This is a genomic window from Streptomyces sp. NPDC056160, from assembly GCF_042268205.1.
GTDB lineage: Bacteria > Actinomycetota > Actinomycetes > Streptomycetales > Streptomycetaceae > Streptomyces.
Window position 1 is genome coordinate 1 of record NZ_JBHJUW010000010.1, and the last position, 57,671, is coordinate 57,671.

The following is a 57,671-nucleotide window of genomic DNA, read 5'->3' on the forward strand; positions in this document are numbered from 1 at the left end:
GGGCCGGGGCCGCAGCAGCGGGGGCCGGAGCGGCCGGTGCCGGAGCGGCGGGCTTCGCGGCGGCCGGAGCGGCCGGGGCCTGCGCGGGCTGGGCCGGGGCGGCGGGCGCCTGGGAAGCCGCGGTGGTGGTCCCTGCGGCCCCCGCGGCCGCAGTACCCGCCGGAGCCGTGGAGGCTGCCGCGGCGGCTCCCGGCTTGTAGTCGGCGAAGAAGTCCCACCAGGCACGGTCTACGGAGTTCGGGTCCTGGAGGTACTGCTGATAGATCTCGTCGACGAGCCACTCGTTGGCACCGAACGCGGCTGCGGGGTTCTTCCCGGCTTGGTCGGTCTCGGTCGAGATGCTCGAGTTACTGGGGGACTGTGGCGACACGGCGGCAACCGCCCTCTTCCGCTTCACAAGGTGATGGACAGCGGGAATAAAGGCTACGCCTCCAAGAGCGCGAAGGTCAGGTCGAGCCCGTTCATCGTCGCGTAAGTCACATCGAAAGCTGTGTTTCGGGGCTTGAAATGGCGGGAAACAAGCGTGGTTCGCCAGTGAATGGGAAGGGGCCACCCGGGCCTGACCCGGGGAGGGTGCAGGCCCCAGCCTGATCACACGTGTCCGGCTGCGCGGATGCTCGTGGATCTTGAGGTTCCGGATCGAACTTTACGTCAACTTGGCACAGAGGGGAGCCCGGGAAGAGTGATGAGGATCCGGCAGCCGCGATCGGATTCGGCCACACCGATCCGGCCGCCGTGCAGATCCACCGCCCAGCGGGCGATCGCCAGCCCCAGGCCCGTACCGCCGTCGCTGCCCGGGCCGTGCGGCCGGCTCACGGCGCCCCGGTTGAAGCGCTCGAAGACGCGGTGCCACTCGGAGCGGGGGATGCCAGGACCCTCGTCGATGACCTCCAGCTCCAGCGACTCGGGCCGGGGCCCGCGCCGCGCCCGCACCGTCACCCGTCCGTGCGGCGGGCTGTGCTTGACCGCGTTGTCGATCAGGTTGGCGACCACCTGGTGGATCCGCTCGGGGTCCGCGTGCGCGGTGAGGCTCAGCGGCTCGACGTCGAGCCGCAGATGGACGTCCGTACGGGTGTGGCTGCCGGAGCCGGAGGCCATCCCCGCGCGCGCGGAGGCCACCATGTTGGCCTCCTTCAGCACGCCCGACAGGTACGGCCACACCTCGAAGCGCCGCGTCTTCAGCGGGACGACGCCGTTGTCCAGGCGGGACAGGTCCAGCAGGGTCTCTACCAGGCGGCCCAGCCGCTCGGTCTGCTTCAGGGCCGTGCGCATCGTCTCCGCGTCGGCCTCGGTGACCCCGTCGACGATGTTCTCCAGGACCGCGCGCAGGCCCGCGATCGGCGTGCGCAGCTCGTGCGAGACGTTCGCCACCAGCTCCTTGCGCTGACGGTCCTGGGCGGCCAGCTCGTCCGCCATGCGGTTGATGGTCTGGGCCAGGTCGCCCAGCTCGTCGCGGCGGTTCTCGCGCACCCGGCGCGTGTAGTTGCCGTGCGAGATGGAGCGGGCGACCGCGTTCATCTCGTCCAGCGGGGCGGTGAGCGAGTGCGCCACGAACTGGGTGATCAGCAGCGTGGCGATCATCGAGAAGACCATGATGAACCGCAGCTCGGTCTTGGTGTGCACCGCGATCATCGACAGACCGGTGGTGATCAGCACCGCGATGACGACCAGCGCGCCCAGCTTGGTCTTGACCGAGAAGGGGTGGCGGACGCGCCCGCCGCCGTCCCAGGGGTCCGGCTGGTCCCCCCGCGCGGCCGGCCCGTCGCTCATGGGGTGGGCGTCTCCAGGGCGTAGCCCACCCCGTGCACCGTACGGATCCGCTCGGCGCCGATCTTCCGGCGCAGCGCCTTGATGTGGCTGTCGACGGTCCGGGTGCCGGAGGCGTCCGCCCAGTCCCACACCTCCGCCAGCAGCTGCTCACGGGAGAGCACCGCGCGCGGGGTGTTCGCCAGGCACACCAGCAGGTCGAACTCGGTCGGCGTCAGGTGGACGTCCTCGCTGCGCACCCGGACCCGGCGCTGGGCGTGGTCGATCTCCAGCTCGCCCAGGCGCAGGATGCCGCTGCGCGGGGTGGCCGCGGCCAGCGCGGCCCGCTCCACGCGGCGCAGCAGCACGTGCACGCGTGCCGCCAGCTCCCGCATCGAGAACGGCTTGGTCATGTAGTCGTCGGCGCCGACCCCGAGCCCGACCAGCATGTCCGTCTCGTCGTCGCGCGCGGTGAGCATCAGCACGGGCACCGGCCGCTGGGCCTGCACCCGGCGGCAGACCTCCAGGCCGTCGAAGCCGGGCAGCATGATGTCGAGGATCAGCAGGTCGGGCTGCCAGGCCTCCGCGGTGTCGACCGCACTGGGTCCGTCGCCCGCGGTCTGCACCAGGAAGCCCTCGGCGCGCAGGCGGGTGGCGATGGCGTCCATGATGGTCGGGTCGTCCTCGACCACCAGGACCCGGCGCTGTGCGCCCGGTCCGGCCGTCGTGCCGTTGTGCGCGGTGTGTGTCTGCTCCATCGCCCGCCCCTGAGGTGTGCTTTCCGGAATCAGTGGGGTGATTCCTTGACTGCGCGTAGTTGCGATTGACGCTTGAATGATCGGCGTCAGGGATGCAGCGTACGGGGAGTCACGGTGCCTTTGCTATCCAGCCCTGACGGCGAGGTGCACGACGTCCGGTACGCCCCGGGCAACCGGGATCTCTTCGGTGCGCACCTGCTGGAACCCGACATTCCACAAGGTTCCTTCAAATTCCGGAGACGGCTGCGCCGACCACACGGCGAGTACTCCACCGGGTCTCAACGCCCTTGCGCAGCTTGCCAGTCCGGGTGGTGCGTACAGCTCCGCGTTGCCCTCCGTGACGGTCCAGCCGGGGCCGTTGTCGATGTCGAGGCACAGCGCGTCGAACGTGTCGGACGTCTCATTGACGTAGGTGACCAGATCGGTCTCCACGATCTCGGTGCGCGGGTCGGCCAGTGCCGTCGCCGTCAGCGCGGCCAGCGGCCCCTCCCGGTGCCAGTCGACGATCGCCGGCTCCCGTTCGACCACCGTGATCCGGCCCCAGTGCTCCCCGCTCGCGGCGTGCGCGAGTGAGAAGCCGACGCCCAGGCCGCCGATCAGCACGTGCGGTGCCGGGCGGCCGTCCAGGGCGGCGAGCGCGGCGTCGACCAGGAGCCGTTCGGAGCGCCCGTCGGAGGTGTCCATCAGGAAGCAGCCGTTGGCGATGATCTGGAGCAGCTCACCGTGCCGGCGCAGTACGACCTCCCCGTGGGGGCCCTCGCGGCGGTCCAGGACCACGGGCGTCTCGTACGAGGCGTTCATGGAGCCATCCTGCCCGAACGGGCCCTTCCTGCCACATGGATTACGGGTGACGCCCGGTGAGCCCCGTTGCGGCGGGGCGCGTTCGCGGCCGCGGCGGACAACGGGCCCGCGCGCACGGTGAGGTCGGCGTCCACCAGTAAGTTAATAGGTTGCTGTGAATCGGCCGCCGGGTGGCGTCGATCATAGACAGCGGCTTCCGGGACGCGAAGGGTGGAGGCCCGACGGAAGGAGCCCCACCGTGGAACGGACTGCGGACCCGGACGCCGCGGCCCCGCGCCTGGTGGACGGCGTGCCGCGGCAGCGGCCCCGCCCGGCCCCCCTCGCCGTCGCCGCTGCGCGCGAGCCCGCCCGGCAGGACACCCCCGGGGACCTCACCGTGAACCCGGCGTCCGCCACCGCCCCGGCCGTCCCGGCCTCCCGGGCCCGCCCGGCGTCCGCGCTCGCGGTCGCGTGGGGCGTCCGGGGCGGCGGGCAGCGGGCGTGGCGGCTGCTGCCGAGTCCGGGCGGGACGCCGTTCACCTTCTGGTACGCGGCCGTGCTCGTCGGCACCTCGCTGGTCGCGCGGTACGCGACGCCCTCCGTGATGGACGTCCTCTACCGGAGCTCCAGCACGGACGTCGCCCACCTGGTGCGGGCGCCGCTGGCGGTGCTGGTGGCGAGCGCGCTGTGGGTCGCGGGCGGGGTCCTGACGGCGTACTCCCTCTGCTTCCTGCTGGTGCTCACCGCGCTGGAGCGCCGCACCGGGGCGCTGCGCGCGGCGGGTGTCTTCCTCCTCGGGCACGTGTTCGCCACCCTCGCCACCGAGGTCCCCGTGGGCCTGGCCGTGCTGGCCGGCCGGCTGCCGGACGGTGCGCTGCACCGCCTCGACTACGGGATCAGCTTCGGCGTCGCCGCGAGCGTCGGGGCGCTGTGCGGCCTGCTGCGTCCGTGGGTGCGCTGGCCCGTGCTGGCCGCGTTCGCCGGAATGCTGCTGGAGGACCTGGTGGCGTTCACGGACCCGATGACCAGTGCGGGGCACCTCATCTCCCTCGCGGTCGGTGTCGCGTGCTGGCCGGTGCTGCGGCGCGGACGCCCCGCGCCCCGCTGAACAGCCGCGCGCCCGCGCCGGCCCGGCCTGTCCTCCGCGGCCGGCCGCGGGCCCGCGGCGACGGGCCGGGCTGTCCTGCCCGAGCGGCCGTGCGTCCACTCCGGCCGGTCGGGCAGGCCCTTGCCGACCGGGCCCGTGCCCCCGCTGATCCCGCCCCGGAATTTTCCTCCCCCCGTGATCGCTGACGGCGAACAGCCGCCGGGGAACAATCGGCTGTCGCCATGCATTGAGTCGGCATAGCTCAACTTGACTGCCGAAGGGGAGATCATGGCTACTGAGTCCACGGCCTTCACACCGCTCGCTCTGCCTGTGCTGCCGCTCGACGACGAGGTCGTGCTGCCCGGGATGGTGGTCCCGCTGGACCTGAGCGACTCCGAGGTACGGGCCGCGGTGGAGGCCGCGCAGGCCGCCGTCCGTTCCGAACCCGGCAAGCCCAGGGTGCTGCTGGTGCCACGCATCGAGGGGACGTACGCGAAGACCGGCGTGCTGGGCACCGTCGAGCAGGTCGGCCGGCTGGCCGACGGCGACCCGGGCGCGCTGATCCGCGGCCGGAGCCGGGTGAGCATCGGGGCCGGCACCACCGGGCCGGGTGCGGCGCTGTGGGTCGAGGGCACCCGGATCGACGAGAGCGTGCCGGACCCTCTTCCGGGCCAGGTCGCCGAACTGGTGAAGGAGTACAAGGCCCTGGCCACCGCCTGGCTGCGCAAGCGCGGCGCCTGGCAGGTCGTCGACCGGGTCCAGGCCATCGACGACGTCTCCGCGCTCGCCGACAACTCCGGCTACTCGCCGTTCCTGACGACCGAACAGAAGATCGAACTGCTCGAGACCGCCGAGCCCGTGGCCCGCCTCCGGCTCGCCACCCGGCAACTGCGCGACCACCTCGCCGAGCAGGACGTCGCCGAGGCCATCGCCAAGGACGTCCAGGAAGGCGTCGACAAGCAGCAGCGCGAGTTCCTGCTCCGCCGTCAGCTGGAGGCCGTCCGCAAGGAACTGCGCGAGCTGAACGGCGAGAGCGAGGGCGAGGAGAGCGACGACTACCGCGCCCGCGTCGAGGCCGCCGACCTGCCCGAGCACGTACGGGAGGCCGCACTCAAGGAGGTCGACAAGCTGGAGCGCGCCTCCGACGCCTCGCCCGAGGGCTCCTGGATCCGCACCTGGCTGGACACCGTCCTGGAACTGCCGTGGAACGAGCGGACCGAGGACGTCTACGACATCCAGGGCGCCCGGGCGGTGCTGGACGCCGAGCACGCGGGCCTGAGGGACGTGAAGGAGCGGATCACCGAGTACCTGGCGGTGCGCAAGCGCCGCAGCGACCGCGGCCTCGGCGTGATCGGCGGCCGGCGCGGCGGTGCCGTGCTCGCGCTGGTGGGCCCGCCCGGTGTCGGCAAGACCAGCCTGGGCGAGTCCGTGGCCCACGCGATGGGCCGCAAGTTCGTCCGGGTCGCCCTCGGCGGCGTCCGGGACGAGGCCGAGATCCGCGGCCACCGGCGCACCTACGTCGGCGCGCTGCCCGGCCGGATCGTGCGCGCCGTCAAGGAGGCCGGGTCGATGAACCCGGTGGTCCTGCTCGACGAGATCGACAAGGTCGGCTCCGACTATCGCGGCGACCCGGCCGCGGCCCTGCTGGAGGTCCTGGACCCGGCGCAGAACCACACCTTCCGGGACCACTACCTGGAGGTCGAGCTGGACCTGTCGGACGTCGTCTTCCTGGCCACCGCCAACGTCCTGGAGGCCATCCCGGAGGCCCTCGCCGACCGGATGGAGATCGTGCGCCTGGACGGCTACACCGAGGACGAGAAGATCGTCATCGCCCGCGACCACCTGCTCCCGCGCCAGCTGGAGCGGGCCGGGCTGGACAGGGAAGAGGTCACGATCGACGAGGGCGCGCTGCGCAGGCTCGCCGGCGAGTACACCCGCGAGGCCGGTGTGCGCACCCTGGAGCGGTCCGTCGCGCGGCTGCTGCGCAAGGTGGCGGCCCAGCACGAACTGGGCGAGCGGAAGCTGCCGTTCACCGTCACCGAGGGCGACCTGCGCGCACTGATCGGCCGGCCGCACCACGTGCCGGAGTCCGCCCAGGACCCGGCCGAGCGCCGCACGGCGGTGCCGGGTGTGGCCACCGGCCTCGCGGTCACCGGGGCGGGCGGCGACGTGCTGTACGTCGAGGCGTCCCTCGCGGACCCCGAGACGGGCGCGGCGGGCCTGACCCTGACCGGTCAGCTCGGTGACGTGATGAAGGAGTCCGCGCGGATCGCGCTCAGCTTCCTGCGCAGCCACGGCGCCGAACTGGAGCTGCCCGTGGGCGACCTGAAGGACCGGGGCGTGCACATCCACTTCCCGGCGGGCGCGGTCCCCAAGGACGGCCCGAGCGCGGGTGTCACGATGACCACGGCGCTGGCCTCGCTCCTGTCCGGCCGGCTGGTCCGCACGGACGTGGCGATGACCGGCGAGGTGTCGCTGACCGGACGCGTACTGCCCATCGGCGGGGTGAAGCAGAAGCTGCTCGCCGCGCACCGGGCGGGCGTGACGACCGTGATCATCCCCAAGCGCAACGAGCCCGACCTGGACGACGTCCCGGCGGAGGTGCTGGACAAGCTCGACGTCCACGCCGTCACCGATGTCCGCCAGGTCCTGGAACTGGCCCTCGCACCGGCCGTGAACGGCGCGGAGGCGGAGGTTCCGGCAGCGGCGTGACGGGCGCTTGCCGGATGAGGGGAGGCCCGGGTCCCGTGAGGGAGGCCCGGGCCTTCACCGAACGTGTGGACGTGCGCGGCCGCGCGGCTCCCGCCCGCTGTGGCTGCTCAGCCGTTGGCCAGGGCCTGCACCCGGTCCAGTGCGCCGTTGAACCTGTCGTGGTCGCCCACGGTCGGGCCGGAGGAGGTGTACTGCCACATCGTGTAGTAGCCCCAGCCCGCCGGCAGCGTCCCCACGGTCGAGGCGTACCGGGCGATCCACAGCGGGTTGTTGCCGGCGAAGCCGCCGTAGTCGCCGGTGCACTGGGTCCACCAGCTGGTGGCCGTGTAGATCACGGCGTCGCGGCCGGTGCGCGCCTTGTAGGTGTTGAGGAAGTCGGCGATCCAGCTGACCATCGCGCTCGCGGACTTGCCGTAGCAGGCGGCGCCGTAGGGGTTCCACTCGATGTCGAGGGCGCCCGGCAGGGTCTTGCCGTCCTTGGACCAGCCGCCGCCGTGGTCGACGAAGTAGTTGGCCTGGGTCGCGCCGCTGGTGGTGTCCGGGGTGGCGAAGTGGTACGAGCCGCGGATCATGCCGACGTTGTACGAGCCGTTGTACTGCTGGGTGAAGTAGGGGTTCGTGTAGTACGTCCCCTCGGTCGCCTTGGTGTACGCCCAGCGCACGCCGCTGCTCCACAGGGTGGACCAGGCGACGTTGCCCTGGTAGGCGCTGACGTCGACGCCCTCGGTCTGGGTCGCGTCACCGGTCGTGGGGGTGCCGCTGCGTCCGTCGTGCGCCGCGACGCCCATGCCCATGTAGGCGGAGCCGCGGGCGGGCGTGGTGCCGGCGCCGGTGTCGGCCGAGGAGGGATCGGTGAGGAAGAAGGAGAACGCCGCGAGCAGGACTCCCGCGGCGGTCAGCCGCCGCATGCGGGCCGTTCCGGATCTGTGCACGGGCATGACGTGCCTCCGAAGTTCGGTGGTGCCCGGTGGGGGGAAACGCGGGCATGGCCCACGGTCGCACGAGGGGAGCACGGGCCTGGGGAGACCCGCCGGGGGCGACGCTGGCGTGGGCATGCCATTCATTGCCTGGGTAAGAAGCTACGCACGTAGAACGGCTCTGGGAAGGGGGCCCGGAGTCCGCCGTTGGTCTACGCCTGCGAAATACTGACCAAGCTGCGGCGATGACGGCGGCCGGCGCGAACTTTCAGGACCGGCAACACTCCAGGCAGGGGCTGACGTGCACGAAGACGCAAGGGGCGAGCACCGGGAAGCCGCCTTCGGCACCGCGCGGGCAAGCGGTGCGGACCGGGAGTTCCTGTCCCTGGAACGGGAGCTGACCGTACTGCTCCGGCGCGCCCGGGCCAGCCAGGCCGAGATGGCCCGCGAGGTCCACCCGGGCCTGGAGTCCTCGGCGTACGGACTGCTGGCCCGGCTGGACGAGTACGGCAGCCAGCGTGCCACGGCACTCGCCGCCTACATCGGCGTCGGCAAGGCCACCATGTCCCGCCAGCTGCGTGCCCTGGAGGAGCTGGGCCTCGTCGCCCGCGAGCCGGACCCCGCGGACGGGCGGGCCTGGCTGATCGCGCTCACCGATGACGGCCGCCGCCGGGTCGGCCAGGTGCGCGACGCCCGCCGGGAGCGCTACGTCAGTCAGCTCGCCCACTGGGACCGCCGCGAGGTCTCCGAACTGGCCCGCCTGCTGCACGAGCTGAACGGCGTCATGGAGAAACACGAGAAGTGAGGCGCCGCGGGCGGCGCCGTCGGCCCCGCCCGGCACTCCCGCCGCCTCCGCCCGCGTGAGCCACGCCGGCGCTCACATCCGTACGAACACCGCCGTCGCGTCGTCGTGTGTCTTGCTGCGGCCCAGGTGCGCCCGTTCCTCGCGGTCGGAGCGCTCCAGGAGTCGTACGCGGTCCACCAGGGCCCCGGCGCCCTCCTTGCGCACGAGGCCGAGACACTGCGTCCAGTCGCCCTCGTGGAACTTCTCCACCCAGCGCGCCGCCCCGTCGGTGAGGGCGGCCACGGCGCGGATCCGGGTGCGCGGCACGGTGCCCGTCACCGCCCGTTCCGCCACCGAGGGATCGGCCGCCGCGGTGAAGAAGCCTCCCTCCTTGTTGCGCAGGGTGGCGTCGACGAGCGCGTCGGTGGCCAGCGAGGCACGCGGCAGGCGGGCCAGCCGGTCGTCCAGGACCGGGGTGACCAGGCCGTCGTCCGATTCCAGCAGGAGCACCGAGTCGGACAGGACCAGGTACTCGACCGAATCGGCGGACCACCGCACGAGCACCACGGTTGCCTGCGGCGTGCGTGGGTGAGAAAGGTCACAGGTCGCAGCGTGTGCCGCGGCGGTCCCGCGGATCGTGTGCGCGAGCACCTCCCGCAAGGTCAGATCCCGCCGCGAAACGGTCAGTTCGGTCAGGGCGCCGCCCAGACGGGCCGTGAACCAGGGGACCGAATGCAGACACCCCGTCTCCGGCGCCGGTGTCACCCCGTCCAGGACGACCAGGCACCCGCCCTGCCCGTCGGCGGGCAGGGCGACGGCGGCGAAGTCCTCGTTCGGGTGATCCGGCAGGCCCGGCTCCGAAACAACCTCAGTTCGCATCCAGCCAGTCTGCACCAGGCCTTCACATGGTCCGCCAAAGTTGGCCATTCGCCTTGGAATTGACGCAGGACCACAGGCCAGGCGCCTGATTTGGGGTGGAATGGAGGACTCCGGGAAGGCGTGGCGGCGAATACTGCCAAAGCCTGCCGCCGACGTCCAACCGGCCCGCCGCACGGCACCCGCGCACACGCCGGAGGAACTTGCCCGCCAACTCGCCTCCGATGTTCACTCCTTCGGGTGGCCGGTCGGATGATGCGGGACCACTGCCCACCGGCACTGGGAGGGTCGGAAACCGATGCAGGCCCCCTGCTCGCGCCACACGGACGGCGAGAGACCGGGGGAGGGTGGACGCAGCAGTCGCACCAGCTGACGAGGCGCCACCCGGGCCCATGAGTACACGAGTACAGGAATGCGAGCACCGGTGCAGAAGAAGCGGCCTCGGCGCACAGGCAGGCAGACGGCCACCTCGGAGGGACCGGAGCGTACGACCGGCACCCCCTCGGCCGCCCCCGTGGGCGAGGGCCGCCCCAGGCGCGTACGCAACCGCCTCGTCGTCTCCGTCGCCGTCGTCGCCGCCGTCGTGGCCGGAGCCGGCGCGCCCGCCGTGATCGACGCCTCCGGCCGGCTGAGCGACTCGCAGGCCCTGGTCACCCTCGCCGGGCAGACCCAGGACGCCCTCGCCCTCGCCCACTCCCTGGCCGACGAACGCGACGAGGTCACCTCCTACGTCGCCGCCGGCCGCCCCCGGTCCAAGGCACCCTCCGAACAGCGCAGCACGCGTGTGGACCGCCAGGTCGACGAGGTGCGCACCGACCCCGGCACACCGGCCTGGCTGCGCACCGACCTCGACGGCATCGCCGCGCTGCGGCGCTCCGCGCTCACCGGCCAGAGCACCGCGCTCCAGGCCCACCAGGCGTACTCCGCCACCATCGCCGAACTGCACCGGCTCGCCGAACAACTGGCCGAGAAGATGCCCCCGCGTGCCGGGTCCGGGGCGCACTCCCTCGCCGAACTGGACACCGCGGTCCAGCAGGCCGCCGCCACCCGCGGGCTCCTGCTCGCCGCCCTCGCCGTGCCGTACACCACGCGGACCGCCTACGACCCGGTCACCGGCCTGCCGACCGAGACGACCAGCTCCAGCAAGGCCGACACCAAGCAGCGCGACGCCCTCAGCGCGGCCGCCCAGCAGGCCCGGGTCCGCTCCGACGCCGCCCTCGCCGCGTTCCGCGAGACCGCGCCCGAGGCGGCCCGCCACTCCTACGACTCCACCGTCACCGGCCCCGAGGCCAACTCCGCCGCGGGCTACCTGGCCAAGCTCACCGACCAGCCCTCGCTCTCCGACGCCGACCTCACCACCAGCACCAAGAAGGCCGACGCCGCCCTCACGGCCCGGATCGACCTGATGCGCGGCGCCGAGTCCTCCCTCTACGACCACCGCACCAAGGACCTGGCGAAACTCCGCGACGACGACGTCACCGCGCTGGAGCTGCGCATCGCCCTGCTCGGCGCCCTGCTGCTCCTCGCCGTCGGCATCGCCACCGCCCTGGCCCGCACCCTCACCCGCCCGCTGGCCGTCCTGCGCCTGGGCTCCGCCCGGCTGGCCGGCGCCGAGGACCCCGCCGCCGAGGAACCGATCCGCTTCAACGGCCGCAACGACGAGTACGCCCAGGTCATCCGCTCCGTCAACACCCTGCACACCCAGGCCGCCGCCCTCGCCGAACGGGTCGCCACCCTGGAGGCCGACCGCAAGCACCTGGTCGGCCAGCGGCAGAAGATGGCCGACGCCCGCGAGGAACTGCGCGCCGAACTCGCCGAGGCGACGGCCCGGCTGGAGCGGACGCGCGCCGGCATCGGCGCCACCTTCGTCAACCTGGCGCTGCGCACCCTCGGCCTGGTCGAGCGGCAGCTCACCGTCATCGAGGGCCTGGAGGAACGCGAGCAGGACCCCGACCGCCTCGCCACCCTCTTCAAGCTCGACCACTTCGCCACGGTCATGCGTCGGCACAGCGAGAACCTCCTCGTGCTGGCCGGTACCGAGCACGTCCAGCAGCACGCCGGGCCGATCCCGCTGGTCGACGTCGTACGCGCCGCGGTCAGCGAGATCGAGCGCTACGAACGGGTCCGCATCGCCGCGCTGCCCCCGCACGCGCACGTGGCCGGCTTCGCCGCCGACGACCTCTCCCACCTGCTGGCCGAACTCCTGGAGAACGCCACCTCCTTCTCCCCGCCGGACCGGCCCGTGGAGGTCTCCGGCTGGCTCCTGGAGAACGGCGAGATCATGCTCTCCGTCCAGGACGAGGGCATCGGCGTGGACGGCGAGCGGCTGACCCGGCTCAACGCCCGCCTCGCCGACCTCGACCCGGACGCCGCCTACGACCAGGACGGCGAGGAGGGGGCCAAGGACCTGGGCCTCGGCCTCTACGTGGTGGCCCGCCTCGGCCACCGGCACGGTGTGCGCGTCCAGCTGCGCGAGCAGAAGCAGGGTGGTACGGCGGCCGTCGTCGTCCTGCCCCAGCCGCTGCTCGCCCCCGCCCCGGCCTCCGCCGTCCCGGCGGCGGGCCCCGACCGGACGGGCACCGGCACCTTCGCCCTCCCCGGCGCCGACGCCGAGGCCAACTCCAACGTCCTGCACGCCCGCGCCCAGGAAGACGGCACCGACCCGCTGGTCGCCCTGGCGGAACAGGCGGTACGCGCGTCCGAGGCGGTCCACGGCACACAGGGAACGACACCGCCGGAGTCCCCGGCCGAGACGACGATGGAGCTGCTGCTCCCGCCTCCCGTCCCGGAAGGGGCTCCCGCCCCGCCCGAGGGCAGCGCGGCCCCCGGCGCCGCCGGCGAGTCTTTGGCGGCCACGACGGAGACACAGCCCGGTCGGCCCCAGGCCCCCGCGCCCGCAAGCGGGCCCGGGACGAGCCCTCTGCCGGGGGCGGACTCCGGCACCGGGGCGGACTCCGGCACCGGGGCCACCCCCTGGTCGGGAGCGGCCCCCGCGGCCGGGACGGCTTACACGTCGGGGACGGTTTCCGTGCCCCGCGCGTCCTTCGGGTCCGGTGGGCCCCACGCGCCGGGAGAGGCGTTCGGGCGCGGGCCGGCTTCTGAGGCCGAGGCGGACTCCGGCTCGGCGACCGCGTTCGCGTCGGGTCCGACGCCCGTGGCCGGGGCGTCCTCCGGGTCCGGGGCGGTTTCCCCGGCCGAGGACGACGCGCCCTGGCCGCAAGCCGCGCCCACGCCCGGGACGGGCCCGGTGCCCCGGACGCCCTCCGCCCCGGAAGAGACCTCCGCCCCCCGGTCGACCTCGGCGTTCGACGACGTCCCCTGGCCGGGAGCGGCGCCCGCGCGCGAGCCGGCCGGTTCCGCACCCGCGGCGCCCCCTGCCTCCGACCCGGCCGCTCCCGCCCCCGCGCGCCCGGCCGGAGCCGGGGACGGCGACGGGAGCGAGAACGCGTACGAGCCCGGCGACGACCACGGCGCCGAGCACGCGCGCGTGCCGGAAGAGGCCCTGACCGCCAAGGGCCTCCCCAAGCGCACCCCCAGAATCACCACACCCGCCCACGCCCCGCGCCAGCGCACCGGCTCGGTGGACGCCGAGGCCCTCCGCCGCCGCCTGGGCGGCTTCCGCCGCGGAGCCCAGGCCGGTTACCGCGACGTGGAGGCCGAGATCGCGGACCGGACGGACCAGAACCGCCGGCCGGCGCCGGTGCCCCGTACGCAAGCCGAGGAATCCACGGGGGGCACAGTCGAGGAGGCAAGCAGTTGACAGCGCCCACCACCTTCGGACTGAGCAGTGAGGCCCGCAACCTGCACTGGCTGCTGACCAATCTGGTCGAGGAGGTGCCCGGCATCGAATCCGTCGCCGTGGTCTCCTCCGACGGCCTCCTGCTCCTCTCCTCCGACCCCGGCCGCAACAGCGCGGCCCGCCGGCCCCGCTCGGCGGCCCCCGCAGGCCCGCGGGGCTCCGCCGCCGACCTCGCCACCATCGTCTCCGGCATCGGCAGCCTCACCATCGGGGCGGCCAGGCTGATGGACTCCGGCGCGGTCAAGCACACGATGGTCGCGATGGACGAGGGCAGCCTGTTCGTGATGTCGATCAGCGACGGCTCGCTGCTCGGCGTGCACGGCTCCGCGGAGTGCGACATGAGCGTGGTGGCGTACCACATGGCGCTCTTCGTGGGCCGCGCCGGGCATGTCCTGACGCCCGAACTCCGCAGCGAGCTGCGCAGGTCACTGGAGTCCGAGTCGGCGGGGAGTGCCCGATGAGCGGTGTGCCGAGGCAACAGCTCCCGGTCCGCGGCGGAGTCCGAAAACCCGCCAGGGTCCGCCCGTACTCGCTCACCGGCGGACGCACCCGCTTCGGGCACGTCCTGCTCGTGGAGACGTTCGTGGCGAGCACCGCCGAACTCGGACCCGCCGAGGAGCGCCTGGAACTGACGAGTGCGCCGCTCTCGTCCCGGGTCATGCCGGAGATGCGGGCCATCGTCGAACTGTGCCGCCGGATGCGTACGGTGGCCGAGATCGCCGCGCTGCTGAAGATGCCGCTCGGTGTGGTCCGCGTGCTCCTGAGCGACCTCGCGGACCAGGGAAAGATTCGTGTGTACGGAACCGGAACCGGTCACGGCACCGGCCGTCCGGACCGCGCTCTGCTGGAAAGGGTGCTGAGTGGACTCCGCCGTCTCTGACTCCGCCGTCTCCTCCTTGGCGACCGGAGTCGCCCCGTTCGACGAGCCCGACGAGACGCTGCTGCCCTGGCAGACGGACCGTACCCGGGCGCCGATCGCCACGAAGATCGTGGTGGCCGGCGGCTTCGGCGTGGGCAAGACGACGCTGGTCACCGCCGTCTCGGAGATCACGCCGCTGCAGACCGAGGCGCTGATGACCCAGGCGAGCGCCGAGACCGACGACCTCACCGCCACGCCCGGCAAGGTGAGTACGACCGTCGCCATGGACTTCGGCCGGGTCACGCTCGACGACGACCTGGTGCTGTACCTGTTCGGCACGCCGGGCCAGCAGCGGTTCTGGTTCATGTGGGACGACCTGGTGCGGGGCGCCATCGGCGCCGTCGTGCTGGCGGACACCCGCCGGCTGAAGGACTGCTTCCCGGCCCTGGACTACTTCGAGAGCTGCGGGCTGCCGTACGTCGTGGCGGTCAACCACTTCGACGGCAGTGAGCTGTTCGCACCGGAGGACGTCCGGGAGGCGCTCACGATCCCCGCGCACATACCTGTCATGATCATGGACGCGCGGCGCCGGATATCGGCCGTCGAGACCCTGCTGGCCCTCGTGGCCCACGCGCTCGAGGAAACCCCCGAATGATCCCTCGAGCAGTCCAGAAGCCGTAGGAGGCACCACCCGCATGCGCAAGATACTCGTCGTGGGGGCCGGTCAGTCCGGCCTCCAGCTCGCCCTCGGCCTCCAGTCGCACGGGTACGAGGTCACCCTGATGTCCAACCGGACCGCGGACGAGATCCGCTCCGGCCGGGTCATGTCGACGCAGTGCATGTTCCACACCGCGCTCCAGCACGAGCGTGACCTGCAGCTGAACTTCTGGGAGGCCCAGGCCCCGCGGATCGAGGGCCTCGGCGTCTCGGTCGCCGCCCCCGGCTCCTTCGACCCGGGTCCCTCGCAGCGCGCGATCGACTGGGTGGGCCGCCTCGACGGGTACGCGCAGTCGGTCGACCAGCGGGTGAAGATGGCCGGCTGGATGGAGACCTTCGCGCAGCGCGGCGGCCAGCTCGTCATCCACGGCGCGGCCGTCGGCGACCTCGACTACTTCTCGCGCGCCTACGACCTCGTCCTCGTCTCGGCGGGCAAGGGCGAGCTGGTGACGATGTTCGAGCGGGACGCCGAGCGCTCCCCGTACACCGAGCCGCAGCGCGCGCTCGCGGTGTCGTACGTGCACGGGCTGGGCCCGCGTCCGGAGCACCCGGACTTCGACGCGGTCCGCTGCAACTTGGTCCCCGGGGTCGGCGAGCTGTTCGTCATGCCGACGTACACCCTCTCCGGCCGCGCCGACATCCTGTTCCTGGAAGGCATACCCGGCGGTCCCCTCGACGTCTTCCAGGGCATCAAGGACCCGGCTCAGCACCTGGCCCTGACGCTGGACCTCATGCGCCGGTTCACGCCCTGGGAGTACGAGCGGGCCACGCACGTCGAACTCACCGACGCCGGCGGCACCCTCGCCGGCCGCTACCCGCCCACCGTGCGCAAGCCGGTCGGCCGGCTGCCCGGCGGCGGCCTGGTCCTCGGGGTCGCGGACGTCGTCGTCGCCAACGACCCGATCACCGGACAGGGTTCCAACTCGGCGTCCAAGTGCGCCGCCACCTACCTCGCCTCGATCCTCGAACACGGTGACAAGCCGTTCGACGAGGAGTGGATGCAGCAGACGTTCGAGCGCTACTGGAGCACCGGTCAGCACGTCACCAAGTGGACGAACGCCATGCTCGCCCCGCCGCCGGAGCACGTCCTGAACCTGCTCGGCGCCGGCGGTCAGCTCCAGCCGGTCGCCGACCGCTTCGCCAACGGCTTCAACGACCCGGCCGACTTCGAGAACTTCTTCTACGAGCCGGCGAAGACGGAGGCCTACCTGGCCGAGGTCACGGGCGCCGGCCCGGCGGCCTAGCCCCGTTGGAACCGGTCCTGTAGCACCCGGACCCGCAGGGCCCGGACCCGCAGGGCCCTGACCCAGGACCGGGTCCTACAGGTCATGGTCCTACAGCACTGTCGGCTTCGACGGGCCCGTGTCCTTCGACGGGCCCGCGGCCGGTCCACCGGGCGTGTTCCCGGGGAGCGCGGGGAGCCTCGGCGGCGTGTAGCGCGGCAGGGGCCTGCCTGCCGGGTCGGGGCGGACCGCGCCCAGCACCGGGTTGGCGGCCAGCGGCGACACCTTCACCGTCGTGCCCGGCCGCGGCGCCTGCACCACCAGGCCGGCGCCGAGGTAGAGGGCGACATGGGTGGCCTTGGGGAAGTACACCACCAGGTCGCCTGGGCGCAGCTCCTCCAGCGGTACGTGCCTGAGCCGGGCCCACTGCTCCTGGCTGGTGCGCGGGATGGGCAGGCCGGCCTGGCCCCAGGCCCGCGAGGTCAGGCCCGAGCAGTCGTACGCCGCCGGGCCGGCAGCGCCCCACTGGTAGGGCTTGCCGAGCTGGCCCACCGCGTAGCGCACGGCCGCCTCGCCCTGCGGGGTGGGCGGCCTGTCGTCGCCGAGCGCCCCGGAGGCCAGGAGCCTGGTCTGCGCGCGGGCGATCCCGTCCGCCTCCAACGCGGCGAGTGCGGTCAGCCGCGCCGGGCTGAGCGCGGCGAGCAGCTTCTCGATCTCGTGCAGTTTCCCGCGGACGTCGTCGCGGGCCCGCTGCTGCCGCCGGGTGAGGGCGAGGCGGGCGTCGAGCGCGGTGCGGGCCGCGCGCGCCAGGTCGTCCGCCTTCCTCTCGGCCGCCGTCAGCCGGGCCACCGTCTCGGCGCGCTCCCGCGCCAGTTGCCCGATGATGTGGCCCTCCTCCAGCGCGTGCTGCGGGTCGCGGGCCAGCATCAGCCGCAGGTAGGGGGAGAAGGAGCTGGTGCCCTGGTACTCCTGCCGGGCCAGCCGCCCGGCGGCCGCCCGGCCGTCGCGCAGGGCGAGCCGGGCCCGGGTGAGGGCGGCGGTCAGCCGGTCGGTCTCGGCACGCTGCCGCGCCAGTCGCTGCGCGGCGGCGGCGTAGGTCACGGTGGCCTGCTCCGCCTGCCGGTACAGCGTCTGAAACCCCGTCAGACGCGCGGCGACGGACGGCTGTCCGGGCGGCTGCACGGACGGCGGCCCCGACGGCCGCTCCGCCGGCAGGCCCGAGGACCGCTGCGGCGACAGGCCCGGCGGCGGTCCGGACGGCTGACCGGGGCCGGCCGGCCGTGGTTCGGCGGTGGCGGTCACCGGCACGAGGGCGGCCTGTGCCGCCAACGCCGCCGTACTCACCAGGCGCAGCGCCCTTCTTGACACGACATCACCTCCGGCGCGGGGCGGTCTCTCCGCTCCACACCGTGAGGATTGGACGTATGAGCCGATTTGTGGGCCCGCGTTGCGCCGGTCGGCGCAACGCGGTCACCCGCCGGTGTCACCCGGCTTGCCCTCCGGGCCGTTCCGGGGCTCCGGACGGGACCAGGGCCACTTCAGCCGGCCGCCCCGATTCGCCTCCGGATCGAACTCGTACTTCCACCCCTGCGGCAGCCCCAGCCTCCTGCTCTGTCCGCGCGGCACCCGCCGGTAGACGAGCACGGTGGGCGGGCCGCCCGCCGCGTCCGGGACCGGGATGCGGTACGTCTTCGGGGGGTGGCCGGTGGGGCCCACCAGTACGGGCAGCACCCGGCCGTCCATGGGGCCGCCCTCGAACGGGGTCTCTTCGCTCTTCACGGCACCAGTGTCAGTCATCCGCCGAGGTCAGGCCCTGGACCAGGGCGGCGGTCTGCGCGTCGCGGGCGGCGGTCACCGTCAGGACGGCCACGAACTGTTCGACGAGCCAGTCCCGCAGCTCCCCGAGCGGCGGCTGCTTGTCCTCGTCGAGCCAGATCAGGGAGGCGGCCTCCACGGCCGTGATCCACATCCGCACGGTCATCCGCAGCCGCGGCCCGGGGTCGGTGACCCGCAGGTGGCTGAGGATGTGCTCGGCGGCGGCCCGGCGCACCCCGTCCACGATGGCGGTCGTCCGGGACGTCTCCACCACGCTGCCGCCCTGGAGCAGCGCGCTGAACCCGGCGTCGTGCTGGTCGACGAAGGCCAGGTAGCGGTCGAGGGCGCGGGCGAGGCGCGGCAGCAGGGGGCCGGTGCGCGGCTCGTCGAAGCAGTGCCGCAGCTCGTCGGCGGCGGAGCGCAGCGCGGCCTCGTACAGTTGCTGCTTGCCGCCGGGGAAGTACCGGTAGACCAGCGGCCGGGACACCCCGGCCGCCTCCGCCACGTCGTCCAGCGAGACCTCCTCGGGCGCGCGGTGCGCGAAGAGGGACAGCGCCGCCTCCAGCAGCTGAGCACGCCGTTCCTCGACGCTGAGGCGGCGGTAGGCGGGGGTCGGGGCGGCAGGGCTCATGACCAGCAGCGTAATCGGTGGCCACCCCGTACGGTCGGGACGAGCGGGTCCGGCCCCGCGCCCCCGCGCGTCCACGGCCGGTTACGCCAGCAGGCCCGAGGACCGCCACAGCTGCCGTCCGACACCGCGCAGCACCCCGATGTCGTCGAGGAAGTCCGTGAGCCGCTTGGCGCCCGTCTGCATGATCTCGCGCCGGTGCCCGCTGGCCTTCACCTGGGCCATGGCCTCGCGCCTGTCCAGCCCCACGTTCGAGTACACCTCGGGGTTGACGAAGGCGATGGAGAACACCCGGGCGAACTCGCCGGAGGTGACCCGGGTGAACTCCTTCGACCACCGCGGCGCCGTCACCATCTGCCGGCGCAGCTCCTCGCGGGCGTAGCGCACGTGCCGTGCCTCCTCCACGACGTGGATGCGGGTGACCCCGCGGACCAGCGGCTGTATTCGCTCGTCGGGGAAGGTCAGGCGCTGCATCCAGTCGAGCACCTCCTCGCCGAGCAGGGTGGCGGTGAAGGAGCCGGGGGTGGTGGAGATGGTCTTGAAGAGCCGGCCGAGGTGCTGGTGGGCGGGGCTCACCGGGTACCAGGGGGTGCCGCCGCGGGTGATCAGGCGGGCGAACATCTTCGAGTGCCGGCACTCGTCCTCGATCTCGGTGAGGGCGTAGCGCACGTGCGCGCTCGTGGCCGGCTTGTCGTAGACGTGGCGGACGAGCAGCTGCATCAGGATCAGCTCGAACCAGATGCCGAGGGAGGCGAGCGCGGCGGCCTCGTGCTGGGAGAGCAGGATCCGCTGCTCCTCGCTCATCCGCTTCCACAGCGGGGTGCCGTACAGCGACACCAGCTCCGGCGGCCAGAACCACTTGCCCTCCTCGAAGGGTGCCTCCCAGTCCAGCTCCTTGTCCGGGTCGAAGGAGTGCTTGGCGGAAGAGTCGAGCAGCCGCTCGGCCACCTGCTCCCGGTCCTTGAGCAGGCCGAGCGCGTCGCGCAGTCCGGCGAGCGCGTCGGCTTCCGTCACGGTCGTCATGGCTGTCCCACCTCGTCGTACGGGGATGTGGCTGGATCGGCTGGTTACTCGGGGGTCAGTTCGCCCGTCTCTTATGAGACTGCGTGTCAGCAAGCGCGTCAATCCCCTGGGCGGGACTTGTTGACCCGGCGTCTACGCAACCGGCTTCCGCGGCGAGTGCAGCACCGCCTCCATCACGGCCTTCGCGATCGGGGCCGCCGTACCGCCCCCGCTGATGTCCCCGCGCCGGGCCGAGGCGTCCTCCACGACCACCGCGACCGCCACCCGCGGGTCCATGTCGTCCACGCCCTGCGCCCACGAGACGAACCACGCGTACGGCGTCCCCGTATTGCCCACGCCGTGCTGGGCCGTGCCCGTCTTGCCGCCCACGACGGCCCCCGGGATCGCGGCGTTGCCGCCGGTGCCGTCGGTCACCACGTCGCACATCAGCTCCCGCAGCCGCGCCGCGGTCGTCGGCCGCATCACCTGCCGCACCGGCCGGGAACCGGCTGCCGACACCGGGCTGCCGCCGCTGCGCGTGGTCCGCTCCACGAGGTACGGCACGCGCACCTCGCCGCCGTTCGCGACCGCCGCCGCGACCATCGCCATCTGCAACGGCGTCGCCCGCGTGTTGTACTGCCCGATCGACGACAGCGCCAGCTGCGCCCGGTCCGCGGGCGCCTCGAACGTGCTCGGCGCCACCGCGAAGGGCACCTTCAGGTCCGGGTCGTCGAAGCCGAAGCCCTCCGCCGCCTGCCGCATGGCCCGCGCGCCGACGTCCACGCCGAGCTTGGCGAACACGGTGTTGCACGACCACTCGAAGGCGAAGCGCAAGGACGCGTTCTCGCAGTCGTCGCCCTCGTTGACCAGCCGCGTGGTGCTGCCGGGCAGCCGGTAGGGGTCCGGCGAGTCGGTCCGCGCGTCCAGGTCCGTGACCAGTCCCGTGTCCAGCGCCGCCGCCGCGGTCACCACCTTGAACGTCGAACCCGGCGGATACGTCTGCCGCACCGCCCGGTTGAGCATCGGCTTCTCCGGGTCGTCGTTCAGCCGCGCCCAGGCCGCCGTCACCGCGGGCCCGTTCCCGGACAGTTCCGCCGGGTCGTACGACGGTGTGGACACCAGTGCCAGGATCCGCCCCGTTGCCGGTTCGACCGCCGCGACCGCCCCCTTGCGCGCGCCCAGCCCGTCGAACGCCGCACGCTGCGCCGCCGCGTTCAGGGTCGTCTCCACGTTGCCGCCGGCGGGCTGCCCCCGGGTGAAGTCGTGCCACAGCGGGAACCCGGCCAGCAGCGGATCGGTCCCCGACAGCACCCGGTCCTCGGCGTGCTCCAGGAACGTCGTCCCGTAGCGCTGTGAGGCGAACCCGGTGACCGGCGCGTACAACGGACCCTCGGCGTACGTCCGTTCGAAGCGGAGCTGTTCGCCGGTGTCCCGGGAGCCGGTCACCGGCCGCCCCCCGACCAGGATCTCCCCGCGCGGCTGCTCGTACCGGGCGATGGTGGGGCGGCGGTTGGCCGGGTTGCCGCCGTAGGAGGGGCCCTGGAGCACCTGGAGCCAGGCGGTGTTCACCAGCAGCGCCACCAGCAGCAGTACGCCAAAGGCGGCGGCCCGCCGGATGTACCGGGTCACCGCGCACCCCCCGCGCCGGGCCGCCCGCCCCTCACCGCGGCGCTGTGTGTGTCGGGCCGGCCGCCCCTCACCGCGGCACCGTGTGTTCCGGGCCGGCCGCCCCTCACGGCGCCACCGTCCCGTCGTACTGCCGCCGTGCCACATGACTGATCCGGATCAGCAGCGCCACGATCGCCCAGTTGGTGACCACCGACGAGCCGCCCTGGGCCAGGAACGGCATCGCCATGCCGGTCAGCGGGATCAGCCCGGTCACCCCGCCCGCGATCACGAAGACCTGGAGCGCCACGATGGAGGCGAGACCCACCGCGAGGAGCCGGCCGAAGGGGTCGCGCAGGGCGAGGCCCGCCCGGTAGCCGCGCTCGACGAGCAGGGCGTACAGCAGGAAGACCGCGGAGAGGCCCGCCAGGCCCAGTTCCTCCCCGGCGGTCGCCAGGATGAAGTCCGACTTGACCGCGAAGCCGACCAGGATGGAGTGGCCGAGCCCGAGGCCGGTGCCCAGCACCCCGCCCGCCGCGAACGAGAACAGCGACTGGGCGACCTGGCCGGGACCCCGCCCGGCCTCGATGGACGCGAACGGGTGCAGCCACTCCGCCACCCGGCTGTGCACGTGTGGCTCCAGCCAGCCGACGGCGAGGGCGCCCGCCGCGGCGAGCAGCAGCCCGAGGGCGATCCAGCCGGTGCGGCCGGTGGCGATGTACAGCATCACGACGAAGAGCCCGAAGAACAGCAGCGAGGTCCCGAGGTCGCGCTCCAGCACCAGCACGCCGACGCTCAGCAGCCAGACCGCGACGACCGGCCCGAGTACCCGGCCGGTGGGCAGTTGCATCCGCCAGACCCGGCGGCCGGTGTACGCCAGCGCGCTGCGGTTCGCGGCGAGGTACGCGGCGAAGAACACCGCGAGGAGCACCTTCGCGAACTCGCCCGGCTGGAACGAGAACCCGCCGAGCCGGATCCAGATGCGGGCGCCGTTGACGGCGGGGAAGAGGATGGGCAGCGTGAGCAGCGCGAGCGCGGCCACGACGCACACGTACGCGTACCGCTGGAGCCAGCGGTGGTCGCGCAGCACGAGGACCACCAGCGTGAACAGCCCCACGCCCAGAGTGGACCACACCAGTTGGACCGGCGCCGCCCGCTCGCCCGGCGTCTCCAGGTCCAGGCGGTAGATCAGCACCAGGCCGAGCCCGTTCAGCAGCACGCCGATGGGCAGCAGCAGCGGGTCGGCGTACGGCGCCCGCAGGCGCACCGCGCCGTGCGCGAGCAGCGCGAGCACGCCGAGCCCGGCGCCGTAACCGGCGGCGCCGGGTGGGACGGTGCCGTGCTTGGCCAGCCCGACGGCGCAGTAGCCGTACACGGAGAGCAGGACGGCGAGGACGATCAGGGTGAGTTCGATGCCGCGTCGCCGGGGCAGGCGTGCGGTGCCCGGCGCGGACGGGTCCGCCGCTGCCACCGGGCTTCCGGTGGTCCCGGTCATTCCGGCCTTCGTCATTCCCGGGACCTCACCAGAACATGCTTGTCAGGCGTTCCGATGGTCAGCACCAGCGGGGCGAGGGCCCGACGTTGTCGATGAAGCGGGCCGAGCCCCACGTCCAGGCACCGTCCGCGAGCAGGTACCACAGGTGGTTGCCGCTCACGTTCGAACCGTTCGTCTTGCAGTAGATCCAGACGGTCTCGCCCTGCCGGGCGACGCGCAGCACCCGGCTGCCGCGGTCCGCGCGCGAACGCAGCGCGAGGCCGCCGCGGGCGGTGACGCGCCCCCGGTAGAAGGCCCGGTCGGCGGTCGTGCCGCCGACCGGCGGCCGGGACGTGGCGGAGGAGGCGGCCGGTGCGGGTGCGGGTGCGGTGGGGCGGGGCGCGGACTGGCCGGCGGGCCGGGGGGTGGGGGTGGGGGTGGGGGTGGGGTGCGGGGCGGGCGGGTTCGCGTGGCCGCCGGCGGGTCCGGGGCCGGCCGCCGGGGCGCCGGGGGCGCCGGGGGTGTCGGGGCCGGCCAGGGCGACGGCCGGTGCGACGGCGGTGGCCAGGAGGGCGGTGGCGGCGGCCGTCACGGCCAGCCGGGCGAGCGGGGAACGCAGGGGCATGGACAACCTCCACCTGAGGCGGCTGAATCCGCGAAAGCGGACTTGTCTGACTAGTCGCCACATTAGGTGCGCACGCGGCGAGGCCGTCCCGCCACGCTGCGGCGGTGCAGCGGACGTCACCTGAAATGCCGTCACCTGAGGTGACGTCAGGTCCGCTCCGCCGGTGAGCCTGACGCCTCCGGACGGGGTCTCTTCGGATCGGGCCCTTCCGTATCGGGCTCCTCCGTATCGGGCCCCTCCGGATCGGGCCCCTCCGTCCCATCGGGCTCCGGCGCGTCCGGCGGGATGTGCGGCAGTGTCAGGGTGGCCACCGCCCCGCCGTCCGGTGCGTTGGCGAACTCCAGCCGGGCGCCCAGCACCTCCGCCTGGCCCAGCGCGATCGTCAGCCCGAGCCCGTGCCCGGTCGCACCGCCCTCCGTGCGGAACCGCTGCGGCCCGTGCTCCAGGAGGTACTCCGGATAGCCGTCCCCGTGGTCGCGCACGCTGACGACCGGCCCGTCCACCGTCAGCACCACCGGCGGCCGGCCGTGCCGGTGTGCGTTGGCCACGAGATTGCCCAGCACCCGCTCCAGCCGCCGCCGGTCCGTCTCCACGGACACGTCCCGTACGACCCTGACCCGCACGTCGCTCCCCGGCGCGGCCCCGGTGGCCCGCGCGGTGCGCAGCGCCCGTTCGGCCACCGTGCTCAGGTGCTCGGCGTCGAGGGCAGGCCGCTCGCGCCCGGTGTCCAGCCGGGAGATCTCCAGCAGGTCCTCGGTGAGCGTGCGCAGGGCCGCGACCCGGTCGCGTACCAGTTCCGTCGGGCGGCCCGGCGGCAGCAGTTCGGCCGCCGCGTGCAGCCCGGTCAGCGGTGTGCGCAGTTCGTGCGCCACGTCCGCGGTGAACCGCTGCTCGGCCATCAGCTTGCCCTGGAGCGAGGCGGCCATCGAGTCCAGGGCGGCCGCGACCGCGGCCACCTCGTCCTGCGGGCGGGTGCGGTCGCGGGTGAGCGGGTCGTTCACCCGCGCGTCCAGGTCGCCCGTGCTGATCCGCCGGGCCACCAGTGCGGTGGCGTGCAGGCGCCGGGTCACCCGGGTCACCGCGAACGCGCCCACCAGCAGCGTCGCCCCGATCGCCAGCCCAGACGACCACAGGATGGCGTTGTCGAGACCGGCGATGGTGTGGGCCTGCTGCGAGTAGTCGACCTCGACGGCCAGCGCCCGTCCTTGGTCGGCGGGGCCCGCCGCCCACATCGTGGGGCGCCCGTGGTGCCGGCCGACCACCGTGCCGCGTTGGCCGTCCGCCGCCAGCCGCCGCAGGGACGGCGGCAGTCCCGCGGGGTCGACGCCCGCGCCGGGCAGCAGCGTGTCCCCGGACTCGAACGCGCTGGTGGCGTCCTTCAGCCGGGACAGCGCCAGCTCTCGGGCCTGGCCGACGGTCTGGTCGGTCACCGAGACGTGCACGAGGATGCCGAGCAGCGCGGCGAGCGCGCAGCACATCACCGTGATGAACGCCGCGGACTTCACGGCGAGCGTCCCGGTCCACCGGGGGAGCGCCACCCTCCTCCTCATCGGCCGCTCGCGGACGACGTGGCCGCCGCGGACGACGTGGCCGCGGTGCCCGATCCGGCTGCCGCGTCCGATCCGGCCGCCGGGTCCGATCCGGCCGCCGCGTCCGATCCGGACGAGGTGGCCGGCGGGGTGAGGCCGGGGGTCGGTGACGGCCGGGGCACGGGCGCCGGCGGGGCGGTGGCCGCCGGAGTGTGCGCCCGGGTCGGCTTGTGCGGGGCCGTGCGCAGGAACTCGTCGCGCGAGAACACCATCGCCCGCTGGTCCGGGTCCCATGACCACGTCGTGCGGTACTCGTACCCGGCGATCCCGGCGGGCGAGCGGATGATCACGGCCCGTCCGGCCAGCTCCACGCCGATCACCGCGTCGTCGTTGGCGAAGACCTGCACCAGCCGGTGCCCCTCGAAGGTGTAGACGCGCACGGCCGTCTGGTTGGTGGGGTACAGCCGGAAACCCAGGGTCATGTCGTCGCGCCCGTCACCGGTGAGGTCGCGGTAGTACGGCCGCAGGACGGGACAGTCGCCCCGGCCCGGTCCCGCGCCGCAGTCCGCCAGCCGGGCGGCCGTCTGCCGGTAGGGCGCCTTGGCGTTCTTGTAGTCGTCCGGGTGCGCGGCCACCTCGGCCCGTACGACCGCCACCGGATCGACCGCGTGGATATCGTCGCCGGGGGCGGTGATCCCCTTCACCGTCTCGATCTGCACCTCGTCGTACGGCCACGCCGGGCTGGCGGCCGGCCGCAGCGACGGCCAGAGCCGCGCCGGGCTGATCGCGGTCGGTGTGCTGCCCGCCGCCCGCAGCCCGCCCGCGTCGCCGCAGCCCGCCGCCGTGGCCGTCAGCAGGGCCACGACGGCGGTGACGAAGGCGGGGCGTCTGCGGAACACTGCTCTCCGGGGGGAAGTGGGCGGGGAAGTGAGTGGGGAAGGGGGCGGAGGGGCGGGACGGACGGCGGGGCGACCGGGATCATGGCCGGAAGCAGCCTCGTACACCTTATTCGTATGGAAGTCCTTTTTGCGTACGGTTCCAGCCCTCGGGTGGACGGCGTGGCCCGGTGGCGTCCGCAGAGCGTACGCAGTGAAGGTGAGAAAACGGATCGACTACTCGGCCGGCTCCCCCAACTCCTCCAGCAGCCGGGCCGTGGCCAGCCCCGCCCGCAGGTACTCGGCGAACAGCTCGTTGTGCAGGGCCCACCGCGAACGCCGGGCGCGGATCAGCCGGATCGCCTCCTCGGCCCGGTAGCCGCGCAGCACCAGGGCATGGCCGACGACCAGTCCCGACCGGTTGTACCCGGAGTAGCAGCGCACGAGGACCCGCTCGCCGGAGTCCAGCGCGTCGCACGCGGCCTGCGCGAGGCGCATCACCCCGGCCAGCTGCGTGCCGTCCAGCGGACCGTCGGGAATCGGCCACACCTGGTGGGCGACGCCCGGGTCGGGGCCGTGCCCCGGGAGTCTCAGCAGCGTCTGCACCAGGTCGAACTCGTCGTGCACGGCGACGGACTCCAGCCGCCCCGAGCCGCCCCTGAACTCGTGGCCGCCCATCCACAGGCCGGGCACGATCTCGCTCCACGGGCTCTCCGGAGCCGGTACGTCGGGCTGACTTCCACGGGTCCGCAACGGCGCGCCTCCCCAACTCCCCACCCCACGGCACCTCAAAGGTAACCGCGTTCTTGCCCGGGGAGCACCCCGCCTGTTCCCATGGGCGTAGGGGTGATGGCGCATGAGCGGACCACGTCGACAGCCCGGACCGGCCGGTCCGGGCCTCCTGCGCGTCGTACCGGGCGGACACCGGGGACGGGACCGGCTGTACGTCAGCGCCCCCGACGGGCGCACCGTCGCCTGGTACGACCGCGAGGCCGCGCGGGTCCACCTGCTCGCCGAGGACGAGCGGGCGGACGTCCTGGAAGCGCTCGGCCCCTTCCTCGCGGGCCCGGTCGCGGTGGGTCCGCCCCCCGTCCCCACGCCCGCCGACCTCGCCCGGCTGAGCCTCCACCCCGACGACGACCTGGCGCCCAACCGCCCCGGCGAGGCGCTGCTCGTCGCCCTCGACCGCGACCCGGCCCCCGCCCACCGGCTCCGCCCGGACCCGCGCCGCCGGGCGCTCACCGCGGAGCGGGCCGCGGGGGAGGCGCTCGACCGCCTGGAGGGCGTCGGCTGGCGCGTCCTGCACTCCGTCCCGCTGCCCGGCGGCGACCGCATCCACCACCTGGTGATCGGCCCCGGCGGACTGTTCGCCGTGCACTGCCTCTACGCCCGCAAACAGCGCGTGCGGGTGGCCGACCCGGCGGTCGTCCTGGGCCGCCAGGAGCCGGAGCCCGTGCTGCGCCGCGTCCGTGCCGCCGCTGACCGCGCCTCCCACGCCCTCACCGCCGAGGTCCACCCGCTCCTGGCCCTGACCGGCCCGGCCGACCTGCGGGTCACGGCCCCGCCGCGCGGCGTCCGCATCCTCCAGGATGCCGACCTGGAGGGCCTGGCCCGCCTGGGCGGCATCCTGAAACCGGCGGACGTGGAGGCCCTGCACGCGATGGCGCGGGACCGCAGGACGTGGACGCGGGTCTGACCCGCTCCTCGGCCGAAGCCCAGGAACGCCGGCTTCCGGCTGCTTTCGGTACCGCAGCCGCCCGTGGCACCGCGGCGGCCCGTGGCGCCGCAGCCGCTCACGGCACCTCCGGTGCCCCGCCCCCCGCCGGGGCCAGGAGGGGGGCCAGCAGGTCGCCGAAGTCCTGGACGCGGGGCGCGATGTCCCCCGCCTTGAAGTCGAGCCGCCTCGGCGTGCGACAGTCGGCGACCTCCTCCCACGTCACCGGTGCCGACACCGTCGGTTCCGCACGCGCCCGCAGGGTGTAGGGCGCCGCCGTCGTCTTGCGCGCGGCGTTCTGGCTCCAGTCGACGAACACCTTGCCCGGCCGCAGACTCCGCGTCATCCGGTGCACCACGAGCCGGGGCATCGCCTTCTCCGCTTGAACGGCCAGCCCCTTCGCGTACGCCGAGGTGCGCTCCCCGGACGCCCCGCGCACCGCGGCCAGCAGGTGCAGCCCCTTGGACCCGGAGGTCTTCGCATACGCCTCGATCCCGTCCGCCGCCAGCCGTTCCCGCAGCCACAGGGCCACCCGGCAGCAGTCGACCACGGTCGCGGGCGGCCCCGGGTCGAGATCGAAGACGATCCGGTCGGCCTCGCCCGGCGCCCCGATCACCCACTGCGGCGTATGGAACTCGGTCACCAGGTTGGCGGCCCACATCAGGCTCGGCAGGTCCTGCACGAGCACCATCCGGGCCGGGCCCTCCGAGCGCGGCACCTCGGCCGTCGTCACCCACTCGGGCGTACCGGCCGGGACGTTCTTGACGAAGAAGACCTGGCCGTCCGGCCCGTCGGGATACCGCAGGAAGGACAGCGGCCGGTCGCGCAGGTGGGGGAGCAGCACGTCGGCGACGGTCGCGTAGTAGTGCAGCACCTCGCCCTTGGTGAACCCGGTCGCGGGATACAGCACCTTGTCCAGGTTGCTGAGCGCGAGCCGTCGCCCCTCCACCACTGTGATCGGCGCCATACGATAAGAAAAGCACGTACATCACGTGAAACATGGACAACAGAACGAAAAGCCCCGCCGAACCGACCCCGGAAGGTGCTGCACGTGCGATCCATCTGGAACGGCGCCATCTCGTTCGGCCTGGTCAGCATCCCGATCAAGCTGGTGAACGCCACCGAGAACCACACCATCTCCTTCCGCCAGATCCACACGGAGGACGGCGGCCGGATCCGCTACCGCAAGGTGTGCGAGCTGGAGGACCGCGAGGTCACCCAGGGGGAGATCGGCAAGGGGTACGAGGACGCGGACGGGTCCATCGTCCCCATCACCGACGAGGACCTGGCCCATCTGCCGCTGCCGACCGCGCGGACGATCGACATCGTGGCCTTCGTGCCGGCCGACCGGATCGACCCCCTCCAGATGGAGCACGCCTACTACCTGGCCGCGAGCGGCGCCCCGGCCGCCAAGCCCTACACCCTGCTGCGCGAGGCCCTCAAGCGCAGCAGGCGGGTGGCGATCGCGAAGTTCGCCCTGCGCGGGCGCGAGCGCCTGGGCATGCTCCGCGTGGTGGACGACGTCATCGCCATGCACGGCCTGCTGTGGCCGGACGAGATCCGCGCCCCGCAGGGGGTGGCCCCGGAGACCGACGTCACCGTCCGCGACCAGGAACTGGACCTCGCCGACGCCCTGATGGACACCCTCGGCGAGGTCGACCTGGCGGACCTGCACGACGAGTACCGCGAGGCGCTGGAGGAGGTCATCGCCGCGAAGGCCTCCGGCGAGGCACCGCCCGAGGCCCCCGGACCGGCCCCCGGCGGCAAGGTCCTCGACCTGATGGCGGCCCTGGAGAACAGCGTGCGGGCGGCCCGGCGGTCCCGCGGCGAGGAGGAGGGGGAGGCACAGGCCGCGGGCGGCGGCGCCCAGGAGGCCGGGACCGCGGCCGAGGCCGAGGTCAGACACCTCCCGCCCCGCAAGGCGGCCCGCTCCGCCTCGGAGAGGACGGCGTCCGGGAAGGGGGCCGCGAAGAAGACGGCCTCCTCCGCGAAGAAGACCGCCTCCGCGTCCGCCTCCGGTGCCGGGTCGGCCAGGAAATCGGCGTCCAAGTCGGCGCAGGCGAAGAAGACCGCGTCGGCCGGCAAGTCGACCGCGAAGAAGACTGCGGCGAAGAAGACGGCGGCCCGCAAGCGCACGGCTTAGCGCGGTACGGGCCGGCGCCCGCAGGGCTCAGCGCACGGCCTCCTGGTCCGCCGCGGGAAGCCGCCGCAGGGCCAGTACGGCGTTGTGGCCGCCGAAGCCGAAGGAGTTGCTGAGGACCAGATCGCCGGCGCCCGGCAGCGCGCGGGGGGCGCCGGTGACGACGTCGAGCCCGATCTCCTCGTCGACCTCGGCGCAGCCGACGGTCGGCGGTACGACCCCGTGGTGCAGGGTGAGCACGGCGGCGACGGCCTCGACGCCGCCCGCCGCCCCCTGGAGGTGCCCGAGGTGCCCCTTGAGCGCGGTGACGGGCACCTCGCCGCCGCCCGCCCCCAGCACGGCCCGCAGCGCCCCGGCCTCGGCGAGGTCGCCCTCCGTGGTCGCGGTGGCGTGGGCGTTGACGTGGACGACGTCGACGATGTGCCCGCCCGCGTCCCGCACGGCCCGGCGCAGCGCGAGCGCCACACCGCCGCCCGACGGGTCGGGCGCCGCCATGTGGTGCGCGTCGGCGGACAGCCCCCATCCGGCGGCCTCGCAGTAGATCCGGGCGCCGCGGGCACGGGCGTGCTCCTCGGACTCCAGGACGAGGATGCCGGCGCCCTCCCCGTTGACGAACCCGGCGCGGTCCTTGGCGAAGGGACGCGAGGGCGACGTGCCGGCCGCCGGGCTCAGGTCGGACAGGGCCCGCATGGCGGCGAACGACGCCATGATCGCCGGCGTGACGACGGCCTCGGCGCCCCCGGCCAGGGCGACGTCGACGCGGCCGTACCGTATGCGGTCGACGGCCTGTCCGATCGCCTCGGTGCCGGAGGCGCAGGCGCTGGTCACGGTCCGGGCCTCTCCGGTGATGTGCAGGTCGAGCGAGACCTGGGAGGCGGCCTGGGAGGGCACGGTCATGGGGGTGGTGAGCGGGGACACCCCGCGCGGCCCCTTCTCCCGCAGCTTCCGGTCCGCGCCGACGAGGACGGAGGCGTCGCCGAGGATGGCCCCGAGGCTGACGCCGACCCGCTCCGGATCGAGCCCGCTCTCCCGCGTGCCGCCCTCGGCGAACCCGGCGTCGCCCCACGCCTCGCGAGCCGCGAGCACGGCGAACCGGGCGGCGCGGTTCATCCGCCGGGCGGCGGCCCGGGGCAGCAGGGCGGCGGGGTCCACGGGCACGACACCGGCGGTGCGCACCGGCAGGTCCGCGAACTCCTCGCCCTCCAGTTCCCGTATCCCGTGCCGCCCGTCGAGCAGCCCCTGCCACAGCTCGCCCGTCCCGGAACCGAGCGGCGTGATGGCTCCGAGCCCGGTCACGACGACCCGCCGCGGCCCGGCCGCCGAGGGTTCGCGCGTGGGGCGACCGTGGTGGCGTACGACGTATCCCGCGCGGTCGGCGTCGGCGGCCCAGCCGCGCACGACGTCGTCGGAGACGGTCTGCGCCGTCCTGGTGTCCAGATCGCGGTGCCAGCGGCCCCACCGCCGCCGGTACGTCACCTCGACGCCCTCCGGGTCGACGGCCCGCAGCCGGGTGACGACGTCCCCGTCCCGGAACGCGACGGCGTCCAGCCGCGGCGACGACACGGCGGGCACGGCCGCGACGTCCAGCCGGCGCCCGGCGACGACCACCTCCTGCCCGCGCGCCAGGACCACGTCACGGTCCGGGCCGCCGAGCGGGGGGCGCAGGGTGACGCGGATCGTCTCCGGCGACTCGGGCAGGGTGTGCATCACGACACACCACTCCTGCCGCTCGGCCTGCGCGAGTGAGAGGGCGGCCAGATCGCCGGGGACGACCTCGGCGGCGGTAACTGCGTGGGGGTGGAGGGGGACTTCTGGCGTATCGGATGAATTGGACATATCCGTACTGCTTCCTGTGACCCGAGGTGTCGTGCGGCGGACTATCCAGATTTAAGGGGGCGAATTGCCAGAAAGGTATGGAAATAGATACTGCTCCCAAACAGGACGTCTGTGCGAATATCGGCAAGTGCCATGAATGCTGCGCACGTTGGCGCCACGCCGTTGCGGGGGTGTGTGCCGGCTCACGCACGCGGAGCGGGCCCGGGGCGTTGGCGTGTGACCTACGGCACGTCAGGCGCGGGGGTGGTGTGCGGGCGGGGGCCAGTGGCGGTCGGGGCCGTGAAAAAAGAAGGTGAGGCCGGTGTGCCCGGCGGCTAGGTTGGCGGTGTTCGAAGGGGGGAACCGTGACCAAGCTCAACCAGATCATCGCTGTCGAGAAGGGCGTCAAGAGCAAAGCGCTCCAGGACGGCGCGGCGGCACACCAGAAGGTGCAGAAGCCCGCACTGCTCGCCGGCATCTCGCGGACGTACCAGCCCAAGGACGAGGAGGGCGAGCAGCTGCCGCCCGAGTCCACCCGGGTGCAGGTCAAGGCCGAGGAGATCCTGCGGGAGGCGGCGGCCTCCCTGACCCGGTTGTTCGACGTGACCGCGACGAAGGACTGGGCGAACCGCACGGCCTGCGCGGACGTCACGGTGGACGGCCGGACCGTCCTCACCGAGGTCCCGGTCAGCTACCTGCTCTTCCTGGAGAAGCAGCTCACCGAGCTGCACGCCTTCGTCAGGAAGCTCCCGGTGCTGGACGCCGCCGAGTCGTGGACGCTCGACCCGTCGACTGACTGGTGGAAGACGGACCCGGTGCGCACGATCCGCACGAAGAAGGTGCCGCGCAACCACGTCAAGGCGGAGGCGACGGACAAGCACCCCGCCCAGGTCGAGGTCTACCACGAAGACGTCCCGATCGGTTACTGGACGACGGTGAAGTTCTCCGGAGCCCTCCCCGCGCGGCGGGTGAACGAGCTGCTGGACCGGGTGGAGAAGCTCCAGCAGGCGGTGAAGTTCGCGCGCGAGGAGGCCAACGGCACGGAGGTCACCGACCAGCGGGTGGGGGACGCGGTGTTCGGCTACCTGTTCGCCTGATCCGCCCGGCGGACCACGGTGGCTCCATGATCGCCCCCGCGTGCGAGCGCGGGGGTGCGCAACGGACGCGGACCGGATTGAGCACCGGTACGCGTCGTGAGCGCAAGCTGAAACTGACGTTCAGCCTGAATCACGGGGCGGCGGGCCGAGACTCGTCGCCGCGCTCAGACTCAGACTCTCGCTCAAGCTTCAGCATTCGCCACCGATCGCCGGTGCGACCGGGTACGGACGACCGCCGCCGGATGCGAGTTCGACTCTCGCCTGCACCTCTTCGCGGTGCGGTAGTTCAAAGGAAGAACACGACGGCCTGAAAAGGATCCGTACTCTTAAACGCCATCGGCGTGCGCAATGGGGTGGCAGCCCCAGGAGCCCGGGAGCTGGATACGCCTCCCGGGCTCCGCCGCGTTCTGCCCCGCCCATTCCGTGCGTTCACAGGAGGCGGGCCACCAGCCCCCCGGCACCCGTACCTCCGTCCTTCCCGTTTTTCCCGTTCTTCCCGTCCTCCCGGTTCTTCCCGTCCTCCCCGCGCTCGCGGGCGTCGCGACGGGCCAGCCCGGGGGAGGCGCCGGTCCCGACGACACGACCGTCGCGCAGGACGACCCAACTGCCCTCCGCCGGCGCTTCTGGGGCCACCGGTCCGCCGGAAGCCCCCGGACCGCCGGCGGCCGCCTGCCGGCCGGACACCGTCAGGCCGACGGCCGCGGTCAGCCGGGCGTCCGGCCCGAGAGCGCCCGGCCGCGGCGCGGGCGCCACCGCACCCGCACGCCACTCGGCCGTGGTCCGCTCACCGCCCGCCCGCCGCGACCACACCAGGTGCTGTACGACGATCAGCGGCCCCAGCGCGGTCAGCAGCGGAAAGCCCTCCGTCAGCGCCCCCACCGCGAACAACGCGCTGACCGCACTGGTGACGACGACCCCGACGGCCCCCGCCAGCAGCGCCGCGCCCCGGCCGTACGCCTTCGCCGCCACCAGCGGGAACAGCACGAGCAGCAGCAGGTCCCCGAGCCCGACGGCGACCGGATGCGCGCCGCCGGTGAGCGCGAGAAGCGGGGCGAAGGGCCGCCCGCGTACCTGCTCGAAGAAGTTCCCGGTGACGTCGGTCAGCGTGGTGGCGACCAGGTCGTAGCAGGTCAACGCGCCGGCCAGCGCGGCCACATGGGACGAGCGCATTCCGCTCTGCGCCCAGAGGTTGGCCACGCCCACCACCGCCACGGCCAGCAGCACGTCGGTGCCCACGCGCACCCAGGCCGCCGTGGACCAGACGGCGGCCCCCGCGGTCGCGCCGGTCGCGGCGAGCGCCAGGCACCAGGCCCAGCGCCCTGAGCACAGCGGCGCCAGCGTGAACTGCACGGCCAGGCAGAACACCAGGCCGAACAGCGCCGACACCCAGGCGCCGGGCAACCCGGCGTAGAACAGCGGCGCCACGACCACCCCGACGCAGAGCACGGCGATGTCAGCCGGGGCGTAGACCCCCACGGGGGGCCTGGGCATGACGACGCGGGCCAGGTAGGCACCGGCCACGGCCATGAGCGCGGCCACGCAGCAACTCAGCGCCACCAGGGCGGTCCCGTTCACGCGGCGCCCCCTTCCTCGCCGGCCGCCGCGCCGCCGTGCGCGGCCACGGCGGGCGTACCCCCGGGCCCGGGCCGGTCGGGCAGGCCGGGCCGGGCCACCGCCTCGAAGCTGTGCTCGCGCAGATCGGCGCGGAGCGGGCTGGTGGGCGGCATCGCCGACCGGTCGTCGTACAGGACCAGCCCCGCCAGGGGCAGCCCAGCGGCCGCCGCCCGCTCCTCCAGGCGGGCGCGCAGCGCGGTGGCGGGCAGTGCCGGGACGAGCAGGTGCACCAGCGCGCCGCCACCGGGCTGTTCGGTCACCGCGTACCGGGCCGGCAGCGGCACCTCGGGCTCGGCCTCGATGAGGTCGAGCAGGTCGCGGGTGGTCAGGGCGGTGCTGAGCGGGCCGGTCCAGCGGCCGAGTATCTCGGAGGTGGCGGGCAGGTGGGCCAGTTCGCAGCCGGGCGCGGTGGTGGGCCTGCGTACCAGGTCACCGGTGGCGTAGCGCAGCAGCAGGGTGCACTCCCGGTACGGGAAGTACGGCGTGTGCACGATCACCCCGGTGCCGCCGGGCGGTGTCGGCTCCCAGGTCCGCGGGTCCAGGACTTCGAGGTGGCCGAACTCGGTGGTGTGGTGCAGGTGTCCGGCGCCGCAGGGCGTACCCCCGGAGGGCAGCGTCTCGGTCATCAGGTACGAGGACGTCACCCGCGCTCCGAACACCGCTTCGGCGCGTTCGCGCAGCGGGCGTGACAGCACCTCGCCGCCCACTCCGACGCTGTGCAGCCCGAAGTCCCCGGGCCGCCAGCCGTCCCGCTCGGCCCGGTGCACCAGCGCGGAGAGGTAGGAGGCCGAGGTGCTGAGGTGGGTGATCTGGGGCGCCTTGCCCGGCAGTCCGAGCGGCGCGGCGAGCCGGTCGAGCGCCAGGGCGGGTTCGAGCGTGCCGAACTGGACGAAGGAGGCGCCCACCCGGGTCGTCGACTCCTCGGCGTTGAGCAGCGGAAGGGTGGCCCGGGAGCAGCCGGCGTAGGCGAGGGTGTGGTGCGGGCGCAGCCCCATGCCGAGGACGGCCGAGATGGTGCTGAGCGCGATGGTGACGTCGAGCTCGGCGCGCGAGTACCAGACCGCGGTGGGGGTGCCGCTGGTGCCGGTGGTGAGGGCGGCCAGCGCGGGCCGCGCCGCGGCGGACACGAAGGCCCCGGGCAGGCCGCGCAGCGCCTTCTTGGGCGTGACGGGCACACGCGCCCAGCTGTCGGGACCGGTGCTGTCGGCGTACGGGTCGAGGGCGTCGGCGTCGAGGCCGAGTTCGCCGAACAGGTGCCGGTAGTAGGCGGTGTGCCGGACCGCGGCGCGCGCTGTGGCCCGCAGACTCCGCCGGGTGACGGTCCGCCGCACCTCGGGGTCGATCTGCCCGGCCTGTCCCGGCAGCAGCGCCGAGTCGGCCCCGGGCGCGCCGAACTCCTCCAGCGTGGCGACCAGGTCACGGGCGATCCGCTCCAGGTCCCGCGGCCGGATCCTGCTGTTGCGCAGCACGGCCATGCCGTAGCGGAGCTGACTCAGGGCGGTGCCGAACAAGGGGAGCCCTCCTGACGGGCCGACGTACCGATCGGGGCGGACGGAGGAACCGGGTGCCGGCGAAGCGGTGGGGCGGACGGAGGAACCGGGTGCCGGAGAGGCGGCGGGGCGGACGGAGGAACCGGCTTGCGTGAACGGGTACGGCACGAACGGAGAACCAGGCACCGGCCGCGCATCGCGCGCCCGCAGCTCCTCGTCTCCGCCCGTACCGTGGCCCGGGAAATCAGGCCATGTGCGCGAACATCGCGGCGGACAGGGTGCTCAGGGCGTACTTGAGGTAGTGCTTGACCATGGTCGGAACCTCCTCGCGAGGCGCCGCCGATCGGGCGGCGCGAGCCTGATGACGAACGACCGGCCGGATCCGGCCGGAGAAGCAGCCGCAGTCTAGGAAGGCGCGTGAGCAGCGCACCAGACATCATGCGCGGATAAATCGCCTGAACCTTCGATTATTTACGGAATCCCTGAGTCCGTGTGAGTCCGCATGGGGCCGCCTGGTTCCGCAGAGGTCCGTGCGGGTCCGTACGGGGGGCAGGTCCCTCCCCGCGATAGGGAAACCCCTCACCCTCGTCCCACTGCCTGTCCGCCCCCGGCCCCGGTTCCCGACACTCGTGCGTCGGCTCCGCTCCGTTCGTGGGCGGAGCCGACGGCACCCGTGGGTGTGCGCTGCCTCCCTCACCGCTGTGCGACGCAGTGCCGGGCGTTCACCCGCACGAGGCGAAAGGAACTCCCCGTCCCATGGACATACCAAGAGCCGCACGTCTGCTGACGGTCACTCTGGCCTGCGTGTCCGCGTCCGCGATCGCCCTGCCCGCCGCCGTGGCGGCGCCGGCGTCGCAGCCGCGTCCCCACCCCTCCGCCCCGGCCGCCGGTCCGGCGGCCTTCGCGGCGGCACCGTACACCGCGAACCCGGCGCCCGCCGTGCGCAGCCGCGTCGTCGACGACGCGCGCAAGGCGCTGTCGGCCCACGCGGGCGCCGCCCACAAGGCCGCCGGTGACGCCTTCGTTGTCCGCAACCTGGTGGTCGACCGGGACGGCTCCGCCGCCGTCCGCTTCGACCGGAAGTACAAGGGGCTGCCGACCTACGGCGGCGACGTCATCGTGCACCTGAAGAAGGACGGCACGTACGCGTCGCTGGCCACCGGATCGCAGGCGTCCGGGGCGGTCTCCACCGAGCCCGCCCTGCCCGCCTCGCGCGCCGCGAAGGTGTCGGGGGCCGTGTTCGACGGCCGCGTCGAGTCGGTGTCCGCCTCGCACCTCGCCGTCCAGATGAGGGGGTCCCGCGCCGCCCTGGTCTGGGAGACCGTCGTCACCGGCGTACGCCCGGACCGGACGCCGAGCCGCCTGCACGTCCTGGTGGACGCCCGTACCGGCAAGGTCGTACGCACCAGCGACGAGGTGGACACCTTCGCCGCCGAGGGCGCCGCGCGCGCCGCCCGCCCGGGGGCCGCCACCGCGCAGGCCACCGCTCCCCGGTCCACCGCCGCGCAGGCCACCGGCACCGGCCAGTCGATCTACAGCGGCCGGGTCTCCCTCGACGTCACGCAGTCCGGCAGCGGCTACTCGATGCAGGACCCGGCGCACGGCAACGGCTACACGACCAACCTCAACCACGCCACCAGCGGTACCGGTTCGGTCTTCACCAGCTCCAGCGGCAACTTCGGCAACGGCTCCAACAGCGACCCCGCCTCCGCAGGCGTCGACGCGCACTACGGCGCGGCGATGACGTTCGACTACTACAAGAACGTCCAGGGCCGCAACGGCATCTTCGGCGACGGCCGGGGCGTACCGTCCCGCACGCACTACGGCAACGCGTACGTGAACGCCTTCTGGGACGGCTCCCAGATGACGTACGGCGACGGCCAGGGCAACGCCCGTCCGCTGGTCGAACTCGACGTCGCGGGCCACGAGATGAGCCACGGCGTCAGCGGCGCCCTCACCGGCTGGGACGAGACCGGTGAGACCGGCGGCATGAACGAGGGCACCAGCGACATCTTCGGCACCATGGTCGAGTTCTACGCCAACAACCCGGTGGACACGCCCGACTACACCATGGGCGAACTCATCAACATCAACGGCGACAACCGCCCCCTGCGTTACATGTACAACCCGTCCCTGGACGGCCAGTCGCCCAACTGCTGGAACAGCGGCAACGGCAGCCTCGACCCGCACTACTCGATGGGTCCGCTCAACCACTGGTTCTTCCTGCTGGCCGTCGGCAGCGGCGACCACGGCTACGGCAACAGCCCCACCTGCAACAGCTCCACGGTCAACGGCATCGGCAACGACAAGGCCGCCAAGATCTGGTACAAGGCGCTGGCCTCCTACGCCAACAGCAGCGAGGACTACCACCAGGCCCGCATCGACTCGCTGAAGGCCGCCGCCGACCTGTACGGCGCGCACTGCACCGAGTACAACACGGTCGAGGCCGCCTGGGCGGCGGTCAGTGTCACCGGCGCCGACCCGGTACCGGGTCCCGGCAACTGCGGCGGCCAGCCGGGCGCGCCGTCGGTGACCAACCCGGGCGGGCAGAACAGCACGGTCGGCACCGCTGTCTCCCTCCAGATCCAGGCGAGCGACCCCGGCGGTGAGAAGCTCACCTACAGCGCGACCGGCCTGCCCGCCGGGCTGTCGATCGACTCCTCCACCGGCCGCGTCACGGGTACGCCGACCACCGCCGGCACCTCCTCCGTGACCGTCACGGCGAAGAACACCGACAACGCCACCGGCTCGGCCACCTTCACCTGGACCGTCACCGGCGGCGGCACCCCGCCCGGCGGCTGCGGCGGCCTGCCGGCCTGGAGCGCGACCACCGGCTACACGCCGGGCGACCAGGTCTCGTACAACGGCCACAAGTGGTCCTCACAGTGGTACTCGACCGGCGCCGAGCCGGGCGCGCCCGGGTCATGGGCCGTCTGGAAGGACGCGGGCGCCTGCTGACCCAGCGCACGGCAGCTCACTGACAACTCCCTGACGCGACCGGGCCGTTGGTCTCCCCGCCAGCGGCCCGGTCCGCACGTTCGCCCACCGTCCACCTCCCGGTGCCGGTGGCCCTCATTGGTCTTGACCTTTCACCGAGGGCGGTCCTACATTCGGCGCGGCGCGTGAATGGCAGGTTCATGATCGATACCCGCGCAGGTGCTCGTACACGTACTCGTACCAGTACTCGAACTCGTACCAGTACTCGTGTCCGGCGTACCCGAGGCATGAACGAGGCTGTGTCCGGAAGGGTCCCCGATGACCGAGCCGACCACCCCGCCGGCGGACCGCCCGGCAGCACGTCCCCGGCCGCCCGTCATCGGACGCGACGCCCTCTGCGGCACCGTACGGACCCACCTGGCCGGCGGCGGCGGAGTCCTGCTCACCGGCCCGGCCGGCATCGGCCGGACCACCGTCGTGTCCCAGCTGGTCACGGACGCGGCCGCCCGGGGCCGGCTGGTCCTGCGCTGCGCGCCCTCCCCGGCCGAACGCGACAGCCCCTTCCTCGGCCTCATCGACCTGTTGGCCCCGGTCGGCGACGACGCCCTCGCCACGCTGGCCGCCCACGAACGCACCGTGCTCGAAGCGGCCCTGCTGCGGGGCGCGCCGCCCGCCGGCACCGACCCGGCCACCGGACGCGACGCGCTCGTCCTGCGCATCGCGGTCCACAGGCTCCTCGCCCACCTGTCCGGCTCCCGCCCGCTCCTGCTCGTCGTCGACGACGCCCAGTGGCTCGACCGGCCGACGGCGGACATCCTCGCCTTCCTCGCCCGCCGGGCCCCCGCCCGCCGCGCGGGACCCGGCCCGGACGGCGGCACCTCGGTGCTCGTCGCCCTGCGCACGGAACCCACCGCGGACGGTCCCGAGGCGCAGGCGGCGCAGGAGCCGTGCCACGGCCCCGAGGCACAGGAGCTGTGCCCGCCACCGGTCCGCCGGATCCCGGTCCCGCCCCTGACCGCCCACCAGACCGCCGAACTGCTCGACGCGCACGACCACCCCGCCTGGCCCCGCCCGCTCGTCGCCCGGCTGCACCAGGCGAGCGGGGGCACCCCGCGCACCGCCCTCGAACTGAGCGCCGCCCTCGACGAACGCCTCCGCATCGAGGGCGCCGACCTGCCCGACCCGACCGAACCCCTCCCCGTCCCCGACTCCCTGCGCCGCCCGATCCTCGACCGGTTGGACGCCCTGCCCCCGAGCGCCCGGCACACCCTGATCACCGCGGGCACGGCCGTCCGCCCCACCGTGGAACTGCTGCGGCGTGCGGGCTGCCCCGGCGCCGCCGACGACGTGGACACCTGCGTACGGCACGGCGTCCTGCACAGCCCACGGGCCTTCGACCACGGCGTCCTCCGGTTCCGGGACCCGCTGACACCGATGGTCCTGTGGACCGTGACCCCGTACGAACGCCTGACGCGCGCCCACCGCGCCCTGGCCGAGGCCTCCGACGACCCGGTCGAGCGCGCCCACCACATCGCCCGGCTCACCGCGGGCCCCGACCCGGCCGTCGCGGCCGGGCTCGCCGACGCCGCCCGCGCCGCCCGCCGCCGCGGCGCCCCCGGAACCGCGGCGAGACTGGGTCGCATGGCCGCCGAGTACACGCCCGCCGGCCAGACCCACGTCGACATCGACCGCCGCCTCACCGCTGCCGAGGACGGTATCGAGGCCGGGGACTTCGACTTCGCCAGGCAACTCGCCTACGAAGTCCTCGGCGAGGCCGACCGCCCCGCCGACCGGGTCCGCGCCTGGAACGTGGTCATCGACTCCTGCGGCCAGGCCATGGCCGAGATCACCGACGTCTTCCCCGAAGCGGTGCACGACGCCGGACGGGACCCCGGGCTGCTCGCCCAGCTCCACTACCGGATGAGCTGGCGCGCCTGGATGGTCGGCGGCTCGGCGGTGCGCGCCCACGACCACGCGGTACGAGCCGCCCGCCTCGCGGCGCGCTCGGGCGACCGCCGCACCGAACTCATGGCACTGACCCAGCAGGCGGCCCTCGAACTCTTCCTGGGCGACCCGCGGGCCGAGACGACCCTGGCCGCCGCGCTCGCCGCCCCCCACGACGTGCACGCCATGACCCACCACAACGGCCCCACCTACCTCAAGCACCGCTTCCACCTGGTCCGCGACGAACTCGACGAGGCCCGCGCCGAACTGCGCACCCTCGTGTACACGCTGCGGCAGCGCGGCTCGGCGGACAGCCTCAGCCAGTGCCTCAACGGCCTCGCCCAGGTCGAGATCGCGCGGGGCCGCTGCCGCCCGGCCCTGACCATCGCCCGGCAGAGCCTGCGCATCACCGAACAGGCGGGGCTCAGCCAAGGCCCCGCCTGGTACACGGTCGCCCTCGCCGAGACGGCGGGCGGCAGCCTGAGCCAGGCGCTCGCCGCGGCCCAGACCGCCCGCCGGCACAGCGAGGACGACGACGACCGCCTCTTCCTGCCCCGCGCGCTGCACGCCGAAGGACGGATCAGACTGTTCAGCGGGGAGCCCGTCCGGGCGGCCGAACTCCTCCGGCAGACAGCCGACTTGGAGACCGGCCAGGGCCAGAGGGACCCCGCGACCCGCCGCTGGCACGCCGACCTGGCCGAGGCGCTGGCCCGCACCGGCGCGACCGACGAGGCGGAGGCCGTCATCGCCCGCGCCCGCCACCAGGCGGAGCGGCTCGGCCGGCCCGGCGTCCTGGCCACCCTCGACCGCGCGGCGGCGGCCGTCGAAGCGGCCCGCGGCGAACTCCCCGCCGCGGCAACGGATTTCGCACGGGCCGCGACACGTCTACGATCCACCGGTTACCCCTTGGAGGAGGCCCGCACCCGCGTGGCACTGGGCCGGGCGCACCGCCTCCTCGGCGACGAACCGGCCTCCCGCACCGCGTTCGCCGACGCCCTGCGGATCTTCACCAAGGCGGGCGCCCGCGCCTGGGTCTCCGTCACCCGCGCCGAACGCGACCGCGCCGACGACCTCCGCGCCCCCGTACCCGACGGCACCTCCTGGTCCGAACACCTCACATCGACCGAACGCAGCGTGGTCACCCGCGCCGCCCAGGGCGCCACCAACCGCGAGATAGCGGCAGGCCTCGTCCTCAGCGTCAAGACCGTCGAGGCGGCCCTCACCCGCGCCTACCGCAAACTCGGCGCCAAGTCCCGCGTCGAGATCACCCGCATCATCATGACGCGGCCCACGGCGTAGGGGGAGACCGAGGACGGTACACCGGCCGACGGCCGTTAGGGTGAGGTCGTGGTCGGTCTCACCGAGGCGAAACTGAGAACGCTGGCCGGGACACGTTCCTTCGAACGCGGACTCGGATACGTGGACGCTGTGTCCGGCATCGAGGTCGGCACCGACTCGATCAGGGCATCGGTCCAGGGCACGCACCGGTACGAGGCGGAACTGAGCCTCGGCGGTTCCCGGGGCCTGTCGGGGGAGTGCGACTGCCCGTACGGCCAAGAGGGCAACTTCTGCAAACACCTGGTCGCGCTCGGCCTGGTCGCGCTGTCCCGCAAGGCCGACCTCCCCAGCCAGAGGAAGACGGCCCGGAACCGGGCTCAGGGCCTGGACGCCTGGTTGTCGGCTCTCTCCCGCGAGGAACTGCTCGCCCTCGTACGGAACGAGATCACCGAGGACCGCAACGTACGCCGCCGCCTGGAACTGCGAGCCGCGAGCGCCCGGGGAGACCTGGCCGCACTCCGCTCGCGGCTGCGAGAACTGCTGGACATCGGCCCGTTCGCGTCCTACGGCTACGTCGAGTACGCCGACGCCCGCGCTTATGCGGACCAGGCCGGGCAGGCGGTGTCGGCGATCAGGGCGCTGACCGCCTCGGACCGCCCCGCCGACGCGGTGGCCCTGGCGCGGGAGGCGATCGCCCTGCTGGCAGCGGCGGCGGAGAACGTCGACGACTCCGACGGACGCCTCGGGCAGATGGGCGCCGACCTCGCGGACCTCCACCACACCGCCTGCCGCGCGGCCCGCCCCGACCCGGAGGAACTCGCGCACTGGCTGGTCGGCCACGCCGTCGACGAGGCGGCGGCCGACCTGACGTACGTCGACCCGCTGGACTACGAGGACGTACTGGGCGAGCGGGGCATGGCAGCCCTGCGACGGCACACCGTCCTCGCCTGGCAGGCCCACCGCACCGGCTGGGCGGAGAAGCACCTGATGCAACGGCTGGCCAAGGCGGGCCGGGATGTCGATACGGTGATCGCCGTACACGCGGCCGACCTGGCACCGAACGGCCACACCCACCTGCTCATCGCCCGCGAACTGGAAAGCTCGGGCCGCTTCGCCGAAGCGTTGGAATGGGCTGAACGAGGCCTGCGCGACACCGGGAACCTCGCCACCGTCGACACCGCCCTGGTCGACCACCTCACCGACCGCTACACACAAGCCGGCCGCCTCACCGACGCCGTGGCCCTGCGCCGCGCACACTTCACGTCCCGCCGCACTCTCCTCACCTACCGGCAACTGCGCGCAGCGGCCCAGGCCGCCACCTGCTGGCCGACGGAGCGGGAGAACGCCCTGACCCTGCTGCGTGCGGACGCCCACGCCGCCGGGAAGAACACACAAGGCGCCTCTGCCCTGGTGGACGTCCTACTGGACGACGGGGACATCGACGCGGCCTGGCACGCAGCGACGACGTCCGGTGCCCACGACACCCAGTGGCGCACCCTCGCCGACACCTCCCGCCCCACCCGACCCGCGGAAGCCCTCGCTGTCTACCTCCGCCTGGCCAAGCCCCTCACGCACGAGACGGGAATCCGCACCTACGAGGAACTGGTGTCCCTCCTCCTGAGCATGCGCGACTGCCACCGCGCCCTCGGCACCCAGGACGACTTCACCGCATACGTCACGACCCTGCGCACCACCCAGAAGCGCAAACGCAACCTGATGCGGCTGATGGACGAACACGGCCTGTGACCCGGCCCGCCGACTCGATGCGCACGACCCTCGTCGACCGGTCGGCACTCCGCACGAGCAGTTGAAAGTGATGGCATCACAACTCGGTCACTACCTTCACTGATTCCTCACATCGACTGTGTCGACGCAGGTAGCTTCCCCTTTCACGTACTGAAACAGGGGGGTCCTGTGAGCTACCACCAGCCTCAACCGCCGTTCCAGCCGCCGCCCGGACCGCCGTCCACCCGGTCGGCACCGAAGTGGGCCCGCAAACGGTTCGTACTGCCGGCCCTGGGCGTCGCGTTCATCATCGGCGTGGGCAGCGCCGGCGCCGCCGGCCAGAACCCGGACGCGACGAAGCCGGTGGCCAACGACAAGGTGCAGCCGACGGTCACGGCCACGGCCACGGTCACCGCGACACCCACGGCGACGCAGACCGTGAAGCCGAAGCCGGCCCCGACGGTGACGGCGACGAAGACGGTCCAGGTAAAGGTGACTGTCACCGCACACGCAGCCGCGGACTCGGGAACGGACGAAAGTTCGACGTCCGGCGGATCGTCGTCCAGCGGCGGCTCCGGCTCGTCGGGCGGCTCCAGCTCGTCGGGCGGCTCCAGTTCCGACGGCGGCGGTGCGACGGCGCGGTGCAACGACGGCACGTACTCGTACGCCGCACACCACCAGGGAGCCTGCTCGCACCACGGCGGCGTGGCCGTCTTCTACCGGTAGTCGACGTGCAAGGGCGGCCCCTCCAACTGCCGCCCGATTACGGAACCACCCACTCCACTGAACAGAGGAGGCTGGTCCCGCGTCTCCGGGTCCTCCGGTCCTGAGCGCTCATGGCGCCCTGGTCCCTGTGCGGACCGGGGGCTTCGTCGTGCGCCGGTCCTCCCAGGGCGTCGGCCGCTGGTCGACTTCCGGAGACCACCAAACTCTTGGCCGAGTGGCTACCGGAATCCGTCTGCGGTTTCCCGTGTGCGCTTACTGGGAGGGGAAGGTGATCCGGAGCACGATCTCAGCGTCGTCGATCTCCCCGGTGGGCTCGAACCCGAACTTCTGGTAGAAGGGCCACGGTTCGCCATCGCCGGGATCGTAGCTGGTCAGCAACTCGGTGGCGCCGTCCTCACGAACCAGGGCGGCGATCTGCGTGAGAACCTCTCGGCCGATCCCTCGCCCCTGATGGTGCTTGTCGACCAGGAGGCGCCAGATGAAGTGCCGCCCTGTGTAAGGACCAGCCGACGGCTTCCACGACAGCATCACGAAGCCCACTGGCTCGTCACCGATGTACACCGCGCGGTACCAGGGATTGGCCTCCGGGTGCTGTGCCGCCTGCTTGAGAGACTTGGACACGGAAGCGACGAACTGCTTCTGGTCGCGTCGGACGCGGAGGGCACGAACGGCATCCCGGTTCTCGTCAGTGATCTCGCGCAGGTGCACGTCTGGAGACCTCACGCCCCACCCCTTCCTGCATGCGGCGGCTGTGCCGTCCGGATCGACGTGAAGAGCCGTTCTCGCGTGGCAGTCAGGCGCAGCGTATTCGGCGCCACGGATCTGGTGCGGGACCGGCACGCCGGGCCGCGTCCGCTCCAGAACAGCCGGTGACCTGGGCAGAAGCGCTCAGATTGTGTGAACGAACAGTCCGCAGACCCCGGCATACGGCCGCTTCGAGCCGCACATGCCTGCACAAACGCGAAGACCCCGACCTCAGCGTTTCCGCTGGTGACGGGGTCTTTGGGCACCTTATAAGGGGTGCCCCCGGCAGGATTCGAACCTGCGCACACGGCTCCGGAGGGAGCTTGACTACCAAGCATCACACCAGGTCACCGTCCTACGGACTGCTGTTAAGCGAGTACGCGTCCACACATAGTCCACTGCTCTCGGGATGAGCATCAAGGAAGCTAAAAATCCGCATCTTAGTGGGGCTGACGGTCACTCAGGCTACGCTCCGGACGTGGCGTTTCTTGTGACACTGCCGAAGCGGCAGATGACTGACATCCATGAGCGGCTGCAGTTGCAGCTACGACTGACCAAGGTCCTCTCACCACAAGCCCGGCCACTTGGGCCGGACGTTGGCCTACCAATGGCCATGGTGATCAGTGAGGATGCGGCCGGCAGCGGTCATCGATCTCGTCGGCTGGTCTGGATGGGCAGTGTGGCCCGTCACAACACCCCCGGAACTGTGGACAAGAGCATCACCATCGATCCTCTGCGGGAGTGCAGGGAGCCTGTACCCCTTGACGGGCCGGACGGTCTCCTGGCACTGCTGCGAGATGACTTGAAGGACGAGTTCGATCAAGCCTGTCTCCTGGATTGGGCCAATCGTTGCAGCCGTGCGCTTTGGGACGCGCTTGAGGCGGCTCTTCGGGAGAGGTACCCCCGCGTGGTTCCTCTCCTGGACTGGTTGCTCGCGCAGGCGGATCCCCCGGTACTTGATAGCCGAGATCCAGCAGACCGCGCATGGCAAGAACAGCAGGACGCGACTCGAAGCCTCGTGCGGATCTCAGATTTTCCGTTGTCCTCGCTGAATGCATGGCAGCGGCCAGCGACACGGGACGCACCCTATCTCGCGGGGATAATTCCACAGCCCTCCGAGGCCAGCCTAATTGAACGTGACATACGTGCCGCAGGCCCGGCATTCGACCTTGACAGTGATTGGCTCAGGGGGGACGAGGTGAGGTGTGACATCAATGTGCTATCGGACGGAAAAGGCCGACGGCTAGAAATCGTTAACGTGAATGCGCTTCCACTGGAGGCCCGCACTGGAACAGACATGATTTATTATCACGTCCCCACTGAGAGTTTTGTCCTCGTTCAGTACAAACGCCTTGACCCGCGTAAGAAGAAGATTCGGGTTGATGAGCGCTTGCGTAGTCAACTTGATCGTCTCGCGGAAGTGGCGAAGTTGAGTAGTTCTCCTGAACGACCGAGAGAGTGGCGGCTGGGCAGTGACCCCTGTTTTCTCAAGCTTGCCTACTGGCCTGAAAACAGGTTCGCGAAGTCAGTTGATGGGCTAACTCCAGGCATGTATCTCCCCGAATCCTATGTGAGGTTGCTGCTTGAAGACGAGTGCACGCGCAGCTCACGAGAAGAATCTAAGGCGCGAGTGCTGGGCTACGGGAGTGTGGAACGTCATCTTGTCGGCGCCCAATTCGTGCAATTAGTCAAGGAAGGATTGGTTGGGACGGTCCGCACAACACGAGAAGCATTGTGGGAAGTGGTGAAGCGTCGAGCCGAGCAGGGGCAAAACATTCTCCTTGGCAGGGAGTACAGCACTGAATCTGTGCATGAACGACAGCAGCGAAACCGGAGCCGATCCTCTAAGGATGGGTCGTATGTGCATAAAATTTACACTCAGGAGACGCTTTTCGGCTCCGGTTCTGCCGAGTAAAGCTTATGGCCGAATGCATGGAAGCCCGGACGCGTGCACCTGGCTGGTGGGGTGGTCATTCAGCACCCCATCTCTCAGTAGTGCGCCAGTCGTAGCCAGCGATCTCCGAGACGCATGAAGAAGGTGATCTAGAGGTGTCGCTTGTCCTGTCCAGAGGTGGTGTGAAGCTGCCTGACAGCGGACAGCTGGGACGCCGTGCGTCGATCCGTCACTTGCAGAGATCTATGCGCTCGCTGGACCGTCCCCCTCTTGAGTGGTGTCGCTCTGCTTGGTCTGTTGCGCAACCATCACGGCAGCGGGTAGCCCCACCAGTTGACCTTGCTGTGCGAAAAACACGCCTATGTCCGCTTTTGCGCTGCCATTAGGGGCCAGTTCACCAGACGGTGTCAGTGACATCCCTTATCTTTTCGCTTAGCACTGTACGGCGCTTCGGTCACTGCTCTGGAGACCCCGCCCGCGCTTCAACGACGAACTTAGAAACTAGGACGCCATGAGCAACCTTGGCCAGATGGCCTGGAACATCGCGGACGGCCTGCGCGGCCCGTTCAAGCCGAACCAGTACGGCGATGTCATCCTGCCCTTCACCGTACTGCGCCGCCTGGACTGCACCCTGGCATCCACCCGCGACCAGGTGCGCGAGCTTGCCAGCAAGTATGAAGGCAAGGTCCTAGACGTCCAGGTCCGAAAGCACACCGGCCTGCCGTTCTACAACACCAGCAAGTTCGACTTCCCGCGCTTGTTGGAAGACCCCGACGGGCTGCGCGCCAACCTGGTCGACTACGCCAACTCTTTCTCGGAGAATATCGACATCTTTGAGAAATTCGAGTTTGAGAAGACCATCGACAAGCTCGCTGAGAAGCACCGCCTGTTCTACGTCGTTGAGGCCTTCGCCGGAATGGACCTGCACCCGTCGGTGGTGTCCAACTCCAAGATGGGTGACCTGTACGAGTACGTCATCCGCAAGTTCGCAGAGGCTTCCAACGAGACCGCCGGCGAGCACTTCACCCCGCGCGACGCGATCCGCCTGATGGTCGACCTGTTGTTCGCCGAGGACACGGCGGCCCTTATGGAGCCCGGCGTGGTCCGCTCCATCTACGACCCCACCGCGGGCACCGGCGGCATGCTGTCCATGGCCGAGAATGTCCTGACCGGCCCGGGCAGAAACCCTCAGGCGCGCCTGCGGCTGTACGGGCAGGAGGTCAACGACCAGTCCTACGCTATCTGCAAGGCTGACATGATCAGCAAGGGTCAGGACGTCGATAACATCCGCCTGGGCGACACCCTCGCCGACGACAAGTTCGCCGGCCAGACCTTCGACTTCTGCATGTCCAACCCGCCCTACGGTATGGACTGGAAGGCATCCAAGAAAGCCATTGCCAAGGAGCTCAAGTCGTCCCACGGTAAGGGCCGCTTCGGCCACGGCCTGCCCCCGATCAACGACGGTCAGATGCTGTTCCTGAGCCACCTGGCCCACAAGATGCGCCCTGCCAAGGACGGCGGCGGCCGCGCTGGCATCGTCATGAATGCCTCTCCGTTGTTCAACGGGGCCGCCGAGTCCGGACCGTCGAAGATCCGCCAGTGGCTGTTGGAGAATGACCTGGTCGACGCGATCGTGGCCCTGCCGACCGACATGTTCTACAACACCGGTATCGCAACATATATCTGGATCCTGGACAACACCAAGAAGCCCCAGCGTCAGGGCAAGGTCCAATTGATCGACGCCACCGGCATGGGCACCAAGATGAAGTCCCTGGGCTCCAAGCGTAAGGAACTCAACGAAACCGCGCGCGAGCAAATCGTCGCTCTGTATGACGCCTACGAGGACGGCGAGCAGTCCAAGATCCTTCCCAACGAGACCTTCGGGTACTGGACCATCACCGTGGCCACGCCGCTGCGTGTCAACTACTCGGCCGCCCGTGCTGCGGATCTCGACGAGAAGACCCTGACCAAGGTCTTCGGTAAGACCAACGATCCGGCCCCCTACCTCAAGGCCCTGGCCGAGATGGGTGAGCAGATCTACCGTGCCCGCGAAGAATTCCTCGACGCCGTGCGAACCTCATTCGTCCCGGTCGGTCTGGCCCTGACCCCGGCTCAGTACCGCAACCTCGCTGTCGCGCTACGAGCCGAGGACCCCGAGGGCGAGGTCGTCCTGGATACCAAGGGCAAGCCCGTCATGGGTGCGACCGACACCGAAAATGTCCCTTTCACCTATGCGGGTAACCACAACGGCGAGCATGGGTACGAGCAGACGGTCCAGGCATACATGGAAGCCGAGGTTCTGCCCTACGCGCTCAAGGCTGAGGTGATTCACAAGGACACCAGGGTGGGCTATGAGATTCCCATCAACCGAATCTTCTATAAGTATGAGCCTCCTCGCCCACTGGCTGAGATTGACGCTGCTCTCGAGTCCCAGATCGCCAAGATCCTCGGGATGCTGAAGGCGGTGGAGGCGTGAACCAGACTCTGACAGAGACCGGGAACGAGTGGGCGCCGGTGATCCCTGCCCACTGGAGGCTCAGCAGGCTGAGGCGCGAAGTTGTCATTGCGGGTGGGCAGGTGGATCCGACGTCCCCCGAATGGCGCGACGTTACCCTCATCGCCCCCAATCACATCGAGTCGGGCACCGGAAGAGTCCTCTCCCGGGAGACGGCGGCAGAGCAGGGTGCCAGCAGCGGCAAGTACCGCGTTCTTGCAGGACAAATCATCTATTCGAAGATTCGACCCGCCCTGAACAAGGCGACGATCGCAACCGAAGACTGTCTGTGCAGCGCCGACATGTACCCGCTGACAGTCCTCGGGCGCACCGACAAGAGGTACGCCCTCTACCAAATCCTTGCTCGGCCGTTTCACCGGTTCGCTTCAGTCACGTCGCTGCGCGTGAAGATGCCGAAGATCAACCGCGAAGACCTCGCTGATGCTCCGTGGCTTCTGCCTCCGTTGGAGGAGCAGACCGCAATTGCGGGCTTCCTGAACCGTGAGCTTAGCGGGATCGATGAAATGGTCGCTGAGCAACAGTCCTTGGTCGAGATGTTGCGTGCCCGTCGAACTGCTCTCGTCGAGCGCGCAGTTACTCGAGGTCTCGACGCCTCCTCCGAGTTGCGTGACGGCAACCTATCTTGGGCTCCTGAGGTGCCTGCTCACTGGAGGGTGGCGAACGTTCGTCGTTTTGCCCAGATGAAGACAGGGCACACGCCGAGTCGGAGCAAGCCGGAGTACTGGGAGAACTGCACGATCCCCTGGATGACTCTCGCGGACGTGTGGCAGCTCCGTCCTGGCAAGGAAATGTACGTCAGCGAGACCCAAAGCAAGATCAGCGAGCTGGGTCTGGCTAACTCGGCCGCCGAACTCCTGCCCGCAGGAACCGTCATGCTGTCACGCACAGCCTCGGTCGGGTTCTCCGGGATCACGCCCGAGCCCATGGCGACCAGCCAGGATTACTGGAACTGGGTGTGTGGTCCTGAGCTGCTACCGGAGTACCTGGTGTGGCTGTTCCGGGCAATGCGTCAGGAGTTCAACGCCCTGATGATGGGCTCGACACACAAGACGATCTACCAGCCGACCGCGGCTGCGATCCGTATCCCGGTGCCGCCGCGAGATGAGCAGCAGGCGATCGTGGACTACATCGTCGAGCACACCACGCGCATTGACAAGCTGATCGAGGAGTCGGAGCTTCTAGTCGAACTGTCGCTGGAGCGCCGATCTGCGCTGATCACTGCTGCGGTGACCGGGCAGATCCCACTCAAGGAAATGTGCAAGTAATTACTCACGAAGTGGCCTCGCCCGCTCGATTGCTGGCGGGGTCACCCGTCGTCGGCCTCATGAACAACGACCTCCCCCGCATCTTAGAAGCTGCGGGACCTGCTGAAGCTGGAGTAGCGCTCGGATGGACGAGAGCCGTAAAGCCGTGGTTCAGAACTCCTATCTGGAGTTCAAGTTCCAGGACGAGATCGCATCCTACCTGCACTCCAAGAAGTGGGAGTGGTCGCGCAATGGCGAAGGGTACGATGCCGAGCGTGCCCTGTTCCCGGATGACGTGATCGGATGGTTGCAGGATACCCAGCCCGAGGCACTGGCCAAGGTCATCCGCCCCGACGGAGACCTGGTAAAGCAGACCGAGAACCTGCTCAACCGTCTGGTCAAGGTGTTGGCAGCTCCGACCTCCTCCGGGGGAGGGACGCTGAACGTGCTGCGCAACGGCTTCAAGATGGTCCCGGCCGGCACGCTGCGCATGTCCCAGGAGCAGCCCGAAACGACGCATAACCCAACCACAGTTCGGGACTATTCCAAAGTGCGTCTGCGGGTGATGGAGGAGGTGGAGTACTCCACCGTCAACGGTAACCGGATCGACCTGGTTTTCTTCGTCAATGGCATTCCGGTGGCCACAGCAGAGCTCAAGACCGACATGACGCAGTCGGTCGAGGAGGCCAAGCGGCAATACCGCACCACGCGCCTGCCCAAAGATCCCAAGACCAAGCACGTCGAGCCACTGCTGACCCCGGGGCGGGGTGCACTGGTGCACTTCGCGGTCTCCAATGACGAGGTGTGGATGACCACCGCCCTTGCTGGTGGCAAGACCAGGTTCCTGCCGTTCAACCGCGGGTACGACGGCGGGATCGGAAACCCTCCCTCGGGGACCGGTTCGCGCACGGACTACCTGTGGCGCCATGTGCTGCAGAAGGACGTGTGGATGGGGATCCTTCACCGCTTTGTCTACCTTAAGGATGGAACGGTGCGCTTCCCCCGCTTCCACCAATGGGAAGCGGTCACCCAGCTGACCGACGCTGTCAAGGCCGAAGGCGTGGGACACCGGTACCTGGTGCAGCACTCGGCAGGCTCGGGTAAGACGGACTCGATCGCATGGCTGGCCCACCGCCTGGCCCGCCTACAGGTGGACGACACCAAGGTCTTCAACTCCGTCATCGTGGTCACTGACCGCACGGTGCTGGATGACCAGTTGCAGGAAGCCATCCGGCAGCTGGACGGCGGGGTGCAGGGGGTGGTGACCACTGTCGACCGCAAGTCGGCGTCAGCGGTTGGCAAGGCCAAGTCGGGTTTGCTGGCCCAGGCCCTGTCCAACGGGAAGCTGATCGTGGTCGTCACTCTGCAGACGTTCCCATTCGCGATGAAGGAGATCCGCCAGTCCAAAGGCCTGGTGGGCAAGAAGTTCGCGGTTATCGCCGACGAGGCACACTCCTCGCAGTCGGGGCAGGTCGCGGCCAAGATGAAGGCCGTCCTGACCTCCCAGGAACTGGCCGACCTCGAAGACGGCGGGGAGATCGACGCCGAGTCTGTCCTCATGGCTGAGGCCGCCGAGCGGGCCTCCAGCAAGAACATCTCGTTCTTCGCGTTCACGGCCACCCCGAAGGACAAGACGCTAGAGATGTTTGGCCGCCCGCCGGCCGGGATCCCTGACGCCGCGCCGGTGCCGTTCCACGAGTACACGATGAAGCAGGCCATTGGCGAGGGCTTCATCCTCGACGTCCTCGAGGGATACCACTCCTACAAGATAGCGTTTAAGGTCGCCCAGGACGCCGAGGCCGCCAACACGCAGGTCGATGCCGCCCATGCACGCAAAGGGGTCATGACATGGGTCAAGCACCACCCGCAGACCATCGCGCAGAAGGCAGCCATCATCGTGGAGCACTTTCGCGACAACGTCTCCCACTTGCTGGACGGCAAGGCCAAGGCCATGGTCGTGGCCGACTCGCGGATAGGCGCGGTGCGCTATAAGCACGAGATCGACGCTCACATTCAGCGCAAGGGCTACCGCTACGGCACTCTGATCGCCTTCTCCAATACAGTCAGGGACGACCACTACGGGGCCGACGGGCAGGAGTTCTCCGAAGCGAACATGAACCCAGGCGTGTACGACCTGCGCACCGAGTTTGCCACGGACGACTACCAGCTGATGATCGTTGCCAATAAGTTCCAGACCGGATTCGATCAGCCCCTGCTCTGTGCCATGTACGTAGACAAGAAATTGCCCGGGGTCACAGCCGTGCAGACCCTCTCGCGGCTGAACCGCACACACGTGACGGCTAAAGGCACGGTCAAGACCTCGGCGATGACGCAGATCGTCGACTTCGCCAACACCCCCGAGGACATACGCCTGGCGTTCGAGCCCTTCTATAAGGGCGTGCGCCTGGAGACGCGGATGGACCCAAACCTGGTCTACGACATCGAGACCAAGCTTGACCAGGTCGGTATCTACACCACTGCCGAGGTCGACGCGGTGGCGGAGGCCCACGTCAAAGGCCTGGGGCACGAGGCCCTGGCCCACCGGATCGACCCGGGCAAACGTCGCTTCAAGGAGCGCTTCGAGGTCGCTATCCTGGCCGGCCCGGACGGGCAGGCCGAGCGGGACCTGCTGGACCTGTTCCGCAAGGACGTCGGCTCGTTCGTGCGCTTGTACGACTTCATGAGCCAGATCGTGAACTACGCCGATCCTGACTTGGCCAAGAAGCACATTTACCTGTCGCTGCTAGCCCGCGTAATCCGCCCGGACAACTTGACTGCCGAGATCGACACTTCCAGCCTGCATCTGGACCACATTGAGCAGAAGGACCAGGGCATCACTTCGATCAAGCTCGCTGGCGACGTCGACCTGCGCGGCATCACTGGCGCCGGCACCGGTCTACGCAAGAAGGACGAGAAGGTTGCCTTTAGCGCGGTTATCGATTTGCTCAATCAGCGTTACGGCGACACGATTTCCGCAGGCAAGAAGACCGCTTACGTGGAGGCGGTACTGCGCAGCCTGTTGGAAGACGAGACCCTCGTACAGCAAGTCCGAGCCAACACCGAGGCACAATTCGACGATTCCCCGGACTTCTACTTCTCCTTGGTCAGTGCGCTGTCGGATAACGACACTGCCTTCGAGAAGATGAACGAAGACATCTACGCTGCCTCCAGTGACACCGATCCCCTTGTAAAGGCACTGGCCTCGCTGTTCTACCGGGCAGTTAAGACCCAAGCCGAGGCCAAAGAGGAGGGGGCTAAAGAGGGTAAAGCGGCCTCGGGATGAAACACCGCGATTCACCGAGATGGTCACGTCGCTGTTGTGTTGTATCCGTGCTGGAAAGAACCGCCAACCACGGTCGGGTATGGGTGGATTTCTCAATTCTAGCGGTGTGCCTCAAAGGCTCTGAACGCGGTTTAGCGGACGATTCTGGGCCAGCAAGATGTGGGGCCGGTCGGCTCCGCTATGGGGAGGGAAAAGAAGCATGAACGTACAGCACCCCAAGGGCGGGAAACCTGACCTGAACACCCAGGTGCGGCAGGTTGGCAACGCCCTCCGGAAGATCTACGCCGACCTTCTGGATACCAGCGACCTCGCCGCCAAGTACACAGGGGATGAGTTTGAGAAGCGTTGCACCTCCAGGGCGCTAGCCGCCCAAGCGGTGCGGATCGTCACTAACTTCAGTCCAGAGGAGGCTGCCGCCACCGTCATCGACGGAGACCTTGATCAGGGCATCGACGCGATCGCCGTGGTCGAGGGGGCCAAACCCCACGTTTATCTCGTCCAGAGCAAGTGGAGCCCCGAGGGTAAGGCCAAAGGGGAGCGGCAGGCCGTGCTCGAACTTCTCGCTGGCCTCCGGCTAATCGATGAGGAGAACTTCGCTCCGTTCAATCCGCGGGGGCGGAGGCTGGCCGAGTACGCCAAGTCCGTCATGGACCAGGGGACCGTCCCTGTCACCCAGGTCGTGGTGATGATGCGACCCGACATGCCCGGTGAGGGCTTCATGCAGGCGATTAAGAACGGGGAGGACGAGTTCAACCGATACGGCCCGGTACTCGGCAACCGGATCATCTTGGCTCCCGAGGTGTGGGCGTCCGTACGAGCCGACCAGGCGCCTGAGCCGGTGAACCTGACCGCGGAGTTGTATCCCTGGTTCGGGATGGGTTCCGACGCGCTGTACGAGTCCTACCAGGGAGTCATCGACGCCGAGCAAGTCGCAGCCTGGGCGGAGGAACACGGGACGAATCTGTTCAACCTAAACATTCGCAAGCCTCTGGGTAGGACTCCCATCAACAACTCCTTGATCACCACCCTCACAGAGGAGCCAGCCAACTTCTGGTACTACAACAACGGCATCACTGTGCTCTGTGACCGCGTGGAGAAGGTCGAGCGATCGGCCCGTGCCCCCCAGCAAAAGCCCCTGAAATTGACCCTGTTCAACGCCAGCGTGGTGAACGGAGCCCAGACCGTGCGCGCCGTCGCGGAGGCTCTGGAGAGGGAGGACGTGGCTGCCGAGGCCAAGATCAGTGTTCGCATTATCGTCACGCATGCGGCCAAGGAATTCGCGAGCAACACCACGCGTGCCACTAACCGTCAAAACAGCGTGGGCGACCGAGACTTTATCGCCCTCGATCCGGTGCAAGGCGATATATTGGACGAAATGCGGGCGGAACTCGGTCTGGAGTACGGAGTACAACGCAGCGAGGTCGACCTCCCCGAAGAATCCGGCTGCACCGTCGTCGAGGCGGCCGTCGCTTTGGCCTGCGCCCATGCCGACAGCCAGTACGCGGCCCGGATCGCTCTCGCGCTAGATCCCCTGTGGGAGCGCGGCCCACAGGGGGTCTACGACGTGCTGTTTCGCCCGAGGCCGGGTGTCTACCTACTGTGGAACGCTGTTCAGGTCCTGCGTGAAGTGCGACGCTGTCTCCTCGACCTCCGCAAGCGCTACGAGGGCCGGGCCGCCGCGCTCACGGAACACGGCACTTACCTGCTTGCCCATCTGGTGTTCCGGCTTCTCGACACTGAGGGGATCGACGAGCCCGACACCAAGCTGACCTGGGCTGAAGAGGCTAAGGCGAAGACGAGAGACATCGTCGAGCGGCTGCTGCCCCTCACCATCCAGGTCATCGACGCGCTCTCCGAGCGCCGCCCGCAGATCCGGGCCGTGTGCTCGGACACCGACCGCTGCCGTGAGGTCACCGAACGGGTTATCGAGGCCATGGCGCAGGGCAAGGGCGGCATCATCGCGGACACGTACCGGCGCGTCAGGCCCGCGCGTAAGCGCCGCCGCCCTAACGCCGTTCAGGTCCTCGTTGACAAGCGAGTCTTGAATGAAGGCGAGCCCCTTACGCTCAGCACGGCCTACCCGCTGGAGGCCGAGGCGCTCAAGGAATGGCTTGCGGACGATCCGCAGCGCGGTCGAGCTACGTGGACTAATCACCGGACGAAACCGGTCGTCTGGGCCGCAGACGGCCAGCAGTACTCTCCTTCGGGGCTGATTACCCGCATTTGGGAACTCGCCGCATGGGCGGACCGGCCCGTCGCCAACCAAGGGACGGCCCGCTGGGTCACATCCTCGGGCGACACGCTCGCTGATCTCGCCTGGCGGACGCTGGGGGACCTGGAGGAGCCGGATGAGTCCGATGAACCGGGCCGCCAGAACGAGGACGGAGCCAGCCAGTAGAGACATCGACCACGCGAGCGGTGGAGCGGCTTTGGGGTGGCGCTGCTTTGGCGCGAGTGATCATGGCCCCGTAAGCTTCCGGCGCGTCGGGCAGTCTGTGGACCTGCCCGGTAAAGCACGACGTTGGGGCCATGATCTTCGAGGCTCGCGCCAAAGTGGCTCCGTAAAGCCGTGGAGCCGACCGCCCCAGCCACGACGTGCCCCTTCTCTGGCGTTAGGCGGCTGATTGCTGTGCGCGCGGCACGGGCGCCGGCCGGGCTGGAGCGGGGCGGAGACAGGAGCGCAGGCCTGGCCGGGGGCCGGGCCGCGCGCGGGGAGCGTAGCGAGCCGCCTTGAACCAGTAGAGAAAGTTGTAACTCACTCGGTTGTTCGGGGTGTGTGGGGCTTGAAGGCGTATGCGCACAGGGGGAGTTCGATGCCGTGGCGGTGCGCAAGTGGTAGGTAGGTCACCGGGCTCACGGTCCAGGTGATGAGCGTGCGGGCGTGGGTCACGGATACCGTCCAGGGCACGCGGCGTAGCAGGGCTCGGCGTGTGTTGACGCGGTGGTCGTAGAGCCGTTCCCAGGCTTCCTCTGAGGTGTCTGTGTCGAGGGCCGGTGAGATGGTCCGCAGGATCGTGGAGACCCAGTTGTTCGCCTCGACTTCGGTGTGGGCGTCGTATGAGGCGAAGAGTGTTGGCGGCTGGCCGTCGTCCAGGTCCCGGGTCCAGCACTCGCACCAGAATCCGGGAGCTCCCGTCAGCTTCAGCATGGGAACCCGCTGAGGTGTTCGTCGGTGAAGAGCTCCGCGGTGACCGTGTGGCCGGCCTGGCTTTCGTGGATGACGACCCGGTGGGCGAGCGCGCTGACCATGCCGAGTCCGCGGCCGTGTTCGCCGTCCTGGTCCTGGTGCTCGACCTGCTTGACCTTGGGCGCCGTTCTCCCGCCTCCGCCGTCGGTCACCGATACCGCGACCACCTGAGCGGAGACGGCCACGGCAAGGTGGAAGCTGCCCGACTCACAGCCGCTGGCCGTATGGAGGATCGCGTTCGCGCTCAGCTCGCTCACGATCAGTTCGACGTCCTCGGCTAAGGGGGAGTCGCGCAGGATGTCGCGGGTCCAGCGCCGGGCCCGGCTGACCTCTTCCGGGAATCCTGGGCAAGACAGTCCCCAGACCCTCGTTGTACTCGTATACTCGTGCATACAAGTTCCTTCGTGCTGGTAGGCCGCCATGTGCAGCGGGTTCGGGCTAGACGAGTTTCACGCCGTCGTGGGCGCGGACTGCCGGCGGGGTCATCGCGTCGAGTGCGTCCAGGACGCGGAT

General features: G+C 70.9%; 44 protein-coding genes and 1 pseudogene (1 of these 45 running past the window's edge). 20 read left to right on the forward strand and 25 right to left on the reverse strand.

The window, feature by feature from the left end:
• From ACFC02_RS05545 to ACFC02_RS05560, 4 genes are all read right to left on the reverse strand, one after another.
• Positions 1-370: hypothetical protein (locus ACFC02_RS05545; protein ID WP_376352580.1), on the reverse strand; the 370-nt coding region annotated here is incomplete at its 3' end.
• 281 nt (positions 371-651) lie between these two features.
• On the reverse strand, positions 652-1,770 hold the full coding sequence (locus tag ACFC02_RS05550; RefSeq protein WP_376352581.1) for an ATP-binding protein: 1,119 nt from the start codon (positions 1,768-1,770) through the stop codon (positions 652-654).
• Positions 1,767-2,504, reverse strand: a complete 738-nt coding sequence (locus ACFC02_RS05555; RefSeq protein WP_360969406.1) for a response regulator transcription factor — start codon at positions 2,502-2,504, stop codon at positions 1,767-1,769. Before ACFC02_RS05555 ends, ACFC02_RS05550 begins: the two co-directional genes overlap by 4 nt.
• 123 nt (positions 2,505-2,627) lie before the next feature.
• On the reverse strand, positions 2,628-3,305 hold the full coding sequence (locus ACFC02_RS05560) for a spermidine synthase (RefSeq protein WP_376352584.1): 678 nt from the start codon (positions 3,303-3,305) through the stop codon (positions 2,628-2,630).
• Positions 3,306-3,543: 238 nt separating this feature from the next.
• On the opposite strand from ACFC02_RS05560, the gene ACFC02_RS05565 reads away from it, so the two are divergent.
• Both ACFC02_RS05565 and lon read left to right on the forward strand, forming a co-directional pair.
• A complete protein-coding gene (locus ACFC02_RS05565) occupies positions 3,544-4,392 on the forward strand; it encodes a rhomboid-like protein (RefSeq protein ID WP_376352586.1) in 849 nt (282 codons plus the stop codon).
• 267 nt (positions 4,393-4,659) lie between these two features.
• Positions 4,660-7,083 (forward strand): endopeptidase La, encoded by a 2,424-nt coding sequence (lon, locus tag ACFC02_RS05570; protein ID WP_376352589.1) that lies wholly within the window; start codon positions 4,660-4,662, stop codon positions 7,081-7,083.
• Between the two features lie 107 nt (positions 7,084-7,190).
• Here the strand turns inward: lon and ACFC02_RS05575 are convergent, their stop codons facing one another.
• The gene (locus tag ACFC02_RS05575; protein WP_376352592.1) at positions 7,191-8,021 is read right to left on the reverse strand and encodes a lysozyme; all 831 of its coding nucleotides are present in this window, start codon (positions 8,019-8,021) and stop codon (positions 7,191-7,193) included.
• A 280-nt stretch (positions 8,022-8,301) separates the two neighbouring features.
• Here ACFC02_RS05575 and ACFC02_RS05580 point away from each other — a divergent pair, with 280 nt between their 5' ends.
• Positions 8,302-8,805, forward strand: a complete 504-nt coding sequence (locus ACFC02_RS05580; protein WP_360969398.1) for a MarR family transcriptional regulator — start codon at positions 8,302-8,304, stop codon at positions 8,803-8,805.
• A 72-nt stretch (positions 8,806-8,877) separates the two neighbouring features.
• On the opposite strand, the gene ACFC02_RS05585 is transcribed toward ACFC02_RS05580, so the two are convergent.
• Entirely contained in the window at positions 8,878-9,663 is a 786-nt protein-coding gene (locus tag ACFC02_RS05585) for a protein phosphatase 2C domain-containing protein (protein ID WP_376352596.1), read from the reverse strand.
• Between the two features lie 409 nt (positions 9,664-10,072).
• Between ACFC02_RS05585 and ACFC02_RS05590 the strand changes: the two genes are divergently transcribed.
• Genes ACFC02_RS05590 through ACFC02_RS05610 form a run of 5 tightly spaced genes read left to right on the forward strand, consistent with a single transcriptional unit; the run spans position 10,073 to position 16,279 of the window.
• Entirely contained in the window at positions 10,073-13,420 is a 3,348-nt protein-coding gene (locus tag ACFC02_RS05590) for a nitrate- and nitrite sensing domain-containing protein (RefSeq protein ID WP_376352598.1), read from the forward strand.
• The gene (locus tag ACFC02_RS05595) at positions 13,417-13,920 is read left to right on the forward strand and encodes a roadblock/LC7 domain-containing protein (protein ID WP_376352600.1); all 504 of its coding nucleotides are present in this window, start codon (positions 13,417-13,419) and stop codon (positions 13,918-13,920) included. The genes ACFC02_RS05590 and ACFC02_RS05595 overlap by 4 nt, the downstream gene beginning before the upstream one ends.
• Positions 13,917-14,339, forward strand: coding sequence for a DUF742 domain-containing protein (locus ACFC02_RS05600; protein ID WP_376352602.1), 423 nt, complete (start codon positions 13,917-13,919; stop codon positions 14,337-14,339). The genes ACFC02_RS05595 and ACFC02_RS05600 overlap by 4 nt, the downstream gene beginning before the upstream one ends.
• Positions 14,320-14,973, forward strand: coding sequence for an ATP/GTP-binding protein (locus ACFC02_RS05605; RefSeq protein ID WP_376352605.1), 654 nt, complete (start codon positions 14,320-14,322; stop codon positions 14,971-14,973). Before ACFC02_RS05600 ends, ACFC02_RS05605 begins: the two co-directional genes overlap by 20 nt.
• A 40-nt stretch (positions 14,974-15,013) precedes the next feature.
• Complete coding sequence (locus ACFC02_RS05610) at positions 15,014-16,279, forward strand: styrene monooxygenase/indole monooxygenase family protein (RefSeq protein WP_376352608.1); 1,266 nt, start codon at positions 15,014-15,016, stop codon at positions 16,277-16,279.
• Positions 16,280-16,369: 90 nt separating this feature from the next.
• Here ACFC02_RS05610 and ACFC02_RS05615 read toward each other — a convergent pair whose 3' ends face one another.
• From ACFC02_RS05615 to ACFC02_RS05660, 10 genes are all read right to left on the reverse strand, one after another.
• On the reverse strand, positions 16,370-17,626 hold the full coding sequence (locus ACFC02_RS05615) for a C40 family peptidase (RefSeq protein WP_376352611.1): 1,257 nt from the start codon (positions 17,624-17,626) through the stop codon (positions 16,370-16,372).
• Between the two features lie 102 nt (positions 17,627-17,728).
• Positions 17,729-18,037, reverse strand: a complete 309-nt coding sequence (locus ACFC02_RS05620; protein ID WP_376352614.1) for a hypothetical protein — start codon at positions 18,035-18,037, stop codon at positions 17,729-17,731.
• Between the two features lie 10 nt (positions 18,038-18,047).
• Positions 18,048-18,704 carry a helix-turn-helix domain-containing protein gene (locus ACFC02_RS05625; protein ID WP_360969383.1) on the reverse strand — a complete coding sequence of 219 codons (657 nt, stop codon included), beginning with the start codon at positions 18,702-18,704 and terminating at the stop codon, positions 18,048-18,050.
• A gap of 81 nt (positions 18,705-18,785) precedes the next feature.
• Positions 18,786-19,724, reverse strand: coding sequence for a diiron oxygenase (locus ACFC02_RS05630; protein WP_376352616.1), 939 nt, complete (start codon positions 19,722-19,724; stop codon positions 18,786-18,788).
• 132 nt (positions 19,725-19,856) lie between these two features.
• The gene (locus ACFC02_RS05635; RefSeq protein WP_376352619.1) at positions 19,857-21,332 is read right to left on the reverse strand and encodes a penicillin-binding transpeptidase domain-containing protein; all 1,476 of its coding nucleotides are present in this window, start codon (positions 21,330-21,332) and stop codon (positions 19,857-19,859) included.
• A 103-nt stretch (positions 21,333-21,435) separates the two neighbouring features.
• Positions 21,436-22,818 carry an FtsW/RodA/SpoVE family cell cycle protein gene (locus ACFC02_RS05640; protein WP_376352621.1) on the reverse strand — a complete coding sequence of 461 codons (1,383 nt, stop codon included), beginning with the start codon at positions 22,816-22,818 and terminating at the stop codon, positions 21,436-21,438.
• Between the two features lie 43 nt (positions 22,819-22,861).
• A complete protein-coding gene (locus ACFC02_RS05645) occupies positions 22,862-23,407 on the reverse strand; it encodes an SH3 domain-containing protein (protein WP_376352624.1) in 546 nt (181 codons plus the stop codon).
• A 146-nt stretch (positions 23,408-23,553) separates the two neighbouring features.
• On the reverse strand, positions 23,554-24,957 hold the full coding sequence (locus ACFC02_RS05650) for an ATP-binding protein (RefSeq protein WP_376352627.1): 1,404 nt from the start codon (positions 24,955-24,957) through the stop codon (positions 23,554-23,556).
• Positions 24,954-25,835 (reverse strand): hypothetical protein, encoded by an 882-nt coding sequence (locus ACFC02_RS05655; RefSeq protein ID WP_376352629.1) that lies wholly within the window; start codon positions 25,833-25,835, stop codon positions 24,954-24,956. The genes ACFC02_RS05650 and ACFC02_RS05655 overlap by 4 nt, the downstream gene beginning before the upstream one ends.
• Before the next feature lie 213 nt (positions 25,836-26,048).
• The gene (locus ACFC02_RS05660; protein ID WP_376352632.1) at positions 26,049-26,564 is read right to left on the reverse strand and encodes a protein phosphatase; all 516 of its coding nucleotides are present in this window, start codon (positions 26,562-26,564) and stop codon (positions 26,049-26,051) included.
• 103 nt (positions 26,565-26,667) lie between these two features.
• On the opposite strand from ACFC02_RS05660, the gene ACFC02_RS05665 reads away from it, so the two are divergent.
• Entirely contained in the window at positions 26,668-27,507 is an 840-nt protein-coding gene (locus ACFC02_RS05665) for a nuclease-related domain-containing protein (RefSeq protein WP_376352635.1), read from the forward strand.
• Between the two features lie 97 nt (positions 27,508-27,604).
• On the opposite strand, the gene ligD is transcribed toward ACFC02_RS05665, so the two are convergent.
• On the reverse strand, positions 27,605-28,492 hold the full coding sequence (ligD, locus tag ACFC02_RS05670) for a non-homologous end-joining DNA ligase (RefSeq protein ID WP_376352638.1): 888 nt from the start codon (positions 28,490-28,492) through the stop codon (positions 27,605-27,607).
• A gap of 84 nt (positions 28,493-28,576) precedes the next feature.
• Between ligD and ACFC02_RS05675 the strand changes: the two genes are divergently transcribed.
• Positions 28,577-29,668 (forward strand): Ku protein, encoded by a 1,092-nt coding sequence (locus tag ACFC02_RS05675; RefSeq protein WP_376352641.1) that lies wholly within the window; start codon positions 28,577-28,579, stop codon positions 29,666-29,668.
• 27 nt (positions 29,669-29,695) lie between these two features.
• Here the strand turns inward: ACFC02_RS05675 and ACFC02_RS05680 are convergent, their stop codons facing one another.
• Entirely contained in the window at positions 29,696-31,501 is a 1,806-nt protein-coding gene (locus ACFC02_RS05680) for a beta-ketoacyl-[acyl-carrier-protein] synthase family protein (protein ID WP_376352644.1), read from the reverse strand.
• Between the two features lie 344 nt (positions 31,502-31,845).
• Between ACFC02_RS05680 and ACFC02_RS05685 the strand changes: the two genes are divergently transcribed.
• Complete coding sequence (locus ACFC02_RS05685; RefSeq protein WP_376352646.1) at positions 31,846-32,577, forward strand: hypothetical protein; 732 nt, start codon at positions 31,846-31,848, stop codon at positions 32,575-32,577.
• A gap of 429 nt (positions 32,578-33,006) precedes the next feature.
• On the opposite strand, the gene ACFC02_RS05690 is transcribed toward ACFC02_RS05685, so the two are convergent.
• Together ACFC02_RS05690 and ACFC02_RS05695 are read right to left on the reverse strand one after the other, a co-directional pair.
• Positions 33,007-34,152, reverse strand: coding sequence for a hypothetical protein (locus tag ACFC02_RS05690; RefSeq protein WP_376352649.1), 1,146 nt, complete (start codon positions 34,150-34,152; stop codon positions 33,007-33,009).
• A complete protein-coding gene (locus ACFC02_RS05695; RefSeq protein WP_376352652.1) occupies positions 34,149-35,702 on the reverse strand; it encodes a phenylacetate--CoA ligase family protein in 1,554 nt (517 codons plus the stop codon). Before ACFC02_RS05695 ends, ACFC02_RS05690 begins: the two co-directional genes overlap by 4 nt.
• A 735-nt stretch (positions 35,703-36,437) precedes the next feature.
• Here ACFC02_RS05695 and ACFC02_RS05700 point away from each other — a divergent pair.
• The 3 genes from ACFC02_RS05700 (at position 36,438) to ACFC02_RS05710 (ending at position 43,586) form a co-directional block, all read left to right on the forward strand.
• Positions 36,438-38,639: a M4 family metallopeptidase gene (locus ACFC02_RS05700; protein WP_376352655.1), complete on the forward strand. Its 2,202-nt coding sequence runs from the start codon at positions 36,438-36,440 to the stop codon at positions 38,637-38,639.
• 297 nt (positions 38,640-38,936) lie between these two features.
• Positions 38,937-41,861 (forward strand): AAA family ATPase, encoded by a 2,925-nt coding sequence (locus ACFC02_RS05705; protein ID WP_376352657.1) that lies wholly within the window; start codon positions 38,937-38,939, stop codon positions 41,859-41,861.
• Between the two features lie 48 nt (positions 41,862-41,909).
• Positions 41,910-43,586, forward strand: a complete 1,677-nt coding sequence (locus ACFC02_RS05710) for an SWIM zinc finger domain-containing protein (RefSeq protein WP_376352660.1) — start codon at positions 41,910-41,912, stop codon at positions 43,584-43,586.
• Positions 43,587-43,771: 185 nt separating this feature from the next.
• On the opposite strand, the gene ACFC02_RS05715 is transcribed toward ACFC02_RS05710, so the two are convergent.
• On the reverse strand, positions 43,772-44,212 hold the full coding sequence (locus ACFC02_RS05715) for a hypothetical protein (RefSeq protein ID WP_376352800.1): 441 nt from the start codon (positions 44,210-44,212) through the stop codon (positions 43,772-43,774).
• Between the two features lie 16 nt (positions 44,213-44,228).
• On the opposite strand from ACFC02_RS05715, the pseudogene ACFC02_RS05720 reads away from it, so the two are divergent.
• Positions 44,229-44,291, forward strand: a pseudogene (locus ACFC02_RS05720) (flagellar motor protein MotB); the annotation flags it as partial.
• 252 nt (positions 44,292-44,543) lie between these two features.
• On the opposite strand, the gene ACFC02_RS05725 reads toward ACFC02_RS05720, so the two are convergent.
• Positions 44,544-44,999 carry a GNAT family N-acetyltransferase gene (locus ACFC02_RS05725; protein ID WP_376352663.1) on the reverse strand — a complete coding sequence of 152 codons (456 nt, stop codon included), beginning with the start codon at positions 44,997-44,999 and terminating at the stop codon, positions 44,544-44,546.
• Between the two features lie 445 nt (positions 45,000-45,444).
• On the opposite strand from ACFC02_RS05725, the gene ACFC02_RS05730 reads away from it, so the two are divergent.
• From ACFC02_RS05730 to ACFC02_RS05750, 5 genes are all read left to right on the forward strand, one after another.
• The gene (locus ACFC02_RS05730) at positions 45,445-46,950 is read left to right on the forward strand and encodes a hypothetical protein (protein WP_376352666.1); all 1,506 of its coding nucleotides are present in this window, start codon (positions 45,445-45,447) and stop codon (positions 46,948-46,950) included.
• A 490-nt stretch (positions 46,951-47,440) separates the two neighbouring features.
• A complete protein-coding gene (locus ACFC02_RS05735; protein WP_376352669.1) occupies positions 47,441-49,405 on the forward strand; it encodes an N-6 DNA methylase in 1,965 nt (654 codons plus the stop codon).
• A complete protein-coding gene (locus ACFC02_RS05740) occupies positions 49,402-50,709 on the forward strand; it encodes a restriction endonuclease subunit S (RefSeq protein WP_376352672.1) in 1,308 nt (435 codons plus the stop codon). Before ACFC02_RS05735 ends, ACFC02_RS05740 begins: the two co-directional genes overlap by 4 nt.
• A 124-nt stretch (positions 50,710-50,833) precedes the next feature.
• Positions 50,834-53,971 carry a type I restriction endonuclease subunit R gene (locus tag ACFC02_RS05745; protein WP_376352675.1) on the forward strand — a complete coding sequence of 1,046 codons (3,138 nt, stop codon included), beginning with the start codon at positions 50,834-50,836 and terminating at the stop codon, positions 53,969-53,971.
• A gap of 199 nt (positions 53,972-54,170) precedes the next feature.
• Positions 54,171-56,369 carry an AIPR family protein gene (locus ACFC02_RS05750; protein WP_376352678.1) on the forward strand — a complete coding sequence of 733 codons (2,199 nt, stop codon included), beginning with the start codon at positions 54,171-54,173 and terminating at the stop codon, positions 56,367-56,369.
• 357 nt (positions 56,370-56,726) lie between these two features.
• On the opposite strand, the gene ACFC02_RS05755 is transcribed toward ACFC02_RS05750, so the two are convergent.
• The 3 genes in view from ACFC02_RS05755 to ACFC02_RS05765 are tightly spaced (at most 46 nt apart) and all read right to left on the reverse strand, a layout consistent with a single transcriptional unit that may run on beyond the window.
• Positions 56,727-57,119: a hypothetical protein gene (locus ACFC02_RS05755; RefSeq protein ID WP_376352680.1), complete on the reverse strand. Its 393-nt coding sequence runs from the start codon at positions 57,117-57,119 to the stop codon at positions 56,727-56,729.
• The gene (locus ACFC02_RS05760) at positions 57,113-57,550 is read right to left on the reverse strand and encodes an ATP-binding protein (protein WP_376352683.1); all 438 of its coding nucleotides are present in this window, start codon (positions 57,548-57,550) and stop codon (positions 57,113-57,115) included. The genes ACFC02_RS05755 and ACFC02_RS05760 overlap by 7 nt, the downstream gene beginning before the upstream one ends.
• A gap of 46 nt (positions 57,551-57,596) precedes the next feature.
• Positions 57,597-57,671, reverse strand: partial view of an NUDIX hydrolase gene (locus ACFC02_RS05765; RefSeq protein WP_376352785.1) — the 3' portion only. 333 nt of this gene lie beyond the right edge of the window; 75 of the gene's 408 nt are visible here — the last part of the coding sequence; the start codon falls outside the window, past its right edge; it ends in the stop codon at positions 57,597-57,599.

Bases quoted from the DNA above. Each gene is read 5' to 3' on its own strand.
- ACFC02_RS05755 (WP_376352680.1), bottom strand. From the start codon at position 57,119: ATGCTGAAGCTGACGGGAGCTCCCGGATTCTGGTGCGAGTGCTGGACC.
- ACFC02_RS05705 (WP_376352657.1), top strand. From the start codon at position 38,937: ATGACCGAGCCGACCACCCCGCCGGCGGACCGCCCGGCAGCACGTCCC.
- ACFC02_RS05590 (WP_376352598.1), top strand. From the start codon at position 10,073: ATGCGAGCACCGGTGCAGAAGAAGCGGCCTCGGCGCACAGGCAGGCAG.
- ACFC02_RS05600 (WP_376352602.1), top strand. From the start codon at position 13,917: ATGAGCGGTGTGCCGAGGCAACAGCTCCCGGTCCGCGGCGGAGTCCGA.
- ACFC02_RS05730 (WP_376352666.1), top strand. From the start codon at position 45,445: ATGAGCATCAAGGAAGCTAAAAATCCGCATCTTAGTGGGGCTGACGGT.
- ACFC02_RS05645 (WP_376352624.1), bottom strand. From the start codon at position 23,407: ATGCCCCTGCGTTCCCCGCTCGCCCGGCTGGCCGTGACGGCCGCCGCC.
- ligD (WP_376352638.1), bottom strand. From the start codon at position 28,492: ATGGCGCCGATCACAGTGGTGGAGGGGCGACGGCTCGCGCTCAGCAAC.
- ACFC02_RS05550 (WP_376352581.1), bottom strand. From the start codon at position 1,770: ATGAGCGACGGGCCGGCCGCGCGGGGGGACCAGCCGGACCCCTGGGAC.
- ACFC02_RS05640 (WP_376352621.1), bottom strand. From the start codon at position 22,818: ATGACGAAGGCCGGAATGACCGGGACCACCGGAAGCCCGGTGGCAGCG.
- ACFC02_RS05650 (WP_376352627.1), bottom strand. From the start codon at position 24,957: ATGAGGAGGAGGGTGGCGCTCCCCCGGTGGACCGGGACGCTCGCCGTG.
- ACFC02_RS05760 (WP_376352683.1), bottom strand. From the start codon at position 57,550: ATGCACGAGTATACGAGTACAACGAGGGTCTGGGGACTGTCTTGCCCA.
- ACFC02_RS05610 (WP_376352608.1), top strand. From the start codon at position 15,014: ATGCGCAAGATACTCGTCGTGGGGGCCGGTCAGTCCGGCCTCCAGCTC.
- ACFC02_RS05555 (WP_360969406.1), bottom strand. From the start codon at position 2,504: ATGGAGCAGACACACACCGCGCACAACGGCACGACGGCCGGACCGGGC.
- ACFC02_RS05700 (WP_376352655.1), top strand. From the start codon at position 36,438: ATGGACATACCAAGAGCCGCACGTCTGCTGACGGTCACTCTGGCCTGC.
- ACFC02_RS05735 (WP_376352669.1), top strand. From the start codon at position 47,441: ATGAGCAACCTTGGCCAGATGGCCTGGAACATCGCGGACGGCCTGCGC.
- ACFC02_RS05560 (WP_376352584.1), bottom strand. From the start codon at position 3,305: ATGAACGCCTCGTACGAGACGCCCGTGGTCCTGGACCGCCGCGAGGGC.
- ACFC02_RS05625 (WP_360969383.1), bottom strand. From the start codon at position 18,704: ATGAGCCCTGCCGCCCCGACCCCCGCCTACCGCCGCCTCAGCGTCGAG.
- ACFC02_RS05630 (WP_376352616.1), bottom strand. From the start codon at position 19,724: ATGACGACCGTGACGGAAGCCGACGCGCTCGCCGGACTGCGCGACGCG.
- ACFC02_RS05575 (WP_376352592.1), bottom strand. From the start codon at position 8,021: ATGCCCGTGCACAGATCCGGAACGGCCCGCATGCGGCGGCTGACCGCC.
- ACFC02_RS05665 (WP_376352635.1), top strand. From the start codon at position 26,668: ATGAGCGGACCACGTCGACAGCCCGGACCGGCCGGTCCGGGCCTCCTG.
- ACFC02_RS05585 (WP_376352596.1), bottom strand. From the start codon at position 9,663: ATGCGAACTGAGGTTGTTTCGGAGCCGGGCCTGCCGGATCACCCGAAC.
- lon (WP_376352589.1), top strand. From the start codon at position 4,660: ATGGCTACTGAGTCCACGGCCTTCACACCGCTCGCTCTGCCTGTGCTG.
- ACFC02_RS05750 (WP_376352678.1), top strand. From the start codon at position 54,171: ATGAACGTACAGCACCCCAAGGGCGGGAAACCTGACCTGAACACCCAG.
- ACFC02_RS05680 (WP_376352644.1), bottom strand. From the start codon at position 31,501: ATGTCCAATTCATCCGATACGCCAGAAGTCCCCCTCCACCCCCACGCA.
- ACFC02_RS05745 (WP_376352675.1), top strand. From the start codon at position 50,834: ATGGACGAGAGCCGTAAAGCCGTGGTTCAGAACTCCTATCTGGAGTTC.